The sequence below is a fragment of the Aerococcus sp. HMSC23C02 genome (assembly GCF_001806805.1).
Classification (GTDB): domain Bacteria; phylum Bacillota; class Bacilli; order Lactobacillales; family Aerococcaceae; genus Aerococcus; species Aerococcus sanguinicola.
Map to the genome: position 1 here is coordinate 1 of NZ_KV786045.1, position 47,627 is coordinate 47,627.

General features: G+C 48.8%; 45 protein-coding genes and 1 tRNA gene. 40 read left to right on the top strand and 6 right to left on the bottom strand.

What is annotated here, in order from left to right; translation table 11 throughout:
- Nucleotides 1-619: 619 nt before the first annotated feature.
- Nucleotides 620-709 (bottom strand) — tRNA-Ser (locus tag HMPREF3090_RS05630).
- Between the two features lie 220 nt (nt 710-929).
- Between HMPREF3090_RS05630 and mutS the strand changes: the two genes are divergently transcribed.
- The 12 genes from mutS to xerD all read left to right on the top strand — a co-directional run bounded on the left by mutS (nt 930) and on the right by xerD (nt 17,515).
- Nucleotides 930-3,521, top strand: a complete 2,592-nt coding sequence (mutS, locus tag HMPREF3090_RS05635) for a DNA mismatch repair protein MutS (RefSeq protein WP_070486137.1) — start codon at nt 930-932, stop codon at nt 3,519-3,521.
- 2 nt (nt 3,522-3,523) lie between these two features.
- The gene (gene mutL, locus HMPREF3090_RS05640; protein WP_070486139.1) at nt 3,524-5,464 is read left to right on the top strand and encodes a DNA mismatch repair endonuclease MutL; all 1,941 of its coding nucleotides are present in this window, start codon (nt 3,524-3,526) and stop codon (nt 5,462-5,464) included.
- A 76-nt stretch (nt 5,465-5,540) separates the two neighbouring features.
- Nucleotides 5,541-5,978: a peptide-methionine (R)-S-oxide reductase MsrB gene (msrB, locus tag HMPREF3090_RS05645; protein ID WP_067971960.1), complete on the top strand. Its 438-nt coding sequence runs from the start codon at nt 5,541-5,543 to the stop codon at nt 5,976-5,978.
- A 12-nt stretch (nt 5,979-5,990) separates the two neighbouring features.
- Nucleotides 5,991-6,590: a Holliday junction branch migration protein RuvA gene (ruvA, locus tag HMPREF3090_RS05650; protein WP_067971958.1), complete on the top strand. Its 600-nt coding sequence runs from the start codon at nt 5,991-5,993 to the stop codon at nt 6,588-6,590.
- 36 nt (nt 6,591-6,626) lie between these two features.
- Nucleotides 6,627-7,637: a Holliday junction branch migration DNA helicase RuvB gene (gene ruvB, locus HMPREF3090_RS05655; protein WP_067971954.1), complete on the top strand. Its 1,011-nt coding sequence runs from the start codon at nt 6,627-6,629 to the stop codon at nt 7,635-7,637.
- Nucleotides 7,638-7,654: 17 nt separating this feature from the next.
- Entirely contained in the window at nt 7,655-8,713 is a 1,059-nt protein-coding gene (gene queA / locus HMPREF3090_RS05660) for a tRNA preQ1(34) S-adenosylmethionine ribosyltransferase-isomerase QueA (RefSeq protein WP_067976497.1), read from the top strand.
- A gap of 31 nt (nt 8,714-8,744) precedes the next feature.
- On the top strand, nt 8,745-12,140 hold the full coding sequence (locus tag HMPREF3090_RS05665; RefSeq protein WP_067971951.1) for a DNA polymerase III subunit alpha: 3,396 nt from the start codon (nt 8,745-8,747) through the stop codon (nt 12,138-12,140).
- 95 nt (nt 12,141-12,235) lie between these two features.
- Nucleotides 12,236-13,201, top strand: coding sequence for a 6-phosphofructokinase (gene pfkA, locus HMPREF3090_RS05670; RefSeq protein ID WP_083272399.1), 966 nt, complete (start codon nt 12,236-12,238; stop codon nt 13,199-13,201).
- 55 nt (nt 13,202-13,256) lie between these two features.
- Nucleotides 13,257-15,032 (top strand): pyruvate kinase, encoded by a 1,776-nt coding sequence (gene pyk / locus HMPREF3090_RS05675; RefSeq protein ID WP_067971948.1) that lies wholly within the window; start codon nt 13,257-13,259, stop codon nt 15,030-15,032.
- A 257-nt stretch (nt 15,033-15,289) separates the two neighbouring features.
- A complete protein-coding gene (locus HMPREF3090_RS05680) occupies nt 15,290-16,171 on the top strand; it encodes a CvfB family protein (RefSeq protein WP_067971945.1) in 882 nt (293 codons plus the stop codon).
- Nucleotides 16,171-16,632 carry a Fur family transcriptional regulator gene (locus HMPREF3090_RS05685; protein WP_067971942.1) on the top strand — a complete coding sequence of 154 codons (462 nt, stop codon included), beginning with the start codon at nt 16,171-16,173 and terminating at the stop codon, nt 16,630-16,632. Before HMPREF3090_RS05680 ends, HMPREF3090_RS05685 begins: the two co-directional genes overlap by 1 nt.
- On the top strand, nt 16,622-17,515 hold the full coding sequence (gene xerD / locus HMPREF3090_RS05690) for a site-specific tyrosine recombinase XerD (RefSeq protein WP_067971939.1): 894 nt from the start codon (nt 16,622-16,624) through the stop codon (nt 17,513-17,515). The genes HMPREF3090_RS05685 and xerD overlap by 11 nt, the downstream gene beginning before the upstream one ends.
- Before the next feature lie 63 nt (nt 17,516-17,578).
- On the opposite strand, the gene HMPREF3090_RS05695 is transcribed toward xerD, so the two are convergent.
- Entirely contained in the window at nt 17,579-18,358 is a 780-nt protein-coding gene (locus HMPREF3090_RS05695; protein ID WP_067971936.1) for an FxLYD domain-containing protein, read from the bottom strand.
- Nucleotides 18,359-18,503: 145 nt separating this feature from the next.
- Between HMPREF3090_RS05695 and HMPREF3090_RS05700 the strand changes: the two genes are divergently transcribed.
- The gene (locus HMPREF3090_RS05700) at nt 18,504-19,235 is read left to right on the top strand and encodes an NAD-dependent protein deacylase (RefSeq protein WP_083272400.1); all 732 of its coding nucleotides are present in this window, start codon (nt 18,504-18,506) and stop codon (nt 19,233-19,235) included.
- Here the strand turns inward: HMPREF3090_RS05700 and HMPREF3090_RS05705 are convergent.
- Nucleotides 19,219-19,509 carry a chorismate mutase gene (locus tag HMPREF3090_RS05705; protein WP_067971929.1) on the bottom strand — a complete coding sequence of 97 codons (291 nt, stop codon included), beginning with the start codon at nt 19,507-19,509 and terminating at the stop codon, nt 19,219-19,221. The two genes, HMPREF3090_RS05700 and HMPREF3090_RS05705, sit on opposite strands and share 17 nt — an antisense overlap.
- Nucleotides 19,510-19,595: 86 nt before the next feature.
- Here HMPREF3090_RS05705 and HMPREF3090_RS05710 point away from each other — a divergent pair, with 86 nt between their 5' ends.
- The 6 genes from HMPREF3090_RS05710 (at nt 19,596) to HMPREF3090_RS05735 (ending at nt 23,590) form a co-directional block, all read left to right on the top strand.
- Nucleotides 19,596-20,426 carry a glycosyltransferase family 8 protein gene (locus HMPREF3090_RS05710; RefSeq protein ID WP_070486143.1) on the top strand — a complete coding sequence of 277 codons (831 nt, stop codon included), beginning with the start codon at nt 19,596-19,598 and terminating at the stop codon, nt 20,424-20,426.
- A 112-nt stretch (nt 20,427-20,538) separates the two neighbouring features.
- On the top strand, nt 20,539-20,904 hold the full coding sequence (locus HMPREF3090_RS05715) for a hypothetical protein (protein WP_168140260.1): 366 nt from the start codon (nt 20,539-20,541) through the stop codon (nt 20,902-20,904).
- Nucleotides 20,904-21,671: a segregation and condensation protein A gene (locus HMPREF3090_RS05720; RefSeq protein WP_070486144.1), complete on the top strand. Its 768-nt coding sequence runs from the start codon at nt 20,904-20,906 to the stop codon at nt 21,669-21,671. The genes HMPREF3090_RS05715 and HMPREF3090_RS05720 overlap by 1 nt, the downstream gene beginning before the upstream one ends.
- Nucleotides 21,668-22,255, top strand: coding sequence for an SMC-Scp complex subunit ScpB (gene scpB / locus HMPREF3090_RS05725; protein ID WP_067971916.1), 588 nt, complete (start codon nt 21,668-21,670; stop codon nt 22,253-22,255). The genes HMPREF3090_RS05720 and scpB overlap by 4 nt, the downstream gene beginning before the upstream one ends.
- 22 nt (nt 22,256-22,277) lie before the next feature.
- A complete protein-coding gene (locus tag HMPREF3090_RS05730; protein ID WP_067971914.1) occupies nt 22,278-23,009 on the top strand; it encodes a pseudouridine synthase in 732 nt (243 codons plus the stop codon).
- A gap of 2 nt (nt 23,010-23,011) precedes the next feature.
- A complete protein-coding gene (locus HMPREF3090_RS05735) occupies nt 23,012-23,590 on the top strand; it encodes an ECF transporter S component (RefSeq protein ID WP_230080880.1) in 579 nt (192 codons plus the stop codon).
- Between the two features lie 177 nt (nt 23,591-23,767).
- On the opposite strand, the gene HMPREF3090_RS05740 is transcribed toward HMPREF3090_RS05735, so the two are convergent.
- Nucleotides 23,768-23,980, bottom strand: coding sequence for a ferredoxin (locus HMPREF3090_RS05740; protein ID WP_070486149.1), 213 nt, complete (start codon nt 23,978-23,980; stop codon nt 23,768-23,770).
- 28 nt (nt 23,981-24,008) lie between these two features.
- Between HMPREF3090_RS05740 and HMPREF3090_RS09845 the strand changes: the two genes are divergently transcribed.
- From HMPREF3090_RS09845 to HMPREF3090_RS05830, 18 genes are all read left to right on the top strand, one after another.
- Nucleotides 24,009-25,016 carry a YpbB family protein gene (locus tag HMPREF3090_RS09845; RefSeq protein WP_067971911.1) on the top strand — a complete coding sequence of 336 codons (1,008 nt, stop codon included), beginning with the start codon at nt 24,009-24,011 and terminating at the stop codon, nt 25,014-25,016.
- Nucleotides 25,009-26,478 (top strand): RecQ family ATP-dependent DNA helicase, encoded by a 1,470-nt coding sequence (locus tag HMPREF3090_RS05750; protein ID WP_067971909.1) that lies wholly within the window; start codon nt 25,009-25,011, stop codon nt 26,476-26,478. Before HMPREF3090_RS09845 ends, HMPREF3090_RS05750 begins: the two co-directional genes overlap by 8 nt.
- A 75-nt stretch (nt 26,479-26,553) precedes the next feature.
- Complete coding sequence (locus HMPREF3090_RS05755) at nt 26,554-27,342, top strand: LysM peptidoglycan-binding domain-containing protein (protein ID WP_070486145.1); 789 nt, start codon at nt 26,554-26,556, stop codon at nt 27,340-27,342.
- Nucleotides 27,343-27,362: 20 nt separating this feature from the next.
- Complete coding sequence (gene cmk / locus HMPREF3090_RS05760; protein ID WP_067976485.1) at nt 27,363-28,061, top strand: (d)CMP kinase; 699 nt, start codon at nt 27,363-27,365, stop codon at nt 28,059-28,061.
- Nucleotides 28,062-28,208: 147 nt separating this feature from the next.
- On the top strand, nt 28,209-29,453 hold the full coding sequence (gene rpsA / locus HMPREF3090_RS05765; RefSeq protein ID WP_230080847.1) for a 30S ribosomal protein S1: 1,245 nt from the start codon (nt 28,209-28,211) through the stop codon (nt 29,451-29,453).
- 377 nt (nt 29,454-29,830) lie between these two features.
- Nucleotides 29,831-31,141: a ribosome biogenesis GTPase Der gene (der, locus tag HMPREF3090_RS05770; protein WP_067971901.1), complete on the top strand. Its 1,311-nt coding sequence runs from the start codon at nt 29,831-29,833 to the stop codon at nt 31,139-31,141.
- Between the two features lie 156 nt (nt 31,142-31,297).
- The gene (locus HMPREF3090_RS05775) at nt 31,298-31,579 is read left to right on the top strand and encodes an HU family DNA-binding protein (RefSeq protein WP_067971897.1); all 282 of its coding nucleotides are present in this window, start codon (nt 31,298-31,300) and stop codon (nt 31,577-31,579) included.
- Between the two features lie 124 nt (nt 31,580-31,703).
- On the top strand, nt 31,704-32,993 hold the full coding sequence (locus HMPREF3090_RS05780) for a tetratricopeptide repeat protein (protein WP_067971893.1): 1,290 nt from the start codon (nt 31,704-31,706) through the stop codon (nt 32,991-32,993).
- Nucleotides 32,994-33,057: 64 nt separating this feature from the next.
- Entirely contained in the window at nt 33,058-33,837 is a 780-nt protein-coding gene (dapB, locus tag HMPREF3090_RS05785; protein WP_067971890.1) for a 4-hydroxy-tetrahydrodipicolinate reductase, read from the top strand.
- Nucleotides 33,834-35,099, top strand: a complete 1,266-nt coding sequence (locus HMPREF3090_RS05790) for a CCA tRNA nucleotidyltransferase (protein ID WP_067971887.1) — start codon at nt 33,834-33,836, stop codon at nt 35,097-35,099. Before dapB ends, HMPREF3090_RS05790 begins: the two co-directional genes overlap by 4 nt.
- The gene (locus tag HMPREF3090_RS05795; protein ID WP_083272402.1) at nt 35,096-37,849 is read left to right on the top strand and encodes an exonuclease domain-containing protein; all 2,754 of its coding nucleotides are present in this window, start codon (nt 35,096-35,098) and stop codon (nt 37,847-37,849) included. Before HMPREF3090_RS05790 ends, HMPREF3090_RS05795 begins: the two co-directional genes overlap by 4 nt.
- Nucleotides 37,850-37,853: 4 nt before the next feature.
- Complete coding sequence (locus tag HMPREF3090_RS05800; RefSeq protein ID WP_067971881.1) at nt 37,854-38,327, top strand: cell wall elongation regulator TseB-like domain-containing protein; 474 nt, start codon at nt 37,854-37,856, stop codon at nt 38,325-38,327.
- Between the two features lie 18 nt (nt 38,328-38,345).
- Nucleotides 38,346-39,539 carry a pyridoxal phosphate-dependent aminotransferase gene (locus HMPREF3090_RS05805; protein WP_067971878.1) on the top strand — a complete coding sequence of 398 codons (1,194 nt, stop codon included), beginning with the start codon at nt 38,346-38,348 and terminating at the stop codon, nt 39,537-39,539.
- Nucleotides 39,540-39,611: 72 nt separating this feature from the next.
- Nucleotides 39,612-40,211 carry a DnaD domain protein gene (locus tag HMPREF3090_RS05810; RefSeq protein WP_168140261.1) on the top strand — a complete coding sequence of 200 codons (600 nt, stop codon included), beginning with the start codon at nt 39,612-39,614 and terminating at the stop codon, nt 40,209-40,211.
- Between the two features lie 21 nt (nt 40,212-40,232).
- The gene (locus tag HMPREF3090_RS05815) at nt 40,233-40,679 is read left to right on the top strand and encodes a MarR family winged helix-turn-helix transcriptional regulator (RefSeq protein ID WP_070486152.1); all 447 of its coding nucleotides are present in this window, start codon (nt 40,233-40,235) and stop codon (nt 40,677-40,679) included.
- 13 nt (nt 40,680-40,692) lie between these two features.
- Nucleotides 40,693-41,319: a YutD family protein gene (locus tag HMPREF3090_RS05820; RefSeq protein ID WP_067971868.1), complete on the top strand. Its 627-nt coding sequence runs from the start codon at nt 40,693-40,695 to the stop codon at nt 41,317-41,319.
- A 2-nt stretch (nt 41,320-41,321) separates the two neighbouring features.
- Entirely contained in the window at nt 41,322-42,122 is an 801-nt protein-coding gene (locus tag HMPREF3090_RS05825) for an HAD-IIA family hydrolase (RefSeq protein WP_067971865.1), read from the top strand.
- Nucleotides 42,107-42,730: a TIGR01906 family membrane protein gene (locus HMPREF3090_RS05830; RefSeq protein ID WP_067971862.1), complete on the top strand. Its 624-nt coding sequence runs from the start codon at nt 42,107-42,109 to the stop codon at nt 42,728-42,730. The genes HMPREF3090_RS05825 and HMPREF3090_RS05830 overlap by 16 nt, the downstream gene beginning before the upstream one ends.
- A 476-nt stretch (nt 42,731-43,206) precedes the next feature.
- Here HMPREF3090_RS05830 and HMPREF3090_RS05835 read toward each other — a convergent pair whose 3' ends face one another.
- Entirely contained in the window at nt 43,207-44,217 is a 1,011-nt protein-coding gene (locus tag HMPREF3090_RS05835) for an NAD(P)/FAD-dependent oxidoreductase (protein WP_067971859.1), read from the bottom strand.
- 25 nt (nt 44,218-44,242) lie between these two features.
- Nucleotides 44,243-44,737 carry a divergent PAP2 family protein gene (locus HMPREF3090_RS05840; protein WP_067971857.1) on the bottom strand — a complete coding sequence of 165 codons (495 nt, stop codon included), beginning with the start codon at nt 44,735-44,737 and terminating at the stop codon, nt 44,243-44,245.
- A 182-nt stretch (nt 44,738-44,919) separates the two neighbouring features.
- Here HMPREF3090_RS05840 and HMPREF3090_RS05845 point away from each other — a divergent pair, with 182 nt between their 5' ends.
- The 3 genes from HMPREF3090_RS05845 to HMPREF3090_RS05855 are packed head-to-tail and all read left to right on the top strand — an operon-like array spanning nt 44,920 to nt 47,272.
- Nucleotides 44,920-45,519 (top strand): peptidylprolyl isomerase, encoded by a 600-nt coding sequence (locus HMPREF3090_RS05845; protein WP_067971854.1) that lies wholly within the window; start codon nt 44,920-44,922, stop codon nt 45,517-45,519.
- The gene (locus HMPREF3090_RS05850) at nt 45,519-45,932 is read left to right on the top strand and encodes a CvfD/Ygs/GSP13 family RNA-binding post-transcriptional regulator (protein WP_067971851.1); all 414 of its coding nucleotides are present in this window, start codon (nt 45,519-45,521) and stop codon (nt 45,930-45,932) included. The genes HMPREF3090_RS05845 and HMPREF3090_RS05850 overlap by 1 nt, the downstream gene beginning before the upstream one ends.
- 11 nt (nt 45,933-45,943) lie before the next feature.
- Nucleotides 45,944-47,272, top strand: a complete 1,329-nt coding sequence (locus HMPREF3090_RS05855) for a glucose-6-phosphate isomerase (protein ID WP_067971846.1) — start codon at nt 45,944-45,946, stop codon at nt 47,270-47,272.
- Nucleotides 47,273-47,627: the final 355 nt, after the last annotated feature.

Below are 47,627 nucleotides of genomic sequence, written 5' to 3' on the forward strand. Positions count from 1 at the left end.
CTAGTGTCCTACAAACAGCCCTAAAAGAAGAATTAGGAATCCATTAATCAAATAACGCTTATACGAACGGAGCCAGCTAACTAGAGTTGGCTCTTTTGTTATAAACTTACTCTTGACTACTCCGAAAATACTCCGCTTAGACAATACAATAAAAGCGGCGGAATCGGCACCCTTAAAAAGCTGAATCGGACAAAATGGACGCCATAAAAAGAAAAAATAGACTTTTCGGCCCCCTAAAAAAGGGGAGAACTACATGTTACTAGCAAGGATTAAGAACCTCATAAAACCTCAATGTTATTTTAAAAATGATGGAAAAAGGTGGATAGGGAGAACCTGACAAAACCTGACATGTTTTCTAGATGCTTGAGTGATGCCATCAACATGTTAAAACTTGTTATGATGAATCAAAAGGAATACAAAAAAAGCACCTAACTTAATAGGCGCTGACTAACTAATTTAGCGGTGGGGGTAGACCCATATTTATTTTTAGCTTAAAACCCTCCTGTAATCCCTCCAGTAGAGACTGGAGGGATACCGTTTTTAAGGGTTCATGAGTTTTTTAAGAATGCTATTATATCAATGTTTTAGGGACTTTTTGAAGGTGCCTAAAACAGCTTAAAGGAGACGAAGGGATTCGAACCCTCGTGCCGGTAGTCACCGACAAGTTGATTTCGAGTCAACCGCGTTATGACCTCTTCGCTACGTCTCCATAGAATAAGTACAAGAATTATCTTAACGCTAATCGGCTAAAAATTCAAGTGGGAAATCGGCATGCGCCAGGAAAATCAGGCAGCGTCCAGAAAATCTTCCTCGCCTGCCTAGGCGGTCTCTAGAGATTTGTGTTAAAATGGGGAGATGAATCGTTTGGCTAAGCTCATTCTCGCTTGGAAGGCCTAGGATAGATAAAGATACAAGCAAAGGAGTGCATGATGGTTCAAAAGACTAAGAAAACCCCAATGATGGAACAGTATGAGGCCATGAAGGCTAAGTATCCAGATGCTTTTCTCTTTTTTAGGTTGGGGGACTTTTATGAATTATTTAATGATGATGCCTTGAAAGCGGCCCAGTTGTTAGAGATTACCTTGACGAGTCGCAATAAGAATGCGGAGAACCCCATTCCTATGTGTGGGGTGCCTTATCATGCGGCGGGGGACTATATTCGCCAGCTGATTCGTTTAGGCTATAAGGTGGCCATTGCTGAGCAGATGGAAGACCCTAAGCAAGCGAAGGGGATGGTGCGCCGGGAAGTGATCCGCTTGATTACGCCGGGAACCTACCTGGAAGAGGGCAGCCAGCAGCGCAATAATTATATTTGTTCCTTGCTTCAGAGCAAGTCAGGCTATGCCTTAGCCCACAGTGACCTAGGGACTGGGGAGTTGCAGGTGACCCAGCTGACGAGTTTGGAATCTCTCTTAACGGAGTTTGCCCAACTTCAGCCGAGTGAGTTGGTGGTAGAAACAGAGCCTGATGAAGACTTCTTAGACAAGCTCAAGCGCCTAGCAGACTTTACGCTCTCGGTTTATAGTCCGGACCCAGCGGCAATTGAAGACCAGGACCAGCTCTTGACGGCAATTGAAGGGGCAGATGAGCGGGCAGCTTTGACCCTGCTTTTGGCCTATGTCCAAGCCACTCAGTTCCAGATGGTGGACCACTGGCAGGAGGCCGAACACTATGAAGTGGACCACTACCTACATTTGGACCACTATGCCAAGCGGAACCTGGAACTCACAGAATCGATCCGGACCCGCCAACAGGCTAATAGTCTCTTGGCCTTTCTTAATCAGACCCGAACTGCAATGGGCAGCCGGCTCTTGCGTCAGTGGCTTGACCGTCCCTTGATTATCGCGGCTGATATTGAACGCCGGCAGAATTGTGTGGCTGATCTCATGGACCAATACTTCGTCCGCTTAGAGATCCAGGAGCAATTGAAAGGGGTCTATGACTTGGAACGCCTGGTGGCTAAGATTTCCATGGGCAGTGTCAATGCCCGGGAACTCCTCCAACTCAAGCAGTCCCTAGCCAAGGTGCCAGCCATTGTCCATAATCTCCAGCTCTTACTGGCTGAAGATGAAGACCGGCAGGCCCACTGGCAAGGTGTTTTAGAGAGTTTAACGGCCTTGCCGGAAGTGGTGGACCTGATTGACCGAGCCATTGATCCGGATGCCAATGTGCAGATTACGGAAGGCGACATCATCCGTGATGGCTTCAACGACCAACTCGACCACTACCGCGATGCCATGCGCCACGATAAGGCTTGGATTGCCAAGCTCCAGGCAGATGAACGCGAGCGGACAGGGATCAAGTCGCTCAAGGTGGGCTACAATAAGGTTTTTGGTTACTATATTGAGGTCACCAAGGCTAACCTCCACCTTCTCGATGACTTGGAGGAGAATAACTATGAGCGCAAGCAAACCTTAGCCAATGCCGAACGCTATATTACCCCTGAGCTTAAAGAAATGGAAAGGACCCTCTTAGAAGCGGAGGATAAGTCCATTGACTTGGAATACCAACTTTTTATCCAAGTCAGAGACCAGGTCAAGGCCTATAAGCAGGACTTGCAGGCCCTAGCCAAGTCAGTGGCTAGCCTGGACGTCTTGCAGAGCTTTGCCCAGATCAGTGAAGACTATCAATTTGTCCGCCCTGAAATTTCTCTGGACGACCGGAATTTAGAGATTATTGACAGCCGCCACCCGGTCGTGGAAGCGGTGATCGGCAAGGACCAATTTGTCCCCAATTCCATCGAAATGGACGACAAAACCAATGTCTTACTGATTACAGGGCCCAATATGTCCGGGAAGTCAACCTACATGCGCCAGTTAGCTCTGATTGTGATTATGGCACAGATGGGCTGTGATGTTCCCGCCAAATCGGCTAAGATGCCGATCTTTGACCAGATCTTTACCCGGATTGGGGCAGCTGATGACCTGATTTCAGGCCAGTCGACCTTTATGGTGGAGATGTTGGAAGCCAACCAGGCCATCCAATATGCGACCGACCGCAGCCTCTTGCTCTTTGATGAGATTGGCCGGGGGACCTCGACTTATGATGGGATTGCTTTGGCCCAGGCCATCTTAGAATACCTCCACGACCATTTAGAGGCCAAGCTGCTCTTCTCCACCCACTACCATGAACTGACCAGCTTGGAGGACTCTTTGCCTGGACTCCGCAATATCCACGTGGGGGCTAGCGAGAAGGATGGGGAACTGGTCTTCCTCCACAAGATTTTCCCTGGCCCTGCTGACCGCAGCTATGGGATCCATGTGGCTAAGCTGGCGGGCATGCCAAAAAGTCTCCTAGCCAATGCCGACCGGATCTTGAAAGACCTCCAAGCGAGTCATGGGGAGGACCAAGGGGAACAATTGAGTCTCTTTAGTGTGGCAGAGACCAGTCCCCGAGCTGAAGACCCGACAGCGACCTGGGTCATGGACCAATTGGACCAGGTGGATTTAAACGACACCACTCCTATGCAGGCCTTTGAGCTCTTGCGCAAGCTAGTCGCTAAAGTGGAAGGAGGGGATTAACCATGGCGATCCAACTCTTACCCAGCCAGGTAGCGGACCAGATTGCGGCGGGCGAGGTGGTGGAACGGCCCGCTTCCGTTGTGAAAGAATTGCTGGAAAATGCCATTGATGGCCAGGCCCAGGAGATTGAAATTCGAGTGGAAGAGGGGGGACTCCGCAGCATTCAAGTGATTGACGATGGTATCGGCATCGCGTCTGACGAGGTGGCGTTAGCTTTTAAGCGCCATGCCACTTCTAAGATCCACCAGAGTCAGGACTTGTTCCGGATTCATTCGCTCGGCTTTCGTGGGGAGGCCCTGCCGAGTATTGCTTCAGTTTCTGAAATGACCTTGGAGACTTCAGACGGCCAGACGGGGACCTGGATCTACTTGCAGGCCGGTGAGCTGGTGGACCGGCGCGACAGCCATCTCCGCCAGGGGACCTCAGTTCTAGTGGAGAATCTGTTCTACAATACGCCAGCGCGCTTGAAGTATATCAAGAGCCTGCCAACCGAGCTCTCCCATATTTCCAATATTATTAACCGCCAGGCACTGGGACATCCCCAAATTCGTTTTCGCTATTTTAATGAGGACAAGCTGGTCTTTGAGAGTAATGGCAAGGGCCGGCTCCAGGAAGTTTTGGCGGCTGTTTATGGCTTTAAGCAGGCCCGGGAGATGTACCCGATCGAAGCCGAGAGTTTGGACTTCAAGTTGACAGGCTATGTGTCCCCACCGACCTTGACGCGGGCCAGCAAGAACTACATCTCTCTCTACCTGAATGGCCGCTATATTCGCAATTATAAGTTAAGCCAAGCGGTCATTGATGGTTACCGGGAGAAGTTAATGATTGGCCGCTATCCGATTGCTGTCCTCCATATCGAGGCCGATCCCCAGCTCTTGGATGTCAATGTCCACCCCACTAAGATGGAGGTGCGAATCTCTAAGGAAGATGTCCTCTATGATCTGATCAAAGAGAGCCTGGACCATATCTTTCAACCCCTCCAGCGGATTCCTGAGGCCAACCAACCCCTCCAGTATACCGAAGAAGCCAAAGCAGAGCCCTTCCGCCTAGAAGAAAGCTATGAGCAGGGCCAACTGCCCTTGTCCAGTTCTCGCTCTCAAGTGCCATCAAGGCGACCCAGCCAGCTAAGTGAGCTGGTTTCCTCAACAAATAGCTCTTGGGAAGAAGCGGAAAGGCCAAGTGAAAATGCTAGTCTTGATTCAGAAGATAGTCCAAGTCAGGCTCAGCCGGCTTCTTCAGAGACGATCCAGCCTTCAATCGAGGAGCGCCAGCACAAGCACAGTGAAAAAGAAGTCTGGCGGGATGTGGACCGGATTACGTCCATCGATGCCAAGCAGGTCGACCAGTCCCCGTCTTTTCCTGATCTAGATTATATCGGTCAATTGCACGGGACCTATCTCTTAGCCTCAGATGATACAGGCATGTATCTCCTGGACCAGCATGCCATGCAGGAGCGGATTAAGTATGAATACTACCGGGACCATATCGGAACTTACGGGACCGCTATGCAGGAATTGCTGATCCCTGAACTTTTTGAATTCACCCAGGATGAAATGCTTGAGATCCAGCCCCTCCTGCCCAAATTAAAGGAGATGCAGCTTGACTTTGAACTCTTTGGCAGCCAAACCCTGCAATTATCTGCCCATCCCACTTGGATTCGCTCTGACCAGGTCCATGAGACGGTAGAGGAATTAATCCAACTGGCCCTGACCGATAAATCAGCCAGTGTGAGCAAGTTCCGCCAGGCGACAGCCATCATGATGAGTTGCAAGCTCTCGATTAAGGCCAACCACTACTTGTCTGATGACCAAGCCAAGCAACTGATTGCTGACCTGAGCCAGTGCCAGAATCCTTTTAACTGTGCCCATGGTCGACCAGTTCTGATCCACTATTCGACTTATGAAATTGAGCGTTTGTTTAAACGGATCCAGGATAGCCATTAGTCCCGGGCACAAATGTTCGCATTTGGCAAGCTTTATGTTAGAATGAAAGTGACAAAACCTTAAAGGAGTGACTGAAATGGACCAAGCCAATAAAGAAGCACGTTTGAAAGAATTAGATGATATCCAATACCGGGTGACCCAAGAAAGTGGGACTGAAGCACCTTTTTCAGGGAAGTATGATGACCACTATGAAAAGGGCATCTATGTGGATATTGTCGATGGGAGCCCGCTCTTTGCCTCAACGACTAAATTTAATGCGGGGTGTGGTTGGCCTTCCTTCTCTAAGCCGCTCTTTGACGACCAAATTAAGGAAAATACCGACACCAGCCACGGCATGGTGCGAACCGAAGTGCGGAGCCAAGCCGCAGATTCTCACCTCGGCCATGTCTTTAATGATGGGCCTAAAGACCAAGGCGGTTTGCGCTACTGCATCAATTCCGCAGCCTTAGACTTCATCCCTTACGAAGAAATGGATGAAAAAGGTTACGGCGACTATAAGAAATTTGTAGAATAGGAGCATTCCGTCATGTATGCTTATTTTAAAGGAAAGATAACCAGCATCTTACCGAATGCGATTATCATTGAAGTGAATGGGATTGGTTACCAAGTGATTATGGCCAATCCCTATCGCTTTTCTAGCCAGGTGGGGCAGGAAGCAAGAATCTGGCTCTACCAAGCAGTCAGCCAAGATAGTATCCGCCTCTATGGTTTTAGCGATGAAGCAGAGAAGGACTTATTCCTGCATCTGATCTCGGTCTCAGGGATCGGGCCAAGGAGTGCCTTGTCCATCCTCAGCTTGGGTGACCATGAAGGCTTGATCCGGGCCATTGACCAGGCAGATAGTCAATTCTTGACCAAGTTTCCTGGGGTCGGCAAGAAGACGGCCCAGCAGATTATCCTCGACTTGCAAGGGAAACTGACAAGTGATGTTGAAGGTAAAACGCCTGCCCAAGCCGCTTCGACGAGTCCAGCCCATCCCATTGCCCAAGAACTGGAGGAGGCCCTGGACAGTTTGGGCTATTCCCAGCGCGATATCCAGCGTGTGCTCAAGCAGATGGACTTTGACCAAGTGGCGACCACTTCGGACGCTATCCGCCAAGCCCTGCGCTTGATGACGGCCCGCTAGTTATTTAGGACAAGGAATTGTGAAAGGAGGCCTGCAGTGGCAGAACGTATACTAGATGAGAATAATCAAGGCCTAGCGGAGGAGAAGTTTGAAGGTTCGCTCCGTCCTCAGTATTTAAGGGAGTATATCGGCCAGTCCGCCCTTAAAAAGGAGCTAGCGGTCTATATCCAAGCTTGCCAGGCCAGAGATGAATCCTTAGACCATGTCCTCCTCTATGGCCCACCTGGCTTGGGGAAGACGACCCTGGCCTATGTCTTAGCTAATGAACTCGGGGTAGGGGTCCACACGACCAGCGGCCCAGCGATTGAGAAGACAGGAGACTTACTCGTCTTACTCAATGAGATGGCGCCGGGGGATATTCTCTTTATTGATGAGATCCACCGCTTGCCCCGGGTGGTGGAAGAGATGCTCTATTCGGCGATGGAAGACTTCCGCGTGGATATTATTGTGGGTCAGGATACCGAAGCCCACGCTATCCAGTTTGACCTGCCCCCCTTCACCTTACTGGGGGCCACCACACGGGCAGGGGCCTTATCAGCGCCTCTGCGCGATCGTTTCGGTATCGTTAAGCAGCTGCGCTACTACAGTCCTGACGAGCTCAATGCCATTGTTCAGCGGACTAGCCAGGTGCTCAATAGTCCCATCGATGACCAGGCCAGTTATGAAATTGCCTTGCGGTCGCGCGGGACGCCGCGGATTGCCAACCGTTTGTTGAAGCGGGTCCGGGACTTCGCTCAGGTCTTCAATGAGGACCAACGCATTGACCTGGCTATTACCCAGAAGGCCTTGGACATTTTGGAAGTGGATGCCAAGGGACTAGACGCTGTTGACCGGAAGATCTTGGAAACCATGATTTTTTACTACCAAGGCGGCCCGGTCGGCTTGTCGACAATTGCTGCTAATATTGCCGAAGACCCCCTCACCATCGAAGATATGTATGAACCCTACCTGATCCAAAATGGCTTTCTCCAACGGACGCCTCGGGGACGGATCGTCACCTCCCTAGCCTATAGCCATTTAGGGATCGACCCAGAAGAAAGCAAGTGAAAAAGGAAGCGAATGGAATGACATTAAAAACATCAGACTATGACTATGACCTACCCGAAGAACTGATTGCCCAGACCCCAACCAAGGACCGGTTAAACTGCCGGCTTTTGACCCTCGATGCCCAGACTGGCCACTATGCAGACCATATGTTTGCTGACTTGCTCGATATCTTGGAAGCTGGAGATGTGCTCGTCCTCAATGACACCCGGGTCCTCCCTGCCCGGCTTTTGGGCACCAAGGAAGAAACCGGTGGCCATGCCGAGCTTTTATTGCTAAATAACTTGGAAGGGGACCGCTGGGAAGTTCTCGCTAAACCAGCCCGCCGCCTGAAGACAGGGACTATTATCCAATTTGGAGACGGCCAGTTAAGAGCTAAGGTGGTGAAGGAATTAGACCACGGGGGACGAGAAATTGAATTTCTTTATGAGGGCATTTTTATGGAAGTTCTCGAAGCCCTGGGAGAGATGCCCCTGCCTCCATATATCAAAGAGCACTTGGATGACCCGGACCGTTATCAGACGGTCTACGCCAAGGAGAATGGATCAGCAGCGGCACCAACAGCCGGTCTGCATTTTACCGAGGACTTCCTAGACCAGGTCCAAGCCAAGGGCGTTGACCTGGCCTATCTGACCCTCCATGTGGGCTTAGGTACCTTCCGTCCTGTGAGCGCCGATGATTTAACTGACCATGAGATGCATTCGGAATTCTACCGTTTGGACGAAGAGAATGCCCAAAAGATCAAGACTGCTAAAGCAGCGGGCAAGCGGGTTGTTGCAGTTGGCACTACCTGTATCCGTACCCTGGAGACCATCGCGCAAAAATTTGATGGCCAGCTCCAAGCAGACTCAGGTTGGACTTCTATCTTTATTTACCCAGGCTTTGACTTCAAAGTGGTTGACGCCATTATTACCAACTTCCACCTGCCCAAGTCGACCTTAGTGATGTTAGTTAGTGCCTTCGCCGGCCGCCAGCATGTCCTGGCTGCCTATAAGCACGCAGTGGAAGCCTCTTACCGCTTCTTTAGCTTCGGGGACGCTATGTATATCCAAGGACCCCAATACCGTGAAGACGATTAACTTGTGACCATACGGGGAAAGGAGAGAGCTTATGTTTGCCCCCTTGCATGTCAATAGTGCCTATACCTTACTCAAGAGTCCCATGTCCCTCGCTGATTATGTGGCTTTTGGCAAAAAATTGGGCTACCAGGCGCTGGGCTTGGCCGATGTCAATGTCCTGTACGGCGCCTGTGAATTCTACGACCTCTGCCAGGAAGCGGGGATTAAGGCCCTGATTGGTCTATCCCTCCAGCTCCCTTCTGAACTTATGGGTCAGGACTTTGAAGAATATGTGGTTTATGCGCGCAACCAGGCAGGCTACCAGGTCCTCATGCGCTTGTCTACACTGGTTAAAACCGGGCGTTACGCAGAAGCCTTGGATCGTTTAAAAAAGGAGAATGATAATCTCCTGGTAGTCCTGTCTGCCGTTTATGGCCCTCATATGGCACGGATTAAAGAGAATCAAGACGCTGAAGCTCTGGCCTGGTGCCAGGGCTTTAAAGCGCATTTTAAGGCAGGTAATCTCTATATTGGGCTGAGTGCCCAGGCCTTTGACCGCTACCACTTGGATAGCATTAAAGCGCTGAGCCAGAAGACCGGCTTAGACCTCCTTGCCTTGCCTTATGTTGCCTACTTAGAGACGGAGGACGTTTTCTACAAGCAAGTCCTAGCAGCTATTGACCAGAACCGGCCCCTAGAAGATATTGAAGCTAGCCGGGAGGGGCGGGGCCCTCACTTTCTAAGGTCGCCGGCAGATTGGCGGGCTGAATACGCTGAAATCGGATTAGCGGAGGCGGTGGACCGTCTGTCTGACTTAGTCGCTGATCTGAATGTCGAGATGGTCTACCACAAGGAACTCCTGCCGCGCTTTCCCCTAGCTGAGGGGGAGGATGCCCAGTCCTACTTGGCCCAGCAAGCAGCCCAGGGTTTGGCCGAGCGCGTGGGCGACCAGGCAAATTTTAAAGCTTACCAGGAGCGTTTGACCTACGAACTTCAAGTGATTCATCGGATGGGTTTTGATGATTATTTCTTGATTGTGTGGGATATTATGCGCTATGCCCGGGCCTCTAAGATTACTGTAGGGCCTGGTCGGGGGTCAGCAGCAGGCTCCTTGGTCGCCTATGCCCTCTTCATTACCCATGTCGATCCCATTGAAAATGACCTACTCTTTGAGCGCTTCCTCAATCCCGAGCGCCACAGCATGCCCGATATCGACTTGGACTTTCCCGACAACCGCCGTCAGGATGTCCTCCACTATGTCTATGAAAAATACGGGGCCGACCATGTGGCCCAGATTGCTACCTTCGGAACTTTTGCTGCGCGCAAGGCCCTGCGCGATGTGGGCTCAGCCCTAGGTAAGAGTCAAGCCGAAATTAGTAGCTGGGCCAATCAAATTAAAGGTCAGGTCAGCTTACGCCAGGCCTACCAAGCTTCCAAAGACTTCCAGCGCCTGCTAGAGGAAACGGAAGATGGCAAGCTCTGGCTCCAAGCGGCGCTGAAATTAGAAGGCTTGCCCCGCCATGTCTCGACGCACGCGGCAGGAGTCCTGATTAGCGACCGGCCCCTGGTGGCGGATATTCCCCTCCAGCAGAACGCCAACAATGAAATCTTACTCTCTCAATTCACCATGGGCGAAGTCGAGCGGATTGGGCTCTTGAAGATTGACTTCTTGGGCCTTATCAACTTGAGCATCCTCCACGATGTCAAAGAAGCTGCTGAGAAGTTAGGCTATAAAGACTTAGACCAAAAATTGGCCCAAAAGGATGATCCGGCGGTCTACCAGCTCTTCCAGCGGGCTGAGACCCTGGGCGTCTTCCAATTTGAATCGGACGGTATCCGCAATGTCCTGCGCCAAGTGAGTCCCGAATCAATGGAAGACCTGGCAGCCGTCAATGCCCTCTTCCGGCCGGGACCAATGAAGCAGATCAACCACTTTGCCCGACGCAAGCACGGTCAGGAAGCTATCTCTTATCCCCATGAGGACCTTGCCCCGATCTTGGAAGCAACATACGGGGTCATGGTCTACCAAGAACAAGTCATGCAGGTGGCCCAAAAGATTGCTGGCTTTAGCCTCGGTCAGGCCGATATCCTGCGCCGGGCCATGGGCAAGAAGCAGCAGGAAGTCTTAGATGGCCTCCATGACCAATTCATCGCGGGAGCTATCGACCAGGGCTATGAGGCAGGCTTGGCCGAAGAAGTCTACCACTATATCGATGCCTTCGCCAATTATGGCTTCAACCGGTCCCATGCCTTTGCCTATTCTTACTTGGCTTATGACTTGGCCTGGTTCAAGGTCCATTGCCCGGCTGCCTTTTATTACGGTAACCTTCGCCACACCAGCATCCATGACGTCAAGGGTAAGCAGCTCTTAACGGAGGCCCGGTCAGCCGGCATTGAAATTGACCTACCCAGTGTCAACCGGTCCTTCATGCCCTTGGACCTGGTCGACCAGTCGACCCTCCGCCTGGGTCTATCCAATATCAAGACCCTGAGCCGGCCGGTGAGCCGGAGCATTATTTCAGAGCGCCAGTACGGAGGTGCCTATAAGGATCTTATGGATTTTGTCAGTCGCTTGGACCAAGCAGCTGCCCGGGAAAAGGTGCTGACCGCTCTAGCCTTATCCGGCGCCCTGGATGACTTTAACTATAACCGCCGGACCCTGGTGGAAGATGCCCTGCCTAAGTTGCTGGACCACCGCAAACTGTTTGGCCAGCAGAGCCAACAGAGCCAGCTAGACCTGGGCATGGCCAATGACTACCAGTCTCTCTTTGCTCCGGTCATTGAAGAATGCGAAGAGTACAAAGATTCCGAACTGATCCAGCAAGAGATAGACTACCTGGGCCTCTGCCTGAGTGTCGATCCCTATGCAGCCTGGAAGGACTTCTACCAGACAGGCCAGCTCCAGGCCATTAGCGATCTCAAACCAGGCCAGGGAGTTCAGGTTATCGGTGAAGTCATCCATGTCAAACGGATCCAAACGAAGAAGGGGCAACCCATGGCCTTCCTGGAAGTCCAAGATGCCACGGGGACGGTTAACTTAACTGCCTTTCCCCAGACCTATATCCGCTATGCCGCCTTCTTGCGGGACAAGCAGAAACTGGCCGTGCGCGGTAAGACTGAAGAGCGGCGCGACCAACTCCAAATCCTAGTCGATCAAGTTTATCCCCTGGACCAGGCCTACTACCAGCAGCTCAAAGACCAAGCCATTAAGCAGGGGCGGGCGGGCGCCTTCCATATCGAAGTCGCCAACCAAGCAGCCGCTTCCCAGAAGAAGGCAGACCTGCTTGCCCTTGTCCAAGACCAACCTGGCATCACGCCCCTCCACTTTATCTTCAAGGAGGAGGGCAGCCAGCATTGGTTGGGCTCACAATTTGCACTCGCTCATACGCCCCAGGTCCTCCAAGCCCTTAAGGATATTTATGGGGCAAAACATGTCATTCTCAGCTAACAAGTTCGTGAAAAAATTACAAATAGGGCGACATTTTTTAGAAAAAATGTTAAGATAAAACTGTATGAATTAATTTTTTGAAACGAGGTGTCCAAGTGGTTAAACGTATTGGCGTTTTAACAAGTGGTGGTGACGCACCAGGGATGAATGCCGCGATTCGTGCTGTCGTTAGAAAAGCTATCTATGACGGTAACGAGGTTTATGGTATCCGCTATGGCTTTCGTGGACTAGCAGAGGGCGATATCTATCAAATGGGTATTGATGATGTCGGCAACTTGCTGTCGCGCGGGGGAACCATGCTGTACACGGCACGCTATCCTGAATTTGCTGAGAAGGAAGGACAGGAGAAGGCCATTGCGCAATTAAAGAAATTTAAGATTGATTCTTTAATTGTCATCGGTGGGGACGGTTCCTTCATGGGAGCCAAGGCCCTGAGTGAGCACGGTTTTCCAACGGTTGGTATTCCTGGGACGATTGATAATGATATTGCAGGGACTGATTTTACCATTGGTTTCGATACAGCCTGCAATACCGTCATCGAGGCAGTCGATAAGATTCGGGATACGGCCACCAGTCATGAGCGGACCTTCATTATTGAAGTGATGGGACGTAACGCTGGGGATATTGCCCTCTGGACCGGCATTTCATCCGGGGCTGAGAAGGTGATTATTCCTGAAATTGGCTTTGATATGGACCAGATTGTGGAAGATATCAAGGCAGGCCGTGAGCGGGGTAAGAAGCATATCATTATTATCCTCGCTGAAGGCGTCATGTCTGCCAATAAATTCATGGATAAGCTCTCGACTTACGGGAACTTCCACAGCCGGGCAACAGTTCTCGGTCACATGCAAAGAGGGGGCGCCCCTTCCGCACGCGACCGTGTCCTTGCAACTATGTTTGGCTTCAGGGCAGTAGAGCTCTTGAACCAAGGCCACTCAGGTATCTGCTTGGGTATCCGTGGCAATGATATTGTCTATGGCGATATTTCGGAAGTCTTGAACCGAGAAACCCACACCCCATTGATGGAATTGTATGAAATTAATGGTGACATTTCCTACTAAGTCGCTTATAATGTCTATTCGTTCAAAGGATTAAAGCAAAAAAAGGAGAACAAAAATGCAAAAGAACACTAAAATTGTTTGTACTATTGGCCCAGCTTCTGAGTCAGTTGAAACCCTAGTTCAATTAATGGAAGCGGGCATGAACGTCGCTCGTTTGAACTTCTCACACGGCTCTCATGAAGAACATGAAGCCCGGATTAAGAACATCCGTGAAGCTGCCAAACAAAGCGGCAAGCGGGTTGCCCTCTTATTGGACACCAAGGGGCCTGAAATCCGTACCCACAATATGGTTAACCATGAACCTGTTTTACTTGAAAAAGGTACGACCGTTTCAATCTTCTCAGAAGAAGTTGAAGGGGATGCGACTAAATTCTCGATCACTTACCCACAATTGATTGATGACGTTCACGTTGGTTCACATATCTTAGTCGACGACGGTCTGGTTGACTTACTGGTTACTGACATTAACAAAGCCAATGGCGAAATTGTTACCGTTGTTGAAAACAGCGGGATCATCAAGGACAAGAAGGGTGTCAACGTACCAGGCGTTTCTATCAACCTACCAGGGATTACCGACAAGGACGAAGCCGATATCCGCTTTGGTCTTGAACAAGGCATTGACTTTATTGCTGCTTCCTTTGTCCGTAAACCAGAAGACATTCTTGAAATCCGCGAAATCCTAGAAGAAACTGGCAACCAAGATGTTCAAGTCCTGCCTAAGATCGAAAACCAAGAAGGCGTGGACAACATTAAAGAAATTATGAACGTTTCCGATGGTTTAATGATTGCCCGCGGGGACTTAGGGGTTGAAATTCCTGTAGAAACTGTTCCAATCGCTCAAAAAGATATGATTGAACTCTGCAATAGCTTGGGCAAACCAGTTATTACAGCTACCCAAATGTTAGATTCCATGCAACGGAACCCACGTCCAACGCGTGCTGAAGCATCAGACGTTGCCAATGCTATCTACGACGGTACCGATGCCATCATGTTATCTGGTGAAACAGCAGCTGGGGACTATCCTGTTGAAGCCGTTCAAACCATGAACCGGATTGCTTTGGCAACTGAAGCTCAAATCGCTGCGCATTCAGAAGGTGTTTTACCTAACCATGTGGAACGTGGTGACCATGCCCAATTAGACGTGGCCGAAGCTATCAGCCAATCCGTTGCTTATACAGCAAGCAACTTGGGTATCCGTACCATTGTTGCTGCCACAGATTCTGGTTTTACGGCTAAGATGATTTCTAAATACCGTCCAAATGCGACAATCTTGGCTTTAACCTTCTCTGAAAGCCGCGCCAATAAGCTTATGCTTTCGAGTGGGGTAGAACCAATTGTAGCTGAACGTCCAGCAACAACTGATGACATGATGATCTTAGCTGCTAACTTAGCTAAGGAAAATGGCTATGCCCAAGACGGCGACAAGATCTTAGTAACTGCTGGTGTTCCTGTCGGCGAACGTGGCACAACTAACTTAATGAAGATCCAAATCGTTGGTCGTCAAATCGTTCGCGGCCAAGGTATCGGGGAAAATTCTGCTGTCGGTCACGTTGTCTTAGCTAAGGATGCAGAAGAAGCTAACGAAAAAGTAACGGCTAATTCTGTCCTTGTTGTGAAGACAACAGATGAATCATACAACGATACCATTAGCAAAGCGAAGGCAGTTATCGTTGAAGAAGGCGGTGTAACGAGCCATGCTGCCGTACTTGGCATCAACACCAATACCCCAGTTATCGTAGGGGCTGAAGGTGCAGTTGCAGAAGTGACTGAAGGTCAATTAGTCACCGTCGATGCCCGTCGTGGTGTTGTTTATGAAGGCGGCGACGCTTAATTAAGAGACTCTGACAAAAGTCGCCCAGCCCTGAATCACTGGATCAGTTTTTACAAATGGTGATTGAAAAAGAATCTGATTCTTCTGTTCTAGGTACTTAATTAAGCTGAAACTAGATTGAGAATTTTGCTTGTTGGATTAACCAATGAGCAAAATTCTTTTTTTATAAGACCAGGTCGAGCGCTCGAAGCTTAAAGTATGCTAGAATAGAAAGCGTATGAAATTGGATACGATTCGACCAATGAAAGAGGTAGACCATGAATAAATATTTAGGAAGCCTGGTGACAGGCATTGTTACCGATGAGAACGATAAACACTTTTTTGTGCAAAAAGATGGCTTGTCCTACCGCTTAGACAGAGACCAAGCTGGATCGCTCAAAATGGGCGACAGCATTCGAGGCTTCGTTTATGAGAACAGTCACAAGCAATTGTGCATGACCCTGGACCTGCCTGAGGTCCGCCAAGCTCGTTACGGTTGGGGAGAAGTTACTTCCGTTAAACCAGATTTAGGGGTCTTTTTGGCTATTGGCTTGCCGGATAAGGACATGGTGCTATCCCTGGATGACCTCCCTCAAGAGAAGCATCTTTGGCCTAAAAAAGGCAGCAAGCTCTTTGTGCGCCTAGAAGTAGACAAGAAGGACCGGGTCTGGGCCAAGCTAGCGGACGACCAGGTCTTCCAGCAGATTTCCAAGCGTCTGTCCCCCCATACTTCGACTTGGAATAATAAAACGGTGAAAGCTCGGGTCTACCGCTGCAAGTTTGTGGGGACCTATCTTTTGACAGAGGACTACTACCAGGCCTTTATCCATGAGAGTGAGCGCTATGAAGAGCCCGCCCTGGGTGAGGAAGTGACCGCCCGGGTGATCGGTGTGGGCCAACATGGCAACTTAAACCTGTCCCTGAAACCGCAAGCCTACCAAGTCATCAATGAAGATGCTCAAATGATTCAGGCTATCCTGGAACGGCAACCAGATCACTTCCTACCTTACAATGATAAGAGCCGGCCGGAAGATATTCGTAAGTTCTTCAGCCTTTCCAAGGCCCAATTTAAACGTGCCCTCGGCCATCTGATGAAAGAGGGGATCCTGCGCCAGGACCAAGCAGGTATTTATTTAGTAAACAAAGGGGATGAGGACTAGTGGGGACAGACCAATTTCAAGAGCTGAAGGCTTCGGTTCAAGCTTCTGGATTTAAGCTGACGCCCCAACGTCAGAGCACCCTACAGGTATTGATTGAGCAAAGCGACCAGTTGCTGAGTGCCGAACAAATCTATATGTACACCCGGGAAAAGAATGAATCAATCGGTCTGGCCACCGTCTACCGGACCCTGGAGATTTTAACGTCCATCCAGGTGGTCAGCAAGGTCATGGGCAGCGAAGGATTGGCCTATTACAGCCTCATCAACCGGCAATCCCAGCATGCCCCCCACCACTTGGTTTGCATCCATTGCGGTCGGATTATTGAAATCAACGAGGACCTCCTGGACGCTGTAGAAAAAGAAGTCGAAAAAAACTTCCACTTCAAGGTGACTAACCACCACTTGGTCATCCACGGCCTCTGCCAGGACTGCCAAGAAGGAGACTTGCCCTATGACGAATAAGGAACTTCTGGAAGACTTTCTGATGACACTCAAGGTAGAGGCAGGTTTATCGAATAACACTATCAAGAGCTACGCCAATGATATCCGGGGCTTGGATGCTTGGATGGAGGACCAAGGCTTTAGCCATTACAAGGACCTAGATCGCACAGATATCCGGGCCTTTCTCAAGTTCAAGAGCGACCAAGGACAGAAGCCGACTACCCTCAGCCACTTGCTGTCATGCTTGCGGCGTTTCTTTTCCCACTTATTGTTGAACGGACAGATTGACCAGAATCCCGTCGACCAGATTGCCATGCCCAAGAAACGGCAGACCCTGCCCACTGTCTTAAGCATGGCTGAAGTGGACCGTTTGCTCCAGGCTCCAGATATCGGGACACCCCTAGGACTAAGAGACCGGGCCATGTTGGAGCTCCTCTATGCTTCGGGCCTTCGTGTGAGTGAGCTCGTCCATCTCAAAGTAACGGATATCCATCCAGAATTAGGCTTCCTCCAGAGTTTGGGCAAGGGGGACAAGGAGCGGATTGTGCCCCTGGGGGAAGTGGCTGCTGATTGGATTGGCCGCTACCAGGACTATGCCCGTGACCAACTGCTCAAGGATAAGGATTCGGAGATCTTATTCCTAAACCACCACGGAAAGGGGATCAGCCGTCAAGGGGTGTGGAAGCGCATCAAGGCCTATGTCCAAGAAGTCGGTATCCAAAAAAATGTGAGCCCCCACACTCTCCGCCACTCCTTTGCGACCCATATTCTTGAGAATGGGGCGGATTTGCGGGTCGTTCAAGAATTGCTTGGCCATAGTGATATTTCCACGACACAAATTTATACCCATATCCATGCTCCCCATCTCAAAGAAATTTATGCTAAGTCCTTCCCACGGTCTTAATGCACTAAAAAAGCCTTAAAGTAAACAGCTTGCCTGTTTCACTTTAAGGCTTCTTTATTTGCCCTAGGGCTTATTAATTTCCAGATTATCTAAGTTAAGGTCTGGAGCAACACTGGCAAAGTCTTTGTCAGTGGAATATGTCAGATCTTTCGTTTCGCCATTTTTCAGGACGTCAATTTTTTCGCTTTGCTTGTCTACTTCATTGCCATCCTTATCGAGGAACTTGATGGTGATGGTGAAGTTGGCTAAGTCCGCTCCTGTAGTATTGGATAATTGACCGCTGATATTGGTTTGGCCATTAGCATCCTTGCTACCTTGGAAGCTCAGTTTATTGAGGTCTTCTTGGAATTTCTTCAGGATATCGGTTCGCTCCTCAGCCTTAGCCTTGTCTTTTTTAATCTGTTCACGGTCTAAGGCCAGGTCATCTTCCGACCCCTCAGGTAGGACATAACGCTTGTCTTTGGAGAGCTCCTTGAGATAGCCCACCCGCTTGTCATAGTGGTTAAGATAGTTTTCAAGGTCGTCATAGCCCAATTGGTCCGTGTCTAGGGCTTCAAGACAGGCTCTAACTTCTTTGAGGTAATTTTGAACCGTTTGACCGAGTTCAGGATCTTCGAAATCAGCATTTTCATACTTCTCTAGTCCCTTTAACTCCGTTTCAAAGATTGCCTTGAAGGACTTGGTGATATCATTTTCCTTTTCCACTTTCTTCATAGTTTCCGTCCGATCCTGCCAGGTTGAGGCCAGGTCGGCGAAGAAGGCGTCGTCCGTCTTTTGGACTTGGGAACAGCCGCCTAAGAAAATAAACAAGGCCAAGCCGATGATGGATAAGAATTTACGCATTAGGAATAACCTCCACTTCTTTATGTATTATATTAACAGAAAATGCAATAAAGGGTTAATATTTTCCTTTAAATTTCTGCTTTTTCCCAAGCTCTGTTAAAATAGAAGCAGAGCTTGAATCGATGAACTGAGAAAGGGTGGTATTATGGAAAAAATAGATCAATTGCAAGCATTAATTGACAAGAGTCAACATCTGGTCTTTTTCGGTGGGGCAGGGGTGTCAACTGAAAGTGGTATCCCTGATTTTCGCTCCTCTGAAGGGCTCTACAGCAAGGACCAAGGGGCACAGATTCCGGCCGAAGAGGTGATTTCCCACCATTACTTTATGGCCCATCCAGAAGAATTTTTTGCTTTTTATTTCGAACACTTGGTCTTCCCTGAGGCTGAGCCCAATCCGGTCCACCGCTATCTGGCGGACTTGGAGGCTCGAGGGAAGGAAGTGACGGTCATCACTCAAAACATTGATGGTCTCCACCAGAAGGCTGGTAGCCAGCGGGTGTTTGAATTACATGGGTCCGTTTGGCGCAATTACTGTATGGACTGTGGCCAGGCTTATGCCTATGAAGACTTGCGTCAGGACCGAGACGGGATTCCTCGCTGCGAAAAAGACCAGGGCATCGTGCGGCCAGATATCGTGCTCTATGAAGAGGGTTTAGATGCCTCTGTCCTTCAAGCCGCTGTCCAGGCCTTGCAAGAGGCGGATTTGCTGATTATTGCTGGGACTTCCCTGGTCGTTTATCCGGCAGCGGGCTTGATTAATTATTACGGCGGCAAAGACCTGGTCTTAATTAACAAAAGCCCCCTCCAAGTGGCTCAGAAGCAATCACTCATTGTCTTTCAAGACCGGGTGGGCCGAGTCTTTAGTGCTCTGGATTAGTTTGGTCGTTGGCAAGAATTTCTTGCTGGCGTTCGCGGGATAGGCGCATGATTTCCTGGTAGAGTTTTTGGACACTATCAGCATTGGCTGGATTCTTTAAGCCTTTTTGAACATTGTCGATCACGGCCTGTTCTCGGTCAGCCACGAAGATAGCCGCCCCTTGAGCGGCTTTGAGTCGGGCAATTTCTTCACTGACTTTAAGCCGGTCTTCATAGAGGGCAACAATTTGCTGGTCAATCTGGTTAATTTTCTTTCTTTCTTGATCTAGGGACATGCTTTCACTCCTTATGATTTACTGCATTTTACTTATTATAGATAAAATTTTGAGTTCTGACAATTAGCAGAACTAGAAAGGTAATGATGAATTTATTATTTGCTATTGACCATCGCTTTGTCGATCAAATGTTGACCACCCTTACTTCGGTGGCAGAGAACAGCAAGGAAGCGGTCGAGGCCGTCTATATTTTGACCAAGGGAGCCTTAGCGGGGAAAGAAGCTATCCAAAGTCTGACGGCTAACTTTGCCATCGACCTCCACTTGATCAATATGGAGGAGGCCGACTTTAGCCAGGCCCCTGTTTCTAAACGCTATCCGGAAACTATTTACTACCGGCTTCTGGCCCAAGACTTCTTACCGGACCATTTAGATCGGATCCTCTACCTGGATGCGGATATCCTCTGCATCAATGACTTGTCAGAGCTCTACCACTTAGACCTAGCTGACCATTTATACGCAGCGGCCAGCCATTCCCGTCTCACCAGGCTCTCGGATGACTTTAACCGGCTTCGTTTACAGCGAGAGGATGGGGGCTCTTACTACAATTCAGGGGTGCTCTTGATGAATTTGCCGGCACTCCGAGCCCAGGTGCGTGCGGATGACATTTACCGCTACATTGCTTCCCATTACTACCAGCTCTTTTTACCGGACCAGGATGTCCTCAATGCCCTCTATGGCCACCAGGTCTATGCCTTGCCCGACCAAATTTATAATTACGACATGCGCTATCAGAAGACCTATGAACTGATTTCAGCGGGGGCATGGGATGACCAGTGGGTGATTGCCCATACGGCTCTCTTGCATTTCTGTGGCAAGCGCAAGCCCTGGGAGGCCCATGCAAGCGATAAATTTGCTCTTCTCTACCAGCACTATTGGCAGCGGATGCACCGCCACTTAAGCCAAGAAAGCTTGTAAGAATTGCAAGATCTGTGATAATATGTTAGAGTTTCGTTAATTAAATTTTGACTTTTAGATTGGGAGATAACATATGCTAACACCATATATTCCAAAGTATAAAAAAGTAGCGATGGGTTTACTCTCTTATATTCCGCGTTTTAAGGACTATGAGGAGATGAGTAATGAAATTGCCAAAATCGAATCCGGCTACCGGTCCTTATACCTCTACAGGGACCAAGCATCCGATAACTACCATGCCTTGATTGCTTTTGATGAAGACTTGGATAGCCAAAGCATTATTCTGCGCTATGTGGCGGTGACGCCTTCTTTTAGGGGCGAAGGCTTGGTTTCGCAGATGATAACGGAACTCAGTGAGCTTTTTCCCCAGCGTAATTTCTCAGCTTCAATTGAGATGTCGGATTTTTTCAAGAAATGGAATCTTGAGATGCGCCAGGCTAAAGGCAAGCATTCAGCAGAGGAAGTGTCAGACCTTTAATGGAAGAAAATAAGCAGCTTGAAGACTATCCAGCCTCTGCTTTGAGGCTGGATTTAGCTAGTTTTGAAGGGCCCTTGGACCTGCTTTTGCACTTGATTAAGACCCTTGAAGTGGATATCTTTGATATTCCCATTGTCTTGGTTACAGAGCAGTATTTGGCCTACTTGGAGGCTATGAAGGAATTGGAACTGGACTTGGCCAGTGAGTACTTGGTTATGGCGGCGAGCCTGATTGAAATTAAGTCGAAGATGATGCTGCCCAAGCCCAAGAAAGAAGCGACAGAAGAGGAAGAAGATCCCCGCGAAGACCTGGTCCAGCAATTGCTGACCTACCAGCAATACCAGAATGTGAGCAAGCTCTTGGAAGAGAAGCAGGAGGCCCGGCAATTGGAGTATCCCAAGGCAGCTAGCGACCTATCCGCCTATCAGACCAAGGTCCCCTTAGCAAAAGGGGCTTTCGACCAAGATGACTTACTAGCAGCCTTGCGTAAAATGATGCGTCGCTTGAAGAGTCAGGCCCCTTTGGAACGCCAGGTGCAAGCAGAGACTTATTCTGTCCAGGAAGCCATGGATGACCTGCTCCAAGCTTGTCCTCATGGTCGGGTAATTTCTTTTTATGACTTGATCGTGGATGGCCCGCTGACCCGCGAACGGATCGTGACACTCTTCTTGGCCCTCTTACAACTGGTCAAAGCTGCGGACTTGTCCTTTGCCCAGACTTTGGGCCAGACCGATATTGAGATCAAACGAAATGAGGTGGGGGAATGAGAGCCATGCAGGCCATTGAAAGTTTATTATTTGTTGCCGGCGACCAAGGCTTGGACCTAGAAGAATTGGCTCAATTGCTCGACTTGTCCATCGACCAGACCCGCTATGCCCTTTTGAAATTGGCTGAGAAATACCAGGCGGACCGGCAGTCGGCTTTGAAGCTATCTTGGGTCAACCAGCGCATCCAGCTCGTCACCAAGTCGGAGCTAGCGGATGTGGTCAAGTCTTATGCTCTGTCGCCTTTCTCGGTCAAGCTATCGCAAGCAGCCCTGGAAACTTTGGCCATCATTGCTTACCAGGCCCCTATCACGCGGATGGAGATCGATGATATCCGAGGGGTTCAGTCCTCAGCCATGATTCAGAAACTCCTCCAGCATGACCTGATTGAAGAACAAGGCCGTAAAGAAGGTCCTGGCCGGCCCATCATCTATGGAGTGAGCGATTACTTCTACCAATATTTTGGCCTGTCTTCCTTAGATGAACTACCGGATCTCACTAGGCTCAAGACGGAGGAAACAGAGGAGGCTGAACAGACGGCTTTATTTGATGCAGGAGAGCTCGCTGACAACAGTATGGAGATATAATTTGCTTAAAGGAGATTGAGCTATGGAAAGATTACAGAAAGTCATTGCACATGCAGGCGTGGCTTCACGCCGACAAGCGGAAAAGTTAATTACAGCTGGCCGGGTGAAGGTCAATGGCGAGACGGTGGTGGAATTGGGGACCAAGGTGAGTCGCCACGACCGGGTGGAAGTGGATGAAGTTCCAATCTACAAGGAAGAACCCAAGTATTTTGTCCTGAATAAGCCAACAGGCGTCATTTCAGCAGTGGAAGATGACCGTGGGCGCCCCTGTGTGACCGACTATTTCCCAGATGTGGAAGAGCGGATTTATCCGATTGGCCGCTTGGACTATAATACGAGTGGGCTCTTGCTTTTGACCAATGACGGGGAATTTGCTAATCTCCTCATGCACCCCAGTCACGAGGTGGCTAAGGGTTATATCGCCAAGGTCAACGGCATTCCGAACCGCGACGACCTCCGCCGTTTGGAGAAGGGGGTTATTATTGATCGCAAGAAGACGGCCCCAGCCAAGGCACGCATGATTAAGACGGAAGAAGCCAAGGACTATGCCGTGGTTGAACTGGTCATCCACGAAGGCCGCAACCGCCAAGTCCGTAAGATGTTCGACGCCATCGGTCATTCTGTGCAAAAATTGCGCCGTGAATTCTATGGGAATATCTACCTGGATGATCTGCGGCCCGGTCAATCTCGTGTCCTCTTGCCCTTTGAGGTCCAACAGCTCAAAGACTTGGCAGAAGATGGAAAGGAGAAGTAGTTGTGAAGGCTAAAAGATTAATGTTTATAGCGATTATGGGAGCCTTGGCTTATCTTTTAATGTTCTTTGCTTTTCCCATTCTTTTCGCCTTGCCTTTCTTAAAGATTGACTTCTCAGATATCCCGCTTTTATTAACGACCTTCCTCTATGGCCCCCTGTCCGGTGCTCTAGCGGCCTTGATCCGGACCCTGCTTCACTATATCCAAACTGGTGGGGATGCGGGTTATCCGATTGGCGACTTGGCCAGCTTCTTAGCCAGCCTGGCCTATATCTTGCCGATTTACTATTTCCTGCGGGGCCACTTAGGAACTATCAAGGCTAAGGACCGCCAGCTGGCTTGGTCGAGACTCCTCTTAACTTATGGCTCGGCGACCCTATCGCTGACCCTAGTGATGGTTGCCTTGAACTACTTCGTGCTAGCGCCCTTCTATTCGGCAGTGATGAATTTCCCGATTAATGACATGGTCCAATACCTACTCATGGGCATTGTGCCCTTTAACCTCGTCAAGGGGATCTTGGTATCTATCGTCGCCCACTTCTTCCTCAGACGCCTCCTACCGATTTTGGATCGGTGGTTATAGATTTAATTTTTTTAATTTAAGGCGAGAGTCCTTGGCTCGAGCCGGTGCCATGGCTCTTTAACGATCAAAGGCAAGTGTAAGGAATGCTCACTTAAGTATGAAAGAGGAAGAAGGCAGACAAAGAAAAAGCTTTCCGTTATAATGGGACTGAAAGGTCCAATAACGGAAAGCTTTTTCTTAATTTTTGACCCGCTGGATAGCGCCTGTCGGACAGTGGGTGAGGGCCTGGCGGAAGGCCTCGACTTGGTCGTCTGGAATCTGGGCTCGGTAAGCCTGGTCTGCGTTTTTGAAGTAAGCGATGCCTTCATCGTCATAGTCGAAGATTTGCTCGGCTTTGAGCTGGCAAATCCCGCAGGCAATGCAGGCTTCAGGAATAATTTGTCCTTGCATCATCAATCACCTTTCTGGAGGGAGTCGCGTGAACGAAATTCTTGTCAAAGTTATCACTAGCTGTCAGGGCCTGACGCCGAATTCGACCTACCAAGTGTTGATTGGCAAGCGGACGCCATCGACCCTCTACTTTGCGAAAAAGCATCAATTGGAGGCTTATTTTGGCCTCTTCCCCCAGCTCAAGAAGTCTGACTGGGGTCAGGTCTTAGCCCAGCAAGCGAGCCGTCAGGATTATTCTAACACAAAGCTTTCTTTCTTGGCAGCCCTGCTTGATTACCGCCAGGGCATGGTCTTCCCCCAAAGCCGGCAGAAGCGCTATGAGGCCTACTTGCTCCTCGTCCAAGCTGCCTCCCAGCTAGCTTATGGACAAAAGCGCTATGTGACGGTGACCCAAGACTGGGAAGTTCAGCAATTTGTGAAAGCCTATTTTAGCCAGCTAAGGATTCAGGGACGGGAGGCCTTTACTGCCTCATTTTACCAGGAATGGGCACGGCTTTTAGAAGACTGGCCTCAGGACCAGGCCGATTTCTTGCTCAGTCAATTTTCAGGACACGACCTCCCCGCTTTGGCGGCTGAGGACTGGTTAGATCTACTGCAGGGTCAGGCATTTAGCTTGGCCCGACAATTTGTTTTAGGGCGTTTAGACCAGGCCCTTGAATCAGCAGAGGGGTGTCCTTATCTCATTTATTTCAAAAAAGGACTCGACCGACGCTTCCCCGCCTGGAAGCCTTCTGCTGATCTGACCTTGAAGGGCTTGGATCAGGGAGCTAGCCTAGCGGAAGTCCAGGCCAGGAGGGGACTCAAAGCCTCGACACTGGCCGATCATCTGATTGAAGTGGCTATCTTTGACTGTGACCGCTTCTTGCCCGAGCTGGGCCGAGCTCTGGGGAAAGGCCCTGAAAGCTTCTATGCGGAAAAAGCCCCAGAAGACTTTGCAACTTTCCAAGACCAGTATGGGGACCAAGCATTTTGGCTCTACCGGGTCTGGCAGATTGCTAATCTTGAAGCAGAAGGGGGGAACTTCGCTCGTGCGTGATTTTAAGCAGGAATTACAGACTTATTTTGGCTTGGATACCTTTAAACCCGGTCAGTTAGAAGCCTTGGAGGCCTTGGAAACTGGTAAGCAGGTCATGGCCTTGATGCCAACTGGGGGCGGAAAGTCCTTGATCTACCAACTCTTTGCTCAGGGCAAGTCTGGACTAACGGTCATTGTGTCTCCTTTGATTGCCTTGATGCAAGACCAATTGGCCCAGCTCCAGCTCGGCGGTTTTAAAGGAGCCATGGCCTTAAATAGTGCGCTTAGTCCCCAAGCCTTCAACCAGGCCTTGACCCAGCTGGGGGACTATCGTTTTCTCTTCTTATCGCCAGAGATGATCCAACAAGGCCGGGTCAAAGACCGGCTCCGGCAATTAGCGATTGATCTCTTTGTGGTGGATGAGGCCCATTGTATCCTTCAATGGGGGGTAGACTTTCGGCCCGAATATTCCCAGCTCAAAGCCCTCCGCCAAGACCTGGGCCGCCCCCTAACCCTAGCTCTGACCGCAACGGCGAGCCCGGCTGAACTTGGGACCATTCAGTCCTATCTCTTTGACCCTGAAGAGCGAGTCAAGACGGTGAAACTCCCGCTGGACCGCCCCAATATCTTCTACGATTGTGAGCTCTTGGATGCGGCAGATAAGTTTGAATTTCTCGGTCAAAAATTGAGCCACTTACCCAAACCGGGAATCGTCTACGTCCACCAAAAAGCCGAACTCGAAGCACTGAGTCAGACTTTTCGGGCCCAGGGTCTGAATGTGGCAGCCTACCATGCTGACCTTCCGGATAGCCAACGTTTTGCCATCCAGGAACAATTTCTGAACCATAGCTTGGATGTGATTTTTGCCACGTCAGCCTTCGGAATGGGGATTAACCAGGCAGACTTGCGCTTTGTTATCCACTACCACTTGCCTTTTTCTTTGAATGAATTGAGTCAGGAGAGCGGCCGCGCCGGTCGCGACCGCAAGCAGGCCTACCACTTGATCTTAGTGGACCAGGAAGAGAAGCGACGCATGCTTTACTTTAGGCAACACCCAGAAGAAGAGGCAGACAACTTTTTAGCTTTGTTAGCTCATAGCTTTAAGTTGACTGACCGCCAAATTTCCCAGCTTTCCCACGGGCTTGACCAGGGCGTCAGCGCCCGGCTTGACTTTTACCGTTTTCATTTTAATGATTTTGACCAGGCTAAGGCTCACTATCAGGCTTATATCAAGAAGAACCAGGCAGCCCTAGACCATCTACTGGCCCTAGTTGAAGGGGAGACTTGTTTGAGACAAGGGCTTCTGGACTATTTCCAAAGTGAGGAAGAGGGAGAAAAACCTGCTTTTTGTTGTAGCCGCTGCCAGCCTAACTTTGAATCTTTGGCCCCCTGGCAGGCTTACTTGACGTCTGGACAGGCTGCCAAAAAGGCGGGGCGTCCGAACTGGCAAGAACGTTTGGACCAACTATTTAACCGCAAGTGACCGAGGAATTTAAATGACTTTTCAACTATAAAGTGATACAATTTTTTTAAATGAATTGGAAAGGATTGACCCGTTATGAGCTTACGCGATAAGTTTAATCAGTTTAGAAAGCGCCCTTCAGATGATTTGGACCAGGAGGACTTCGACTACGACGCTTATGATGAAGTCGATGACTATGACTACGAAGACCTAGGTGATGACCCTGAAACGAGTGAATTCACTGATGAGGCCGACCAGAATTTTGGTGAGTACGAGAACCTGAAGAAGCGCCAATATTCCCGCTCAGCCCGCAATCCCAAGGGCCATGATGAGAAGATCTCACCCTTTGCTAAAGTTTTGACCTTCATCCTCTTAGTGATGGTGATTGTGCCTTTGATCATTACGGTTTATACCGCTAACCAGAAGAAAACCGTGGAATCGCAATCGACGGACCAAGTCATGGTGTCCAAGACCCAGAATGTTTCCGCCAGCAAGGCTGAGGAAGAGAGCCGGAAGAAGGCTTCAGAGTCCAAGGCTAAAGAAGAAGCCGACAAGAAGTCAGCCTCTATCGCTTCCTCAGAACAAGCGGAGAGCGCTAACCAAGCTAGTCAGTCAGCAGCAGCTTCAGCTAGCATCGCAGCTCAGCAACAACAAGCTGCCCAAGCTTCCGAACGTGCTTCCTTGGCCCAGTCTTCGGCTAATGCCCAACAGAACCAACAAGGGCAAAATACTGCTGGGACTTCTGGTACCTATACCGTGCAAGCAGGGGACAACCTCTACCGGATTGCTGTTAACCATGGCATGACCTTGGACCAATTACTCCAAGCGAATGGCCTGAGTGCAAATTCGAACATTGCCCCAGGTACCGTCCTTAGGGTACAGTAATGCGGAAAGGAGCGCCTGAATTGACTCAAAATTTCCAAATTGCGATTGACGGACCAGCTTCTTCGGGCAAGTCGACCTTGGCTAAACGCCTGGCCCAACACTATGGCTATATTTACTTAGATACTGGGGCCATGTACCGCTGTCTAAGTTTAGCCGCTAGCCGGGCTGGGATTGGACCCGAAGACGAAGAGGGTTTGAAAAAACTCTTGGCAGGAATTGAGATTTCCTTTCAAGCTTCAGAGCAGGGCCAGTTGGTCTATCTGAACGGCGAAGAGGTGACGCGGGCGATTCGTGAGGACCAGGTATCTAACCTGGTCTCTTATTATGCAGCCATTCCCTTGGTTCGCCAGGAATTAGTTAAGCGCCAGCAAGAGATTGCTAGGCGTGCGGAGGGAATCGTCATGGATGGCCGGGACATCGGGACAGTGGTCCTGCCCCAGGCCCAAGTTAAGATTTACTTGATCGCTTCCGTTCATGAGCGAGCCAAGCGTCGCTATCTTGAGAACCAGGACCACCAGTATTCTGACCAAAGCCTGGAAGAAATTGAAGAAGAAATCCGCCAGCGGGACCATTATGACATGAACCGGGAGGAAAGCCCCCTGCGGCCAGCTCCTGATGCGGTCCATGTCGACAGTTCAGAATTGACCATTGAAGAGGTCCAAGACCGCTTAATTACCATTATCGACGAAAAAAAGCGTGAGAAAGCTGAAAATATTTAGTGGATCGCTTGTTTTATTAAGGCAAACATGGTAAAATCAACGTTGTAACACTGGTCTCTTGACTGGTGGCTAGTACTTTAGGAGAGGATACAATATATGTCAAACGAATTTGAAGCACAAAATCATGAAGTAGAAGAAACAGAGGCAATGCCATCAATGGAAGATGTCCTTGATCAAACCTTGGACGTTAAAATTGGCGACACTGTTAATGGTGAAGTTTTAACCATCGATGAAAACAACCAATTAATCGTAGGGATCGAAGGCGCCGGCGTTGAAGGCGTTGTGCCATTCCGTGAAATCTCATCAACACCAATCGACAATGTTGAAGACGTAGTTAAAGTTGGCGACGTCATTGAATTGGTTGTTGTTAAACAAATCAAAGAAAAAGAAAACGGTTCTTTCTTACTTTCACGTCGTCGCGTTGAAGCTAAGAAGATCTGGAAAGAACTTGAAGAAAAAGCTGAAAACGACGAAACAATCACTGTTCCCGTTAAGAAAGTGGTTAAGGGTGGTTTAGTTGTTGACGCTGGCGTTCGTGGTTTCATTCCTGCTTCAATGGTAGAAGATCACTTTGTTAAGGATTTCACTCCTTATAAAGATAAAGAATTAGAAGTTAAAATTGTGGAAATCGATCCAGCTGAAAACCGCTTGATCCTATCCCACAAAGAAATTGCTGCTGAAAAGGCTGCTGCTGAACGTGCTGAAAAATTAGAGCAATTCGAAGCTGGTCAAACTGTTACTGGTACAGTTGCTCGCTTAGCTAACTTCGGTGCCTTTATCGACTTAGGCGGCATTGACGGTTTAGTTCACATTTCACAAATTGCTCACCACCACGTGAAGCATCCTTCAGATGTTTTAACTGTTGGCGAAGAAGTAGACGTGAAGATCTTATCTGTTGATGAAGACCGCGGTCGTATTTCACTTTCAATCAAGGAATTAGTTCCTGGACCATGGGAAGATATCGAAGAAAAAGCGCCTAAGGGAGCCGTATTAGATGGTATTGTACGCCGTCTTGTGGACTTTGGTGCCTTCGTTGAAGTATTCCCAGGCGTTGAAGGTTTAGTTCACATTTCACAAATTGCGCATGAGCATGTGAATACACCAGCTGATAAATTATCAGAAGGTCAAGAAGTACAAGTTAAAGTGCTTGATGTGAACCCAGAAGAAAACCGCTTATCATTAAGTATCAAAGCCTTAGAAGAAGCACCTGCTAAAGAAGAAGGCGCTGACCGTGACCACAAACCACGTGCTAAGAAATCTCGTCCAGCACGTAAGAATAACCGTGGCCAAGCTGCACGTCAAAACCAAGCAGCTGAAGAAGATACAGGCTTTACTTTTGGCGACTTATTAGGCGACCAATTAAAAGGATTAGACCTTAGCGACGAAGACTAATCTAAAGATAATGAGTTGAAAATAGAGGCTTGAGCAAAATACTTTATTTTGCCGGCCTTTATTTTTTTATCAGAAAGAAAGTTGTTTAAAGGATTCTGTTCTAAATTGTGTTGATGAGCATGCGTTGCGCTTTTGAATTTGATCGTTATAGAGCCATGGCATCGGCTCGAGCCAAGGTCTCTTGCCTAGCGAGCTTCAAACGTATAGTACGGCTGACGCCTACTATACGTAATTCACATCGCTTGCTATTTCATGGCTAACGATCAAATTCAAAGCTTCACTACTGCTCAAAACTAGCTGATAGGGTAATCATGACTTAGATAATTACTCATCATCTAAATTAAAAAAATAGAGAATCATTTAAAGGAGGTTTTTAAATGGCTAATTTAACCATTGCGATTGTGGGGCGGCCTAATGTTGGCAAGTCAACCATTTTTAACCGCTTGGCGGGGGATCGAATCTCCATTGTGGAAGATACGCCTGGCGTCACCCGCGACCGGATCTATGCCCATGCGGAGTGGCTGGGCCGACGCTTGAATATTATTGATACCGGTGGGATTGACTTCTCCAATGAATCTTTCCAGGACAAGATTCGCGCCCAGGCAGAGATTGCTATGGAAGAAGCAGACGTGATTGTCATGCTGACCAATGTCCGCGATGGCGTGACCGATACCGATGAAATGATTGCCCAATTGCTCTACCGGACCAATAAGCCCGTTATCTTGGCAGTCAATAAGGTGGACAATGCGGAACAACGGGCGAATATCTATGACTTCTATTCCCTAGGTTTAGGCGATCCTGTGCCAATTTCAGGTGCCCACGGTTTGGGCTTGGGTGAGCTCTTGGAGACCGCATTGAAGCTCAGCCCCCAAGAACCAGACCAGGGCCCTGTGGATGATACCATTTCCTTTGCAGTGATTGGACGGCCAAATGTGGGCAAGTCCTCGATTGTGAACGCCATGCTCGGGGAAGAGCGGGTCATTGTCTCCAATGTTGCTGGAACGACCCGCGATGCCGTTCACACCCAGTTCACGGTGGACAAGCAGAAGTACCGGATTATCGATACAGCTGGCTTGCGCAAGCGGGGGAAGGTCTACGAAAAAACGGAAAAATATTCGGTCCTTCGTTCGATGCGCGCCATTGAAGAAGCCGATGTGGCCCTCCTCGTTTTGAATGCTGAAGAGGGAATCCGCGACCAGGATAAGAATATTGCGGGCTATGCCCATGAAGCGGGACGTGGCTTGATCATCGTTGTCAACAAGTGGGATGCTCTGAAGAAGGATAATCACACGTTGAAAGAATTCGAAGCCGACATCCGTGCCCACTTCCAATTCATCGACTATGCACCGATTGTCTTTGTTTCAGCTAAGACCAAGCAACGCCTCCACCAATTACCGGAACTGATTAAGCACGTTCATGAGAACCACCAACGTCGGATCCAGTCCTCACTTCTCAATGATGTCTTAAATCGGGCCATTACCATTAACCCAGCGCCTTCAGACAAGGGACGCAAGTTGAGAGTCTATTACCTGACCCAGGTGGCTACAGCTCCTCCTTGCTTTGTTGCTTTCGTTAATGATGTTGATCTGATGCACTTCTCCTATGAACGCTTCCTCGTGAATCAAATCCGAGAATCCTTCGATTTTGAGGGGACACCGATCAAATTAATTACCCGTGAAAGAAAGTAAAAGAGACATAAACTTTATCTAATTTACCTAGAAAAACATTGTAGTGGCAAGGCTTCTGTGGTATCCTTAGAATGGATTATCTAAGTAGATAGAGAAATCCTAAAAATGTTTTTCAATAAACATTCCGATAATCTTTATCGGAGGAGGTGAACTAAATTGGCAAATAAAGCAGACTTAGTACAAAGTGTTGCTAACGCAGTTGGAGATTCAAAGAAAAACGTGACTCCAGTAGTTGATGCAGTTTTTGAATCCATCCAAGCTTACCTTGAAGAAGGTGAAAAAGTACAAATCATCGGCTTCGGTAACTTCGAAGTTCGTGAACGTGCAGCACGTAAAGGACGTAATCCACAAACAGGTGAAGAAATCCAAATCGCAGCAAGTAAAGTACCTGCCTTCAAACCAGGCAAAGGCTTGAAAGACGCTGTTAAAGGAAATTAATCTCGTCAAAGAGTAGTAAAAGTCAGGTTTTCGGACCTGGCTTTTTATTTTTACCACTCGCTTCAAGGACTTATCCTTGGGCTGGGCGAACAGTATGCTAAAATATAGCGGAGGAGGAATGCGCATGCAGACTGAAAAAAATATTAGCCGCTTACTTCAAGCGATTCGCTTGCAGGATCTAGCGGGTATCGAGACATGCTTGGAAGACTTGCAAGCTAACTTTCAGGCTTACAGCCAAGACCAGCTCTTAGACCTGATTGAGGCGGTCCGAACCCTAGGTGACTTGACCAGCTTGCTTAAGATTTATGACTTGGCCCAGGCGGCAGAGCCAGGTAATTTGGAATGGCTGCTCCTGAAGGCGGAGGCTAAGATTGACCAAGGGGCTTACACGGAAGCAATCGATGACCTGCTGGCCTTAGGAGACGACCATCCTTACCAGGTGGAGGCCCTCTTGATGCAAGCAGATGCCTATCAAATGCTGTCGCTGCCAGAAGTGAGCATGGTCAAACTCCAGGAAGCCCAGGCCCTGGCCCCAGATGAAGCGGTCATCCGTTACGGGATTGCCCAATTGAAGTTTGACCAGGGAGACTTCCAATCCGTCTTATTGGACTACCGTCAACTCTTGGATGATGCTGATTTGCCGGATCCAATTCGTGAGAAAGTAGAAGAAAACTATCTTTTTGCGCAGACCGCTGTGGGTAACTTTGATGAAGCCTTGGACAGGCTCCAAAGCAAGAAGCCGGAAGAGCGGACGGAGGCTGAAGAGAAGCAATTGGGCCTGCTCTATGCCCTGAACGAAGACTATGAGAAGGCCCAGGGGATCCTGGAATCCTTCTATCTAGAAGATCAATTGACCGCCAAGGAATTGGCCCTCTATGCGGAAGTGAAAGAGGCCTTCCACGAAGACGATGAAGCGCTCAGGATGCTGACCTCTGCCCTTAACAGCCAACCCTTTGATGCGGACTTGTGGGGCCAGCGGGCAAGACTCTACCAGAAGCTTGGTCAAAGTGACCAAGCCCTAGCTGACGCCCAGCAAGCTCTGGCCTTAGACCCTGACTATACAACCATGCATGAACTCATCCTCCACGGCTATCTAGCGGCGGCGGATGATCAGGCCGCCTTGGACCAGGTTCAAACCATGCCGGCCGAATCCTACCAATCGGGCGAATTGGCCTGGTTGGTTGCCCGGACCTATGACTTAAACGAAGACTTTGACCAGGCCCATGACTACTATCAAAAAGCTTATCCCGACCTCAAAGAAGACGCTAGCTTTGTTTACGACTACTTGCGCTTTATGCGTGAAGAGGGCGACCAAGCAGCGATCACACACTTATTAGATGACCGGCCTGAACTCAAGTCCGATCCCTCCTTCTATCCCTTCTTATCGGACCAAGATATGGGTGAATATTTCTAGGAATAAATGCTATAATGGAAGGGTAATCTTTTGAGACAAAAGAAAAGCGAAAGGATGCGTAAGGATGAAAGTTTTAGTAACAGGATTTTTAGGACGGATGGGGCAGACTTCAGCCCATATGGTACTTGACCATGAGGGTTTCGATCTAGCTGCCTTGGTTGACATCAAGGCTGACCAAGCCGAAGACCTCAGCGCTTGGGAGGAGCTCGCCCCTGTCTACAGCAGTATTGAAGAAGCTTTAGATAAGGAAGCCATTGATGTAGCCATTGATTTCTGCCAACCTGATGCGGCTTACTACAACACCCGCTATTATATTGAACATGGGGTCCATCCCGTTGTGGGGACCACTGGCTTTAGCGCTGACCAGATTGAAGAACTGAAGAAACTGAGCCAAGAAGCCAAACTAGGGGGCATGATTGCGCCTAACTTTGCGATCAGCTCGGTTTTAATGCAGGTTTTTGCCCAACAAGCAGCCAAGTATCTCCCGGATGTTGAGATTATTGAAATGCACCATAATCAAAAATTAGATGCACCAAGTGGGACCGCCCAAAAAACAGCCGAACTCATCTATGAAGAGCGGGGCGACCACGCGAGCGGTCACCCTGATGAAAAAGAACAAATGGCTGGCGCACGGGGCGCCGACTTCCACGGCATCCGCATCCACAGTGTCCGCCTGCCTGGTCTTAACTCCCACCAAGTCGTGCAGTTCGGTGGCACGGGTGAGGCGCTGACTATTCGCCAAGATTCCTTTACCCGGGAATCTTATATGAAAGGGGTGGCTATGGCAGTTGACCATGTGATGGCAAGTCAAGAACTGATCTATGGCCTTGAGAATATCCTATGATTCAAGATCCTGTCTTTCAACAGGCCCTGCCTGTCCTCAAGGCCTTAGAAGCAGCAGGCTATGAGGCTTATTTTGTCGGTGGGGCGATTCGGGATGCCTTACTAGGCCTGCCCATCCATGATGTGGACATCGCGACCTCGGCCTACCCCCAAGAGGTCCAAGACGTCTTTCCCAAACACTTTGACGTGGGCTTAGAACATGGGACCGTGATGGCCTGGTATGAGGGGGAGACCTATGAGATTACGACCTTTCGGACAGAGTCTGGCTACCAGGATTACCGGCGGCCGGACAAGGTCGAATTTGTTCAATCTTTGGAGGAAGACCTCCTGCGCCGGGACTTTACCATGAACGCCCTGGCGATGGCCTCAGATGGTCAGATTATCGACTACTTTAACGGACAAGAGGCGATTAAAGAGGGGCGGATTGAAGCAGTTGGTGTGGCCCATGAACGTTTCCATGAAGATGCCTTGCGCATGATGCGGGCTGTCCGTTTCGCTAGCCAATTAGACTTCGAGATTGCCGAAGAAACCTCCCGAGCCCTCAAGACCAATGCGCCGCTCCTCGAGAAGATTGCCATTGAGCGCATCTTAGTGGAGATGAACAAGTTATGGCAAGGGAAGAATTGGCAAAAAGGCCTAGCACAGATGCTGGAAGCTGACTTGTGGGCCTATTGCCCTTATCTAGAGCGCCAAGTCTTGGAGACCATGCTAAAACTCTTAGCATCTAGTCCTTTTGCAGATTCGGATATGGCTTGGGCTTTCTATCTCTATTTAGACCTGGGCGCTGGGGCAGACCGTCAAGCTTATAATCAAGCCAGTCACCAGCTGGCCCGGGCCTGGAAGATGTCTAAGCGTGAAGACCAGCATATTGCCGGCCTGGCTTATGCCTTGGCCGTCCGCCAGGGGCTGTCTGTCTGGGATGCCGACTCGCTCTACGCCCTCGGCTTTGACCTTGCCTGGCAGCTAGAACAGACCCTAGCCCAGGAAGAAGCTGAGGGAAGCTTGCTGAGCCAGCGCTTTAGCCCAGCAAACCTCGCCGCTTGCCAGGCGAATTGGCAAGCCCTTCCCATCCATTCCTTAAAGGATCTGGCTGTGAATGGCTCGGACTTGATCCAGGCCTTCCATCCCGCAGAAGGGGCACAGATTGGTCGCTGGTTAGGCACTTTAGAAGCAGCCGTTCTGGCAGGTCAAGTCACCAATGATAAGGCCAGTCTGCTGGCCTGGCTAAAAGAAGAAATTGCAACGGAGGAGGAACATCTGTGATAAGAAGATATGCCGTGGTAGATATTGAAACAACCGGTCCTTCCTTTAAAGAAGGGGACAAAATCATCCAAATCGGTCTGGTTCAGTTAAGCGACCAAGGCATTGAAGCTGAATACAGCTGGGATGTCCAACCCGGGCAAAAAATTCCTCCGCGCATTGTCGACTTAACTGGAATTACAGATAGGCAGTTGGCCCAGGCCCCGACTTTAAGAGAAATTGCCGATGACTTTTTAGACAAGTTGGGCGACCGGATCTTAGTGGCCCACAATATCAACTTTGACTATAAATTCTTGAGTCGGAGCCTAGAAAAGCTGGGCTATCCGCCACTTAGCAATGAGGGGATTGACACGGTCGAATTGATCCGTCTTCTCTATCCCTGTGACCAGAGCTATAAGTTAGGGGACTTTGCGGAAAAGCATGGCATCAACTTGGTTCATGCCCATACGGCCCTCGATGATGCCCGGGCCACGGCCCAGCTTTTGTTACTGATTCAAGAAAGAATTAAAAGCTTGCCTTATGACTTGCTCCAAACGATTCAGCCCTTGACCACGACGATGATCCGACAAACGGGCCTCTACTTCAATGCTTGGGTCGAGGACTGGGCGCCGCGGACGAGGGAAGGCTTGGTTAAGAAGGGTCCCTTCTACCTTGCTGAGCAAAAAGGTCAGGGCTTGGTCTTTCCTAAACAATTTGGCCAAGACCAGGCGGACTTTGTTGACTTAGGGGGCCGGCCCCTCTGCATAGGCCAGGGGGACTGCCAGTTGAGCCCACTCCAGTTGGCTATGTGCCGGGACTTGTCTCAATTCTTTGACCAGGATAAGTCGGGTCTAGCCTGCCTTGATGCGCCTGCAGGTTCGGGCAAGAGCCTGGCCTATCTTTTGGCAGCCTTGCAAGCGCCAGCGGGCCAGTCCAATCTCGTCCTAGCGACCTCGACCCGCTTGCTCCAGGACCGTTTGGCTCAAGAGAGTCTCCAACAGGCAGCCGATATTCTTGGCCGCCCCTTGCGCTATGTCCAGCTCAAGAGTTCTCGTCACTATATCGACTTGTCCGCTCTGGCCGCCTTCCATGAAGAGGTCTTAGCTTCTAAGCAGGTCAAGAAACGAGATGCCTTGCTCTTGGCAGCTCTCATGATCTGGTTGGCCCAAAGTCAGACGGGACTGTTGGTGGAATTGAACCCGGGGCTTTTGACCAAGGATTTCAGCTGCAAGCAGCCGACGAAAGCAGCTTGCGACCAGGCCCTGTCCAAGTGGAGCGACCACGCCTATTATGCCCGGGAGTGGGAGGCCATCCCTGAAGCGGACCTGGTTTTAACCAACCAGGCCTTTCTCTGCCAGCACCAAAAGGACTTGGAAGACTGGGGTTTGCTCAGCTCTTCCGGCCTGCTCTTAGTGGATGAGAGCCACCAATTACTGGATACCCTCCAGGCCCAGGCGACCGCTTCTTGGTCAACTCAGGCCTTCGAGAACCAGCACAAGCACTTACAAAAATTACTGGCTAATCTGATACATTTTCCTGAGGCTTATCAGTTCTCCGGCCAATCCTTTGATGACTTGTACCAGTCCAGTCAATTGATCCAGGATGTCTGGCAGACTTTTGATCAGGTTATGGCTTATTTGGAAGAGCATTACCGCAAGCTTGTCTACTACAAGCAACAGAGCGACCACAAAGATAGTTTTATGCTAAAAGCTGCCTTTCAGGCTGCGGACCTTTACAGTCAGCTCAAGGCAGTCCAGGCCCAGGTGAACGATCTATCGAAATCTCTTCAGCAATTATGCCGGGCTGTCCAAGTTAAGTCAGGCTTTAGCAGCCAACGCTTGGACCAATTGCAGGCCACGGTTCGGTCCCAGCAAGCTATGAATGACCAATTGACCCAGTTAGTTCAAGGAAAGGACCTGGACTATTATGTTCTGGACCTGCTTGAAGCGGGGGAGGACCTTCACTGCCAGCTCCAGGGCAAACCCTTTGAAGACCAGCGCCTACTGGAAGGCTTTCTCGATACTTTGGCCTGTCAGACCGTCTTTATTTCGGCGAGTCCCTTGGCTGACCAACGCTTTGATAGCCAAGCCATCCATTATTCTTATGCTAGCACTAAGGGGATCCAGGAGGTTAAGGTCTTGATGGATGGCTTGTCCATTGATAAAATGATTGCCAAAGCGGCAGCAGCTTGGACGGCGGACTGCCTGCTTGAGCTCTGGCCCAAGCATTACCAGCGGGTCTTGGTCCTAGTCAATGCCAAAAAACAGGCCCGGTTACTCGAAGCCGCCTTAAAAGACCGCCTCGACTACCAGGCCTACCAGAAGCTCTATTGCCAGCTCAACTTCAAACATAGCCATAAGCTCTTCCAACTCTTTGACCAGGAAGACCAAGGCCTACTCATCGGTTTACAGAACTTCAGCGAAGGCGTCCACTTCAAGCAAGCTTTGGATCTTGTCGTGCAGCCGCGCTTGCCTTTTGCAGCACCGGAAGCAGCGGATGAATTGGCTAAACAAGCTCTAGCCCGAGAAGAGGGCAGGGATTACTTTGAGAACGTGGCCCTTCCAGATATGCTGGTTCGACTTAAGCAAGCCATTGGTCGGGCAGCTAATGGTCAGGGGGACCGAGCGGACTTCCTTTCTTTAGACCAACGTATACTCAAGAGCGCTTATGCCGACCACTTGCATGCCAGTCTGGCCAGCAGCGCTGACTTTAGACCCGTCCGCCTCCAGGACTTAGAAAATATTTCAAGTAATTTTAGCCAAAATAAAGGATGACAGCATGAAAAAAAGATTTCTCTACATCCTAATTGCCATTCTCACCCTCTATATTGTGCTGACCAATAACGTTTATTTTTCTTCCCAAAAACCACTCATCGATGCGGAAGACGCGGTCAGCCAGGTGGCCCAGGACCACAAGCTATCGGACATCAAAGATTTTTATCTCTTTACCAAGGACGAGACTTGGTACAGTGTTCGGGCAGAAAATGAAGAGGGGCGGGAGGTCTATCTAACTTACCAACCGGACAGTCAAACGGTGCACACAGGCTTTGTTGACGAGATGGTAACAGAAGAAAATGCCATCGCCTTGACCCAAAACGAACTTCCTGAAGTCGAGGTTAAAGAAGCCCGACTCGGTTTTGATGAAAAATTTTTCGTTTGGGAGGTAAGTTTTGTCGATAAAGACGGTAATTTAGGGTATCATTATATCAATGCAACTAACGGCACTTGGTATGAAACGATCAATAATTTATAGAAACAATGAGGTGACGCTATGATCTCTGAACGCATCATGAATTTACAAGAATCGAAAACACTAGCCGCTAATGACAAGGCCCGAGAACTCAAGGCCCAGGGTCGGGATATTATTTCACTCACAGTGGGTGAGCCAGACTTCGACACACCCCAATATATCTTGGACTATGCCAAGGAAGCCATGTATGCCGGCAAGGGCCACCATTACACGCCAGCCAGCGGAGCTTTAGAATTACGTGAAGCCATTGCCCACTACCATGAAAAGCATGACGGTGTTGTCTACGAGCCAAGTGAAATTTTTGCCGGGAACGGGGGTAAACTTGTTCTCTATTATCTCTTCCAAGTCTTAGTCAATCCTGGTGATGAAGTTCTTATTCCCCAACCTTACTGGGTCAGCTACTATGAGCAGATCCGCCTAGCTGGGGGAAAACCTGTGATTGTTGAAACTAAGGAAAGCAATAATTTTATCTTAACCGTTGAAGAATTGGATGGTGTTTGTACGGATAAGACCAAACTGCTTGTTCTTAACACGCCATCTAATCCCTCGGGCGCTGTGCTCAGTCCAGAAGAAATGCGGGCCATCGGTGACTATTGTGTGGACAAGGGCATCGTGATCATTTCCGATGAGATGTACTATCAATTGGTCTACAATGGCACCAAAGCGATTTCCATGGCCTCTATTTCACCTTCTATCCGCAAACAAACCATCGTCGTGAACGGTGCTTCCAAGGCCTATGCCATGACCGGTTGGCGCCTAGGTTATTGCATGGGCGATGAAGATATTATTCGCGCGATGAATAAATTGGCTAGTCAAGTAAGCGGGAACCCTTCCGGTATTGCCCAATATGCAACGATCGGTGCTTTGACAGGCCCCCAAGATGACCTGGAAAAGATGCGCCAGACCTTTGAAAAACGTTTAAATGCTGCCTATGACCGGATGAAAGCAATACCTGGTTTTAACCTAGTAGCTAAACCGCGGGGCGCCTTCTATCTCTTCCCTAATTGTAGTGAAGCTGCAGCCTTAACCGGCTATGCAACGGTCGATGACTTTGCTATGGCTCTCTTGGAGGAGGTCGGGGTAGCCAGTGTGGTTGGGAGTGCTTTTGGTATGCCAGACTTCTTGCGCTTCTCTTATGCAGCTGACCAGGACAAGTTCCTTGAAGCCATGGATCGAATTGACAACTTTATGACAGACCACCAAGTCCAGGCGTAAAGACTTAGAAAGTGAGCATGATCAAGAATGAAAATCGAAAAATATACGGTTTTGCGGACACTCCTTCTTGAGATGTATCACGAAATAGGCATCACCAATGAGGAGATGCTTTTTTTCATACATTTGATTAGTTTCCAGCAAGATAATGTGGAATTCCCCAGCTTTTCTATGCTGATGAAGCGGATGGGGATGACCCGGGATGAGATCTTAAGCTTGATTAATTCCTTAGTGGACCGCCAGTACTTGCGGATTGATAGCAAGAAAAATGAAAATAACCAACAAACGGAGTACTATAACCTGGAATTCTTGTATAATAGGGTTGACGCCTTAGTCAAGCAGCGGGAAGCCGAAGAAGAGAGTAAACAAACAGAGGATCAAGAAGCCGAGATTTTCCAAGTCTTGGAGACTGAATTTGGCCGGCCTCTGTCACCGATTGAATACCAAGAGGTGGCGGACTGGCTGCATAAGGATAAGTTTCCAACTGACATGATCTTTGAAGCCATTAAGGAAGCTGTCCTGGCCCAGGCCTATAGCCTGCGCTATATCGACAAGGTTTTAATGAATTGGCGTCGCAATCCCAAGCAAAGAAACTCTAAGCTTAGAGACCAGCACTCGCTTTCGGACCTACCACCAGCACCTATGAAGAAAATTATTAAAAAAGACCAGGAGTAAGGAGCTAGCAACTTGGAGAATATGACCGAGCAACAATTGCATACCCTGCGTGTCTTGTTACGGTCCCATCAATTGATGATGCGGGCCCTCAAGCAAGACATGAGGACTTATGGATTGACTGAAAATGAATTTATGATACTAGAATATCTTTTGAACAAGGGACCCCATGTCGTCCAAGACATCAAGGAACACCTGCTTATTCCCAACAGTTCGGTGACCTATGTGATCGATTGTTTGGAAGGCAAGGGGCTGGTTAAACGGGAACGGTCGTCAAAGGATATGCGCCGGATTATCATCGCTTTAACCCCCAAAGGACAGCGCAAAATAGCAGCTGACTACGAAGAACATAAGGGCTATGTCAACCAGCTTTTCTCTGTCCTTGATGCGGATGAATTGAAGCGCCTGCGACTGATTCATAAGAAATTAGGCTTCCAGGCCGAAGAGTATTACAAACGCGACCAAAAATGAAAGGAGGATGCCTATGCCAAGGAAGAACAGCCCTGAAAAAAGCCCTGAACAAGAAGCCTTCCCCAAAGCTGAGATCCAACGAACGGACAACCAGGAATTATTGATTAACGGCCAGCCTTTTACAGTTAAGGAATGGAGCCAGGAAGAGGCCCTCGATTTGGAGGCTTTAGCTGACCGCTATATGCCAATTCTGGATACTTATGACTATATCGTCGGTGACTGGGCCTACGAACAAGTCCGCCTAAAGGGCTTCTACAAAGATGATGTGCCCCATGTACCCCTGGAGCGTAAGATCTCACACCTAACGGATTATCTCTTGGAGTACTGTAATTTTGCCTGCGACTATTTTGTCTTGGAACACCAGCGTGACGAGGAAGAACGTCAAGAGCGCAACCGTCAATTGAAAAAACGACCCAAAAAGAACCGAAACAATAAGAACTATAAGAAGAAAAACCAGCGCAAGGACAAGGGCAAGAACAAGTCACACAAGCGCCAGCGGGATAAGAAAGCGCATTTCAGTATTAAAACGGATAAAAGCTCGACTAAGCCCTCAAATAAAGGCGTCAAGCGTCAAACGATTACCCAGGGCAATAAGAAAAAAGAGGGCTTTAAAATTCGTTCAACGAAAGGAAAAAAATAAGCATGAAAAAGAAACGTGCCATGTTTTTAGACTTGGATGGGACGGTCTACAAGGGGAAGTCCGCCATCCCTGGTGCTCGGGAATGGATCGAGCAGATGCGGGCTGCCCAGGAGCCTTTCCTCTTTGTGACTAATAATTCCATGCGGTCCCACCAGGAAGCCGTCCAGTTCTTAGGAGACTACCACCAGATTGAGGCGGAGCCTGACCAAGTTTATACTAGCGTGGACGCCTTGTCCCACTTATTGGGGCAGGAAGCCATTCAGCCTAGACAGAAGGCCTACGTTATGGGGAGCGATTACTTGAAGGCTACGGTGGCAGAAGAAGGCTATCAGATTGTTTCTGATCCCTTGGCCGAGCCGGTTAACCTCTTAGTCATGGGCTTGGACCAAAGCGTAAGCTACCAAGAACTCGCCCAGTGCGCCTATGCTGCCCAGTCAGGCGCCAAGTTTTATTTAACCAATCCGGATATCCAATTCCCTTCCAGTCATGGATTTGTTCCTGGAGCAGGGGCCTTGGGTGAATTGGTGGCCCATGTGTCCCGAACCGAGCCGATTGTCTGCGGCAAGCCTAGCCCCAATATTATCCTCGGTGCCTTGGAGCTCTTGGGCCTCGAAGCGGATGAAGTCGTGATGCTAGGGGATAACCTGACCACGGATATTTTGGCTGCTAACCGGGCTGGTCTTTCAACGATCTTAATTGAGACCGGCGTTCACCAGAGAGCCGACATTGAGCAGTTAAACATTGAACCCACCTGGCTGGTGAAGGACTATCAAGAGTTGATGGACTTATGGCCAAGTATCTAAAAGCCGGCCTACTGACCTTAAGCCTCTTAGTTGGGCTGATAGCAGGCGCCTTACTTTTAACGATTTGGTGCCTGCCCCTCTATGTCTTGGTCTTGTATGCTGGCAATCTAGCTGAGCGGGTGGGCTTGACCAATCAAGAAGTCCTCCATGACTACTGGCAGATGCTCACTTATTTGAATTTTCCATGGCGGAGGGGACTAGACTTTGCCTATTTTCCGTCTTCCGCTTCTGCCCGTTTCCATTTTTACGAGGTCAAGCAGCTTTTTTTGATGGTCTATCCGACTTTCTTAGCTGGCCTCGGCTTCAGCTGGGTTCTCACTAGGAAGCCTTTAAAAGCAGGGACCCTCTACCTTCTTTATCGGATTTTTGCTTACCTGCGTTATCTGCCCCTTATAGCTATTATCGGCTTAACGTTGAATTTCAACCGGGTCTTTGTCCTCTTCCATCAAGTTTTGTTTGATAACCAGGCCTGGCTCTTTGATCCGGCAACGGATCCGATTATTGAAGTGCTACCGGAAAGTTATTTCATGCTCTGCTTCATCCTCTTTTTTGTGCTCTTCCAATTAGGGATCCAAGGGGTTTATGCTTATTTGAAAAATAGCTTGTGAGTCGAATAAAAATGTTTTTTTAGTGGTCTGTGCTAGTGAGCATCCGTTGCGCTTTTTGAATTTAGTCCTTGAATTTATAGTGGATCAAGAACGGCTTTCGCCGTTTTGTACTTTATCCGTAATTCCCTTTGCTCCTACGGCTAAAGCAGCACCGGCTCGAGCCAAGGTCTCTCGTCTAACAAGCTTCAAAGGGCTCGTACGACTAGCGCCTACGATCCCTAATTCACATTGTTTGCTTTATCATGGCTAAGGACTAAATTCAACGCTCCACTATTACTCAATTTGAATTGTTTTTTTAATAAGTAGTCACCAATGTTTAAAAATTAGAGAAGCAAAAAAGTGCTCAGCTGAACCATGATTTCAGCTGAGCACTTTTATTTAAAAATTTCCTATTCATCTAAGCTTAAAGGTCATATTGATCACCTTGAGATCGGATTCGTGGACACATAAATTTCTAAGCGGCTTTGTTAACACCCTTATCTATTTTTGTCCTCTTTCAGTAAGTCAGAGGAGTGCAAGGGGCTGATGCGTTTTTCTGGATAGATGTAGTGATAGGCGGCGTTGATGGCGGTAGGGGCTTCGCCAAAGCCGGAAACAATCAGGTCAGTCTTACCTGGATAGCCTGCAATGTCACCAATAGCAAAGATACCCGGCCGGTTCGTTTGACAGTGGCCGTCGACTAGGACTTTATTCTTTTCGATGTCCAATCCCCAATTCTTAATTTCACCTAGGGAAGAAGTAAAGCCATAAGCCATGATGACTTGGTCCACGGGAATACGTTGGCTTTCATCTGACCGTGCTTTTTGCAAGTGGATGGCAGAGAGATTAATGCCGTCTCCCTCGAGGCCAGTTGGGACATAGGGGGTGATGAAGTTAATGTTGTCCTTTTGCCGGGCGGCTTCAACGGAGTATTCATGGGCCCGGAAGCGGTCGCGGCGGTGGATCAGATAGATTTCCTTGGCGTAGTCGCTCAGGGCAAGGGCCGTATCGAGGGCACTGTCGCCGCCTCCGCAGATGGCGACATTCTTGCCCGCATAAGCCGTATAATTGCTGACGAAATAGGCAACGCCACGGTTTTCGTAGTGGTCTAATTGGTCCAGGTCAACCTTGCGAGGGCTGAAAGAGCCATTACCAGCTGCAATGATGACTGCCTTAGCGCGATAGGTCGCACGGCTAGTTTCGACGACAAATTCCTCGCCATCGTTTTCTAAATTTAAAACTTCTTGGTTGAGGCTGAATTGGGTGGTCGCATGGAAGCGGGCCAGCTGTTGGGACAAGCGGTCGATGAGTTCCGCCCCCGAAATTTCGGGATAGGCAGGGATGTCATAGATGATCTTGTCGGGGTAGAGGGCCTTGGGTTGGCCGCCTAATTCAGGCAAGCTATCAATAATATTTACGCTCAACTGGCGCATACCGGCATAGAAAGCCGCAAAAAGGGCACTAGGCCCAGCACCAATAATGATCAGATCACTTGAGAGAGTTTCCATAGAACGTCCTTTCTATATGAATGCTTTAAAAGTTAAAGAGGCTATTAAGGAGTAAGGTCACGAGGATACCGGTCAGAATGCCACCAATAACCTCTGAAGGTTTGTGGCCTAAATAATCATCGATGACGAGCTTGCTCTCCTTAATGGCTTTCAATTGGCGACTGAGGACAGGATCGTCTTCTTTAGCCGCCCGCTCTTCGAGAATCAAGAGCAATTGGCGAAGAAGCATGCCCTGCTCACCGCTTTGCCGCCGGACCCCCATGGCATCGAACATAATAATCACGCCAAAACACACCCCAATCGCAACGTAGGCGGACTGGTAGCCGTATTTAAGGATAAGCGCAGTTATCAAGGCTGTCACAGCAGCCGAATGAGAACTGGGCATACTCCCTGTGGCATGGAGCAAAGCGAGTTTGGCATTGCTCTTGCGCATTAAGAGCGCGATGGGAAATTTTAGGGCTTGGGCAACAACAATGGCACTGAGGGTTGCCACAAGCGGTAGGTTAGTTAGTACGTCCATAGGGCCTCCGGTAATTTTTTGGCTACATGTAAAAGTATGCTGTCGATTGGACAGCTACTTAATAAATATAACATAAATCTCACCATTAGAGAACTAGCGATAACTATACATTTTCTTTAACTATTGGTACAATAGAGAGGAATAGAAATAAAAAATATGCATAGTTTTAGAGGAGGAATGTTATGTCATTTCCACAATTAGAAGAACAAGCTAAAGAAATTAAAGCAATCATTAAAACCAAGCAAGGGCAAATTGAAGTCGCTCTTTTTCCCGAATTAGCACCAAAAGCTGTCGAAAACTTTATCCAACATGCTAAAGAGGGTTACTACGATGGTGTGATCTTCCACCGGGTCATCCCTAACTTCATGATCCAGGGCGGGGACCCAACTGGAACGGGCCGCGGCGGAGAGTCCATTTACGGCCAAGCCTTTGAGGATGAATTCAATCTCTCCCTCTTTAATATTAAGGGCGCCCTGTCTATGGCCAATGCAGGACCTAATACCAATGGCTCACAATTCTTTATTGTCTCAGCGGGACCAGTTGATGCCAGCATGGTCAGCCAGTTGCGTGCTGGCGGTTGGCCTGAGGAAATCGTTGAAGCCTATGCTGAGAAGGGGGGGACCCCTTGGTTAGACCACCGGCACACGGTCTTTGGCCAAGTAAGGGAAGGTCAAGAGGTTGTCAGCCAGATTGAAAATGTTGACCGGGATGCCCAAGATAAACCGCTGGAAGATGTTGTTATTGAAGGGATCCAGATTATTGATCCAGAAAGTGATGCCTAATGACCAAGTCATTTGCGATTGGAGATATTGTTAAGGGGAAGGTGACAGGCATTCAAAGCTACGGCATCTTCGTGAGTCTCGGCGCTAACCACCAGGGACTCATCCACATCTCTGAAATTAACCACGGCTTTGTAAAGGATATTTATAACCAGTATGAGATTGGTGAAGAAGTCACAGCCAAGATTATCGATATTGATGAATACAGCCAAAAGATTTCCCTGTCGCTAAGAGCCCTCCAACCCCTCTTCAAAAATAAAAAACCGGCCCGCGGTAACTGGCACAAGCACCACCATCCTAAAGATTATGGCTTTGGTTTGATTGCTGAGAACCTGCCTAAATGGGTGGATGAAGGTCTTGCGAATATCCAGTCGGGCCTAGTCAAAGATTACCACGAAAATCATTTTAATAAGTAAGGAGTCTAACTATGGCAGATTTAAAATTAGATATCTCAAAACTTGATCCCTTTATTTCCCAGCATGAAATTGACTATATGCAAAGTGAAGTCAGCCAAGCCCACCAGCAGCTACGTTCTGGCAAGGGACCTGGCCATGAGTTTACGGATTGGTTGGACCTTCCCTTGGACTATGACAAGGAAGAATACCAACGCATCAAGGAAGCGGCTAAAAAGATTCAAGCCGACTCCGATGTTCTCCTGGTATTAGGGATTGGTGGCTCTTATCTTGGGGCTAAGGCAGCCATTTCTTTCCTATCTCATCAATTTATCCAAGAAGGCAAGTTGGAAATCATCTTCGCGGGTAATAGCCTGAGTGCCACTTACCTCAGCGAGGTTATGGACGCCTTAGAGGGCAAAGATTTTTCGATTAATGTGATTTCTAAGTCTGGGACCACTACTGAAACTTCAATTGCCTTCCGTATCTTCAAGAAGCGTTTGATCGATCAATACGGGGAAGAAGAAGCTAAGTCCCGGATTTATGCAACGACTGACCAAGCAAAAGGGGCCTTGAAGGCAGAAGCTGACCAGATGGGCTATGAAAGCTTTGTTATTCCTGATGGCGTTGGCGGCCGCTTTACCGTCCTGACAGCAGTGGGGCTTCTACCAATTGCAGCAAGTGGCGCTAATACGGATGAGCTCTTGGCCGGTGCTCAAGCGGCCCACCAGGCTTATCAAGAGCCTGAATTGGGCAAAAATGACGCCTATCTCTATGCCGCAATCCGAAATATTTTATACCGCAAGGGCTATAACACGGAAATTCTCGTTAACTATGAGCCTAAATTAAAATATTTTGCTGAATGGTGGAAGCAACTGTTTGGGGAATCAGAAGGTAAGGACGGTAAAGGAATTTATCCAAGTAGCGCTAACTTCTCGACAGACCTTCATTCCCTAGGCCAATATATCCAAGACGGTCGCCGTATCCTCTTTGAAACGGTGGTTAAAGTTGAAGAGACTGAAAAGGATATTAAAATCCCAAGCCTAGCGGAAGATAGTGATGGGCTTGCTTATTTAGAAGGACAATCCGTTGATGAGGTCAATACCAAGGCCTTCCAAGGGACCCTACTCGCTCACACGGATGGAGGCGTTCCTAACCTGGTTCTCCATGCGCCAGCGATTAACGCACATACGCTGGGCCAATTGATTTATTTCTTTGAAATCGCCGTCGCTATTTCTGGCTATCTTAATGGGGTTAATCCTTTTGACCAACCAGGAGTGGAAGCTTATAAGAGAAATATGTTCGCTCTTTTAGGCCGAGAAGGCTACGAAGAACTGGCTCAAGAATTGAACGAACGCCTATAAATCAAAGATATGATAAGGATTTTAAGCCAACTGATAAAAAAGTTGGCTTTTTTATGAAAAAGAGTTGACGAAGGAGAGAGAAGGAGGTATAATAATTTTTGTTGCTGATCGAGATCACTTCGAAATCGATCGCCAACAAAAATAAATTCAAAAAAAGTATTGACAAGTTTCAATAACTTCGATATACTAATTGAGTCGCTTGATTCAAGCCTTTGAGGCAAAGAACAAGCAGACGATCATCAAATCGAAAGAAGCAAAAAAACTTTTTAAAAAAGTTCTTGACAAGATTTCGATAAAGATGATATAATAATTGAGTCGCTTCAATAAGGCGACGAGATAGACCTTTGAAAACTGA

Coding starts and splice junctions, on each gene's coding strand:
- HMPREF3090_RS05730 (WP_067971914.1), top strand. CDS start 22,278: ATGGAAAGATTACAGAAAGTCATTGCACATGCAGGCGTGGCTTCACGC.
- HMPREF3090_RS05720 (WP_070486144.1), top strand. CDS start 20,904: ATGGAAGAAAATAAGCAGCTTGAAGACTATCCAGCCTCTGCTTTGAGG.
- rpsA (WP_230080847.1), top strand. CDS start 28,209: ATGCCATCAATGGAAGATGTCCTTGATCAAACCTTGGACGTTAAAATT.
- HMPREF3090_RS05710 (WP_070486143.1), top strand. CDS start 19,596: ATGAATTTATTATTTGCTATTGACCATCGCTTTGTCGATCAAATGTTG.
- queA (WP_067976497.1), top strand. CDS start 7,655: ATGACATTAAAAACATCAGACTATGACTATGACCTACCCGAAGAACTG.
- der (WP_067971901.1), top strand. CDS start 29,831: ATGGCTAATTTAACCATTGCGATTGTGGGGCGGCCTAATGTTGGCAAG.
- HMPREF3090_RS05855 (WP_067971846.1), top strand. CDS start 45,944: ATGGCAGATTTAAAATTAGATATCTCAAAACTTGATCCCTTTATTTCC.
- HMPREF3090_RS05820 (WP_067971868.1), top strand. CDS start 40,693: ATGCCAAGGAAGAACAGCCCTGAAAAAAGCCCTGAACAAGAAGCCTTC.
- dapB (WP_067971890.1), top strand. CDS start 33,058: ATGAAAGTTTTAGTAACAGGATTTTTAGGACGGATGGGGCAGACTTCA.
- HMPREF3090_RS05830 (WP_067971862.1), top strand. CDS start 42,107: ATGGCCAAGTATCTAAAAGCCGGCCTACTGACCTTAAGCCTCTTAGTT.
- HMPREF3090_RS05665 (WP_067971951.1), top strand. CDS start 8,745: ATGTTTGCCCCCTTGCATGTCAATAGTGCCTATACCTTACTCAAGAGT.
- HMPREF3090_RS05695 (WP_067971936.1), bottom strand. CDS start 18,358: ATGCGTAAATTCTTATCCATCATCGGCTTGGCCTTGTTTATTTTCTTA.
- HMPREF3090_RS05840 (WP_067971857.1), bottom strand. CDS start 44,737: ATGGACGTACTAACTAACCTACCGCTTGTGGCAACCCTCAGTGCCATT.
- HMPREF3090_RS05800 (WP_067971881.1), top strand. CDS start 37,854: ATGAAAAAAAGATTTCTCTACATCCTAATTGCCATTCTCACCCTCTAT.
- HMPREF3090_RS05700 (WP_083272400.1), top strand. CDS start 18,504: ATGGAAAAAATAGATCAATTGCAAGCATTAATTGACAAGAGTCAACAT.
- HMPREF3090_RS05740 (WP_070486149.1), bottom strand. CDS start 23,980: ATGCAAGGACAAATTATTCCTGAAGCCTGCATTGCCTGCGGGATTTGC.
- HMPREF3090_RS05780 (WP_067971893.1), top strand. CDS start 31,704: ATGCAGACTGAAAAAAATATTAGCCGCTTACTTCAAGCGATTCGCTTG.
- HMPREF3090_RS05805 (WP_067971878.1), top strand. CDS start 38,346: ATGATCTCTGAACGCATCATGAATTTACAAGAATCGAAAACACTAGCC.
- HMPREF3090_RS05810 (WP_168140261.1), top strand. CDS start 39,612: ATGTATCACGAAATAGGCATCACCAATGAGGAGATGCTTTTTTTCATA.
- mutL (WP_070486139.1), top strand. CDS start 3,524: ATGGCGATCCAACTCTTACCCAGCCAGGTAGCGGACCAGATTGCGGCG.
- HMPREF3090_RS05680 (WP_067971945.1), top strand. CDS start 15,290: ATGAATAAATATTTAGGAAGCCTGGTGACAGGCATTGTTACCGATGAG.
- ruvA (WP_067971958.1), top strand. CDS start 5,991: ATGTATGCTTATTTTAAAGGAAAGATAACCAGCATCTTACCGAATGCG.
- HMPREF3090_RS05755 (WP_070486145.1), top strand. CDS start 26,554: ATGAGCTTACGCGATAAGTTTAATCAGTTTAGAAAGCGCCCTTCAGAT.
- scpB (WP_067971916.1), top strand. CDS start 21,668: ATGAGAGCCATGCAGGCCATTGAAAGTTTATTATTTGTTGCCGGCGAC.
- HMPREF3090_RS05850 (WP_067971851.1), top strand. CDS start 45,519: ATGACCAAGTCATTTGCGATTGGAGATATTGTTAAGGGGAAGGTGACA.
- HMPREF3090_RS05815 (WP_070486152.1), top strand. CDS start 40,233: ATGACCGAGCAACAATTGCATACCCTGCGTGTCTTGTTACGGTCCCAT.
- mutS (WP_070486137.1), top strand. CDS start 930: ATGGTTCAAAAGACTAAGAAAACCCCAATGATGGAACAGTATGAGGCC.
- HMPREF3090_RS05715 (WP_168140260.1), top strand. CDS start 20,539: ATGGGTTTACTCTCTTATATTCCGCGTTTTAAGGACTATGAGGAGATG.
- xerD (WP_067971939.1), top strand. CDS start 16,622: ATGACGAATAAGGAACTTCTGGAAGACTTTCTGATGACACTCAAGGTA.
- HMPREF3090_RS05835 (WP_067971859.1), bottom strand. CDS start 44,217: ATGGAAACTCTCTCAAGTGATCTGATCATTATTGGTGCTGGGCCTAGT.
- HMPREF3090_RS05705 (WP_067971929.1), bottom strand. CDS start 19,509: ATGTCCCTAGATCAAGAAAGAAAGAAAATTAACCAGATTGACCAGCAA.
- HMPREF3090_RS05845 (WP_067971854.1), top strand. CDS start 44,920: ATGTCATTTCCACAATTAGAAGAACAAGCTAAAGAAATTAAAGCAATC.
- HMPREF3090_RS05825 (WP_067971865.1), top strand. CDS start 41,322: ATGAAAAAGAAACGTGCCATGTTTTTAGACTTGGATGGGACGGTCTAC.
- pyk (WP_067971948.1), top strand. CDS start 13,257: ATGCAAAAGAACACTAAAATTGTTTGTACTATTGGCCCAGCTTCTGAG.
- msrB (WP_067971960.1), top strand. CDS start 5,541: ATGGACCAAGCCAATAAAGAAGCACGTTTGAAAGAATTAGATGATATC.
- HMPREF3090_RS05790 (WP_067971887.1), top strand. CDS start 33,834: ATGATTCAAGATCCTGTCTTTCAACAGGCCCTGCCTGTCCTCAAGGCC.